Below are 57005 nucleotides of genomic sequence, written 5' to 3'. Positions count from 1 at the left end.
CCGTGCGGTCCCGTACGAGGGCGAGGAGCTCCCCGGACGAGGGCACTCCCGCGTCCGCGCGGCGCTGGGCGGGCACCGAGGAGGTCGATCCCGCCGCGCGGCTCGGCGCGGGAAGCCGCTCGCTCCAGCAGCCGGTCAGCGCGGCGCGCACGAGCATGTTGGTGCGGGCGGCGCCCACGGTCCACGCGGCGACGGCGGCGAGGCGGTCGGCGGGTTCGCGCTCCTCGGCGAGTGCGCGTTCGACGCCGTGCAGGTAGCCGTCCGTCTCGCGCCGCAGCAGGGCGCGGGCGAGGCCGTCCTTGCTGCCGAACTCGTTGTAGAGGGTCTGCCGGGAGACCCCGGCGGTGGCCGCCACATCGACCATGCGGACAGCCGGCCACGGCCGTCGCGCGAGCGCCGTGTACGCCGCGTCCAGTAAGGATTCCCGTGCTGCAGGCATCGTCGCCTCCGGGTCAGAGCGGCTCCCGTGCCAGAGTTGACGCGCTCGGCGGCACTGTCAATAGCTCCGGCAGCATGTGCGCGGCGTCCGCGACACGGCCCTGTGGATCGTGTCGATCGAGATCGATACTGTTCACCCATGCCCGACTACCACGATGATCTGCGTCTCGCCCACGTCCTCGCGGACGCCGCCGACGCCGCGACCATGGACCGGTTCAAGGCCCTCGACCTGAAGGTCGAGACCAAGCCGGACATGACGCCGGTGAGCGAGGCCGACAAGGCCGCCGAGGAGCTGATCCGTGGCCACCTCCAGCGGGCCAGGCCGCGCGACGCGATCCTCGGCGAGGAGTACGGCGTCGAGGGCACCGGGCCGCGCCGCTGGGTCGTCGACCCGATCGACGGCACCAAGAACTACGTGCGCGGCGTCCCGGTGTGGGCGACGCTGATCGCCCTGACGGAAGCGGGCGAGGGCGGCTACCAGCCGGTGGTCGGGGTCGTCTCGGCGCCCGCGCTCGGCCGCCGCTGGTGGGCCGCGAAGGGCGGCGGCGCCTACACCGGCCGTTCCCTCACGTCGGCGACGCGGCTGCAGGTCTCCAAGGTCTCGCGGCTCGGGGACGCCTCGCTGGCGTACTCCTCGCTCTCCGGCTGGGAGGAGCAGGGCCGCCTCGACGGATTCCTGGACCTCACGCGGTCGGTGTGGCGCACGCGCGGATACGGCGACTTCTGGCCGTACATGATGGTCGCCGAGGGCTCGGTCGACCTCTGCGCGGAGCCGGAGCTCTCGCTCTGGGACATGGCGGCGAACGCGATCGTGGTGACGGAGGCGGGCGGCACCTTCACCGGTCTCGACGGCAGGCCGGGACCGCACAGCAGCAACGCGGCGGCGTCGAACGGCCTGCTCCACGACGAACTGCTCGGCTATCTCAACCAGCGGTACTGACGGCCGCGCGGTCAGCGGCGCCAACTGACCCCGCCCGGCCCCTTGCTGGCCCCCCGCGCGGCTGCGACTCTATGAGTCCCCCCACTTGTGAACTTGTGAAACCGTTCTCCAGCAGGTAGCGGAGGCAATCCTTCGCCCACCGGGAGGCCGCGGTTTCACCAAGGAGGTGGCTCACGCCCATGCTCGTCCGCGACGCCATGAGCACGGTGGTCCTGACCATCGGCCCCACCCACACCCTGCGCCAGGCGGCCAGGCTGATGTCAGCGCGCCACGTCGGAGCGGCTGTCGTCCTCGACCCCGAAACCTACGGGCTCGGCATCCTGACCGAGCGCGACGTCCTCAACTCGCTCGCCCTCGGCCAGAACCCCGACACCGAGATCGCCGGCACCCACACCACGACCGAGGTCGTCTTCGCCTGCCCGGCGTGGACCCTGGAGGACGCGGCGGACGCCATGGCGCACGGCGGCTTCCGGCATCTGATCGTCATGGACGGGAACGAGCCCGCGGGCATCGTCTCGGTGCGCGACATCATCCGCTGCTGGGCGCCCGACCGGCGCGCGTCAGCCCAGCTCACGGGCTGAGGCCCAGCTCACGGGCCGGAAACACGGCGGCGGGCCGGCCCCCGAAGGGGAACCGGCCCGCCGCCTCTCCACGGCAAGTGGTGCTGGTCAGCCGCGCAGGGCCTGGACCGCGGCCTCCAGCCGCTTGCCGAAGTCTCCGTCGGCCTGACGGAAGTTGTTCACCGCGCGGTCGACGATGTCCTCGCGCGAGACCTTGGCCAGGAAGCCCGACAGGTTGTCGATCAGGCGGCCCTTCTCGTCCTCGGACATCAGGCGGTAGAGGTTGCCCGCCTGCACGAAGTCGTTGTCCTCGGCATGCCGGGGCGTCTCGTGGTTGCCCGTGGCACCGGTGACGGGCACGGGCTGCCACAGCGCCCGGTCCGTCTGGAAGGGGCCGCCGAAGCTGTTCGGCTCGTAGTTCTTCGCGCCCTTGTGGCGGCCGTCGTACAGGAAGCCGTCACGGGAGTGGGTGCGCGCCTCGGTGGCGTGCGGGCGGTTCACCGGCAGGTGGTCGGCGTTGATGCCGACGCGGTAGCGGTGGGCGTCGCCGTACGCGAAGAGGCGGCCCTGGAGCATCTTGTCGGGGGACGGGCCGATGCCCGGCACGAAGTGGGCGGGGCTGAAGATGGCCTGCTCGACCTCCGCGAAGACGTTCTCCGGGTTGCGGTTGAGCTCCAGCTTGCCGATCTCGATCGGCGGGTAGTCCGCGTGCGGCCACACCTTGGTGAGGTCGAACGGGTTGAAGCGGTAGGTCGCCGCCTCCGCCGCGGGCATGATCTGGACCTGCACGGACCAGGTCGGGAACTCGCCGCGCTCGATGGCCTCGCGCAGGTCGCGCTGGTGGGAGTCGGGGTCCTCACCGGCGAGCTTGTTGGCCTCGTCCTGGGTGAGGTTCTTGATGCCCTGGTCGGTCTTGAAGTGGTACTTGACCCAGAAGACCTCGCCGGCCTCGTTGTTCCACTGGAACGTGTGCGAGCCGAAGCCGTCCATGTGACGGTACGAGGCGGGGATGCCGCGGTCGCCGAAGAGCCAGGTCACCTGGTGGGTGCTCTCCGGGCTGAGGCCCCAGAAGTCCCAGACGTTGTCCGCCTCCTGCGAGCCCGTGTACGGGTCGCGCTTCTGGGTGTGGATGAAGTCGGGGAACTTGATGGCGTCCCGGATGAAGAAGACCGGGGTGTTGTTGCCGACGAGGTCGTAGTTGCCCTCTTCGGTGTAGAACTTCAGCGCCCAGCCGCGCGGGTCGCGCACCGCGTCGGCCGCGCCGAGGTTGCCGGCCACGGTGGAGAAGCGCAGGAACGTCTCGGTCTGCTTGCCGACCTCGGAGAGGAACTTGGCGCGCGTCCACTGCGAGACGTCACGGGTGAGCGTGAAGGTGCCGTACGCACCGGCGCCGCGGGCGTGCACGACACGCTCCGGGATCCGCTCGCGGTTGAAGTGCGCGAGCTTCTCGAGCAGCAGCTGGTCCTGCACGAGGACCGGGCCGCCGAGACCCGCGGTCTCACTGTTCTGGTTGTCGGCGACCGGCGCTCCGGCCTCCGTGGTGAGCGGTCCCTGCGTCACGTGCGCCTCCTGCGTCATACCTGCAAGTCCTGTCCTTGGCGTGCTGCCCATGGCGTGCCGTCGGCCCCGCCGTACTCGATCCTACGATAGACTTTGTCTAAGTCAAGCGAGAATCCAAAGTCACACCCGTTCGGGATTTAGGTCCCCTGCTGTTAGGCTGGCTTCCATGAGTGACCTGTTGGAACGACTGCGCGGACGCGGTTGGCGCATGACGGCGCAGCGGCGCGTCGTGGCCGAGGTCCTCGACGGGGACCACGTCCACCTCACGGCGGACGAGGTGCACGCCCGCGCCGCGGACAAGCTGCCCGAGATCTCCCGCGCCACCGTCTACAACACGCTGGGCGAGCTGGTGACCCTCGGCGAGATCCTCGAGGTCTCGACGGACCGCCGCGCGAAGCGGTACGACCCGAACGCGCACCGCCCCCACCAGCACCTGGTCTGCGCCCGCTGCGGCGCGATCCGTGACGTGCACCCCACGGGCAACCCCCTGACCAGCCTCCCCGACTCGGAGCGCTTCGGTTTCACGATCGAGGACGTCGAGGTCACGTACCGCGGGGTCTGCCCCAACTGCGCGGGCGCGTAAGCGCTTTTCCGTACGCCTTGGAGGGCCCGGCACCGTCTTCGGTGCCGGGCCCTTCGGTGTACCCCTTCCAAGATCTGACGGGCCGTCATATTCTCGGCGGCGCCCTGCGTCCGCCTGCCCTCCGCAAGGAGAAGCCGTGGAAGATCCGCACCCGTCACCCCCCTCACCACCCAAACTCCGCGCCCGCGCGGTGACCAGAACCTTCGGCCGGGCCGCGGGGGCGGTGCACGCGCTCGGCCCCGTCGACCTGGACATCGCCCCCGGCGAGTTCACCTGTGTGGTCGGCCCCTCAGGCTGCGGAAAGTCGACGCTCCTGCGCATCGGCGCCGGTTTGCTGCGACCCAGCTCCGGCGAGCTCAGCATCCGCACGTCCGCGCGGCACCCCGTCGCGATGATCTTCCAGGACTACGGCATCTACGACTGGAAGACGGTGCAGGCCAACGTACGTTTCGGCCTCGACATCCAGAAGGTCCCGCGCCGCGAGGCGAACGCCCGCGCCACCCGGTGGCTGACCCGCATGGGCCTCGCCGACTTCGCCGACGCCTACCCCGCCACGCTCTCCGGCGGCATGCGCCAGCGCGTCGCCATCGCGCGTGCCCTGGCGGTGGAGCCCGAGATCCTCCTCATGGATGAGCCCTTCGCGGCCCTCGACGCCCAGCTCCGCACCATCCTCCAGGATGAGCTGCTGGCCCTCACGCAGACCACGGAGACCACCACTCTTTTCATCACCCACAGCCTTGAAGAGGCCATCGTTCTCGGCGACCGCGTCCTGGTGATGTCGGCCGGACCCGGCCGCTTCATCGCCGAACAACGCCCTCCCTTCGACCGCCCCCGCACGGGGGCCGTGCGCTCCGCACCGGAGTTCACCGCGCTCAAGAGCGAGCTGTGGGAGCTGCTGCGGGGCGAGGTCGGCGTCAGGGCGGCCGCATGAGCGCCCTCACGGACAAGGCACCCGGGGACGAGGGCCTCCTGGTGCGGCGCCCCGGCCCTCAGGAGCTGCATCCCGCCCGGACCCACCGCAGGCGCCGCGTCCTGGAGCTGTCGCTCGCCGTGGGCGTCCCCCTTGCGCTGATCCTGCTCTGGCAGCTCGCAGCGGTGAGCGGCTGGATCGACGACCGCGTTTATCCCGCACCCCAGACGATCCTGGAGGACGGCTGGCACCGGGCGGCCGACGGTGAGCTGTGGCCGGACGTGTGGGCCACGCTGCAGCGCGTGCTCGCCGGGTACGCGATCGGCACGGTCGCCGGGTACGCGCTCGGCCTCCTCATGGGCTCCCTGCCCGTCGTACGGGCCGCTCTGGAGCCCACACTCGACGCCCTGTACGTCGTTCCCAAGCTGGCGCTGCTGCCCGTCTTCCTCAACATGTTCGGCCTCGGCGAGGGCCCGCAGATCGCGCTCGTCGCCGCCACCGTCTTCTTCTTCGTCTGGATCTCGACGATGGCGGCGGTCCTCGCTGTCCCGTCCGGGCACCGCGACGCCGGTCAGGTCTTCGGCGCCTCGCCCTGGCAGATGTTCCGCCATGTCCTGCTGCCCGCGTCCCTGCCCGCTGTGCTGGTCGGCGCGCGGATCGCCGCGGGGGTCGCGGTCCTCGTGATCGTCGCCTCGGAGCAGATCGCGGCGGCCGACGGTCTCGGGCACCTCATCTTCGACTCGCGGGCGCTCTTCCAGAACGACGTGATGTTCGTCGGCATCGTCTGCGTCGCCGTCCTCGGTGTCGTCTTCTCCGAGCTGGTGCGGATCGCGGGCCGGCTGCTCACGCCGTGGGCCCCGCGCGACCGGGGCCGGAGCCAGTCGTGACCCACCTGCCCCCGGGAGGCTTCATGCGTACCCGTACGTGTACCGGCGCCCCTGCCCGTACCACCGCTCTCGCGCTCCTCGTCGCGGGCTCGCTGCTTGCGGCTGCGGGCTGCGCGAAGGAGGACGACGCACCACCGCCCGAGCCCGGCAAACCCCGCTCCGTCAGCCCGGTGGCGGGCTGCGGCAAGGGCAGCTGGACCGACCCCGCCGACCTCGCCCCCGACCGGAAACCGGCTCGCTGCTCCGCGGGCGCCCCCGCCCCGAAACCGCTCGCCGAGAAGCGGGACATCACGATCGCCACCGGCACCCTGAGCGCCGAGTACGTGGCACCCCTCCAGATGGCCGTCGAAAAGGGCGAGTTCAAGAAGGAGGGCCTCAATGTCGCCCTCAAGGTCCTGCCCACCCCCGACGCCCTCCCCCTCCTCGCGAAGGGCGACATCGACGCCCAGTGGGCCGCTCCGGATGCGGCCGTGATGAACGGCATCACCAGCGGGTTCGACATCAAGTGGACGGCAGGCAACTTCTCCCCGGACCCCCGCTCCAAGAGTGGCTTGTGGGTACGCCTGAAGGACGACGAGACGGCGGACCACGTCCCGATGGCGGGCCGCACCCTCGGCACGATGATCGGCAAGGGGTCCGTCATCGCGTATCCCATGGGCAAGGCCCTCAAGAAGCACGGCGGCGGGCTCGACGAGATCACCTTCCAGCAGCTCGGCTCGGCGGACGTCCTCACCGCCCTCCAGAACGGCGGCACCGACGCGGCCTGGCTGCTCGATCCGGTGTGGCGCAAGGTCGACGGCGACAAGCGGTTCGCGTTCCTGGGCGGCCAGCCGCAGGCCGAACCGCTCGGCGGCCTCCTCTTCGGACCGAAACTCCTGAAGAAGGACCCGGACGCGGGCGTCGCGCTGCTGCGCGCGTACATCCGGACGGTCAACACGTACTTCGCGGGCGACTACAAGGCCGACAAGGCCTTCGCCGCGGAGCTCGCCGAGCTGCTCGGCACGGACGAGGAGGTTCTGCTGGCCACGCCGTCGCTGCGCATGGACTGGGAGATCCGCGCTGGGACCACGGACCGTCTGCAGGACGCGTACCGCGCGGCGGGCGTCTCGAAGGGCGACAAGGTGCCGGAGAAGAAGGCGGTGGACCGCGAGCTGTACGAGGAGGCAGTAGGCCGCAAATGACAGCCCTGTAAACGAATCGAGGGCCGGAAACCCATTGGCTTCCGGCCCTCGATCTTCAGTAGCGGGGACAGGATTTGAACCTGCGACCTCTGGGTTATGAGCCCAGCGAGCTACCGAGCTGCTCCACCCCGCGTCGATGAACACAACTCTACGTCAGGGCTACGACCAGCGCAAATCCGTTCCCCCACGGGTGCCGAAGACCTACGCCGTCAGCTCCTGCCGCAGCGCCTCGCGCAGGCGTCCCGCACGCTCGGCGACCTCGGCGGGACCGAGATCGACCGCACGCGACGCCCACCGCTGCCCCTGCGCCAGCTGCCCGCGCCGGGCGTAGAGCAGGGCGAGGCGGAGCGCCGCCCGCCCGTGTCCCGCGTCGGCGGCCCGGGTCCACCAGAGCGCGGCCTCCGGCTCGCTCCCCTCGCGGGCGAGAAGCAGCCCGAGGTTGAACGCGCCGTTGCTGCTGCCCGCCTCGGCGGCCTTGCGGTACCACCGCGCGGCCTCGACGACGTCGCCGCGGGCGGACGCGAGCATGCCGACCCGGACCTGGGCGCGGCGGTGGCCCATCTCGGCCGCCCGCTCGTACCACTCCTCGCACTCGGTCTTCGCCGCCGCGGGCTCACCGAGGACCGGCGCCTCGGCAGGCGGGCGGCGCGCATCGAGCAGCGTTCCGAGGCGGTACGCCGCTTCGGCGCTGCCGCCGCCCGCCGCGCACCGCAGGTGCCGCTCGGCCTCCTGCTCGTCGCCCTCGCGCAGCCGCGCGGTGCCGACCTGGAGAGCGGCGTCGGTGTGCCCGGCCGCCGCCGCCCGCTCGTACCAGCGCAGGGCCGCGGCCTCGTCGCCACGGCTCGCGTAGAGGATCCCGAGGTTGAACGCGGCGTCGACACTGCCCGCCTCGGCGGCCTTGGAGAACCACGGCTCGGCGCCCGCCGCGTCGCCGCCCTGGAGCAGCAGCACGGCGAGCGCGTTGGCGGCCTCGCGGTGTCCCGCGTACGCGGCGCGGCGGTACCACTGGTCGGCGTGCGCGGTGCGGCCCTGCTCGGCGCAGAGCAGCCCGAGGTTGTACGCGCCGTTCACGTCACCCGCGTCCATGGCGGCGCGGTACCAGCGCTCGGCGGTCTGCGTCTCGCCCCGCTCGGCGTGCAGGGCGCCCAGCGCGTTCGCGGCGTTGCCGTCACCGTCCTGGGCGGCCTTGAGCCACCACACGGCGGCGCTCTCCTCGTCGCCGGCGTCCCGGAGGAGGAAGCCGAGGGCGCAGGCCGCACGGGCCTCGCCGTCCTTGGCGGAGTTGAGGTACCAGCGCCCCGCCTCTTTCAGCTCGCCGCGCCGCTCCAGGATCGCGCCGAGGTGCAGCGCGGCCCTGCGGTGGCCTTTGGCGGCCGCCTGGCGGTACCACTGCTCGGCCTCGTCGGCGGGCGTGCGCGCGGCGTCGCCGGCGCGGTCGGCGCGCTCGGTGGGGTCCGTGCGGCGTCGGGGCGCGGCTGCGGTGCGGTCCGGGCGGTCCGTGGTGGCGCGCCGGTCGAGGGCGCGGGCGAGGCGGTAGGCGGCCTCACGGTGGCCGCGCTCGGCGGCGGCGCGCAGCCAGCGCTCGGCACCGACGTCGCCGCGGTGCTCCAGGAGGTCGGCGAGCGCGTAGGCCCCGAGGGTGTGGCCCTGCTCGGCGGACTGGCGCAGCCAGTACTCGGCTGCGGGCTCGTCACCGCGCTCGCGGTGGTGCCGGCCGAGCGCGTGCGCGGCCGCGGCGGATCCGGCGACGGCGGCGACCCGCCACCAGCCGGCGGCCTCGTCGGCGTACCCGCGCTGGTGCAGGAGGACTCCGAGGTTGTTGGCGGCGGCGCGGTCGCCCTCGGCGGTCGCCGCGCGCAGCAGAGATTCGGCACCGTCTAGATCACCGCGGCGCAGCAGAAGGCTTCCGAGAACGCTCATCGCGTCCACGTCGCCGGCCTCGGCGGCCAGCCGGTGGCGCATCTCCTCGGCGGCCGCCCCGGGATCCTCCCGGTCGGCCGGCTGCACAAACCGCCCTGTCTCCAACAGAGTTGCCTTGTCCCCCATAACGTCCATCGTCGCACCACCTGCAACCTGGGTACATCTGGTATACCGCAGCCAGTGAGGTCACTTCAGCGTTTTGTCGACATGCCCACAGAGAGATAAGTCAAACACAGATCCCCCAACTCTCCCCCGACCGAGCACCGTTCACATTTCTTGGCATAGGACACCCGCACGCGCACAGGACGCCCGCACACGTCAGGCACCGGTACACACGACGAAGGCCCGGATCCGTAAGGATCCGGGCCTTCACCTTGCAGTAGCGGGGACAGGATTTGAACCTGCGACCTCTGGGTTATGAGCCCAGCGAGCTACCGAGCTGCTCCACCCCGCGCCGTTGTGTTCAAACCGTACCACGGCGCGGGGTGGCCGCTTCACCACTCGCTAGCCGCTCCGGTCACCCTTCTGACCTGCGTCCTTCTCCGCGTCCTTCTCCGCGTCCTTCTCCGCGTCCTTCTTGTCGGCGGCCTTCTGCGAAGCCTCCTCGGCCCGTTCGAGGGCCTCCTGGAGGCGGTCCTGCGCCTCGCCGTACTTCTTCCAGTCGCCTTCCTTCATGGCCTTCTCACCGTCCTCGAACGCCGTCTGCGCGTCGTCGAGGGCCGCCTGCACCGTCGGATCGTTCGTCTTCGGTGGCTTGGTCGGCTCGTCGCCGTCCTGGTCGGCCGGTGGCTTCGTGGCCCCCTCCGTGCTGAAGACCTGGTTCAGGCCCTCGCCGAGGGTGTCCGCGAAGGCTGTCTCCGTGCCGTACGACACGGCGACCTTCTTCAGAAGGGGATACGCCGACTTGCGTCCCTGTACGTAGACGGGTTCGACGTACAGGAAGCCGTCGTCCAGCGGCACGGTCAGCAGATTGCCGTAGAGGACGTCGGAGTCGGCGCCCTTCATGTCACGGACGAAGTTGCCGACTTCCGTCATGGAGTTCAGCTTGTTCTGCACCTGTTCCGGGCCGTCGACGTCGCCCTGGACTCTGAGCAGCTGCATCTTGCCGTAGTTCTTGCTTCTGGCGTCGGCGTCGACCGTCATGAACGCCCGCAGGTTGGGCCGCTCGCTCGGGGTGAACGTCGTCGTCAGGGAGAACTGCTGCTGCGTCTGGCCCGGCGACTTCATGGACAGGTAGTACGGCGGGACCGCGCTGTCGTCCTTCTTCGTCGGGTCGTTCGGCACCTGCCAGGCGTCACTCGCGTTGTAGAACTGGCCGGGGTCCGTGACGTGGTACTTCGTGAGCAGTTCGCGCTGCACCTTGAACATGTCCTGCGGGTAGCGCAGGTGGTCCATGAGCTTCGGCGGGATGTCGCTCTTGTCCTTGACGGTCCCCGGGAACGCCTTCTTCCAGGTCTTCAGGACCGGGTCCTGCTCGTCCCAGGTGTAGAGCTTGACGTCACCGGTGTACGCGTCGACGGTCGCCTTCACCGAGTTGCGGATGTAGTTGACCTGGTTCTGCTGGGCGATCACCGTGCGCTGGCTGTCGGCCTGCGACAAGGAGTCCGCCGTGGTGTCCCCGAGCGTCGTCCGCGAGGCGTACGGATAGCCGTTGCTCGTGGTGTAGGCGTCGACGACCCACTGGATGCGGCCGTCGACCACCGTCGGGTAGACGTCGCCGTCGATGGTCAGCCAGGGGGCGACCGCTTCGACGCGCTCCTTCGGGGTGCGGTTGTACAGGATCCGCGAACCGTCGCCGATGGCTCCGGAGTAGAGGATCTGCGGCTCTCCGAACGACACCGCGTAAGCCGCGCGGTTGATCGGGTTGGAGAGGTTGACGCCGCTGTCGCCCTTGTAGCTGTACGTCTTCTGACCGCCGCCGTTCTCCTCGTAGTCGAGCTCCTTCTGGGGCCCGCCGACGATCGAGTACTGGGTGGTCTTCTCGCCGTAGTAGATCCGCTGCTCGTACTCGCCGAGCTCGCCGTTGGTCGGCAGACCCGACTCGGTGAACGCCGGGGCGCCCTTGGAGCCCTTCTTCGTCTCCGTGCCCTTGGCGGCAACCATTCCGTAGCCGTGGGTGTAGGCGAAGTGGTCGTTGATCCAGTTGCGCTTGTCGAGCTTGTTCACGTCGATCTCGCGCAGGCCGACGATGGTGTCCTGGCCGTTGTAGCGGTCCACGTCCAGCGTCTTCGGGAACTGGTAGTAGCTGCGCTCCTGCTCCAGCTGCTGGAAGGTCGGCGAGACGATGTTCGGGTCGTTCAGGCGGTAGTTGGCCGCCGTGTCCGCGTCCTCGCGCTTCTTCTTCGGGTCCTCGTCGACCTTGCCCGCGCCCTTGTACTCCTCGGGCTTCACACCGTTGATGCCGTAGGCGTGGCGGGTCGCCTCGATGTTCTTCTCGATGTACGGGGCTTCCTTGGCCTGCTCGTTCGGCTGGACCTGGAACTTCTGGACGATCGCGGGGTAGAGCCCGCCGATGAGGATCGCCGAGAGCACCATCAGACCGAAGCCGATGACCGGCAGCTGCCAGGTGCGCCGCCAGAGCGTCGCGAAGAAGAGGATCGCGCAGATGACGGCGATGCAGAACAGGATCGTCTTCGCCGGCAGGTACGCGTTCGCGTCGACGTACTTCAGGCCGGTCCAGTTGTCCGTCGCCTTGAAGTCGCTGGACTTCACCGCGAGGCCGTACCGGTCGAGCCAGTACGCGATGGCCTTCAGCGACACGAAGACGCCGAGCAGCACCGAGAGGTGACCGGTGGCCGCGGCGGTCGCGCGCGCGCCGGGGCTGGTGATTCGCAGCCCGCCGTACAGGTAGTGCGTCAGGGCGGCGGCGACCAGGGAGAGCACCGTCGCCGCGAAGCCGAAGCCGAGCAGGAAGCGGTACCAGGGCAGGTCGAACGCGAAGAACGACACGTCCATGTGGAACTGCGGGTCCTTCTGGCCGAAGGACACGCCGTTGACCCACAGGAGCCAGGTGCGCCACTGTCCCGCAGCGGACGCGCCCGCGATGAGCCCGACCAGAGCGGTGACCCCGATGAGGAGCCACTTCTTGTAGGGGGCGATTCCCATGCGGTACCGGTCGAGGCTCTGCTGCTCCATCGACATGGCGCTCAGCGGCGGGCGCAGCCGGTGCGCCAGCCAGATGTTCACGCCGACTGCGGCCGCCATGAGCAGGCCGAAGACGAAGAACAGGCCGATCTTGGTCCACAGGGTCGTCGTGAACACCGACGAATAGTTGACCGACCGGTACCACAGCCAGTCCGTCCAGAACCCGGAGAACATGACGAAGGCCATGGCCAGGACGGCCAGGACCCCCAGTGTCATGAGCAGGGTCCGGACGCGCCGGGAGGGTCGGCCCACTCTGATCCGTGGCCCCGTCGGGCCTCCGCCGCGGTCCGGCATCTGGAAAGCCAAGGTGCGCACCTCGAAGTTCGCTGTTGATTCGCTGTTGGTCCGTCAGGCCCCCGAGATCGCGGACCCACACCTATGCAACTTACCTACGCTTTACTCGGTTCCCGTTTCTCGGGACTAACGAGGCAGGATTGTGACCATGTCCAACACTCCCATGGCAGCGAGCCCCCTCACTCGGGCGGTCCTCGAGATCGACGAGTACGTATCCGGCCTCGGCTGGGACCGGCCCGCCCGCCTCTTCGCGCTGGTCGACACGGCGCGACTGCGCACCCAGGAACCCGGCCTCGCCTCCCAGCTCGGCCTCGACGACGGCGTGGAGCACGCCGGCTTCACCCCCATCGAGCAGGAGGAGATCCCCGCCGACAAGCCGCTGGACGAATTTCTCGGCACCATTGCCTGGCCGGACGCGGTGGCGGGCTGCGCCCTCACGGTGGAACGCCTGATGCTGCCGCCCTCGGCCGAGGCGTCGGTCCCCGACGGTCTCGGCGAGGCGCAGCTCGCGAAGTGGGTGGCCGAGCACCCGGACCGCCAGGAGGTCCGCATGACGGTCGCGGTGCTCCGTGACGGTGCGCGCGAGTCGGCGCTGCGGCTGCGCGAGAAGGACTCGCCGACCGAGGTTCTCACCGGCTCGGACCTGGTGCCCGGCCTGGCCGAGGCGCTCGCGGCGACGTTCGCGTAGCTCGCCCGGCGGTACGTCTTCTTCCGTTCAGTACGCGGGTGGGGCTCCCCCACCCGCGTACCGCTGTTTCAGGTGGCCTGCCGTCTCAGGTGCACTGCGGCAGGCTGTCGGTGTCGCCCTTGCGGATCTTCTCCAGGGACTTCACGGCGTCGGCGATGGTGTCCACCTTGACGAGCGTGAGGCCGTCGGGGACGTCGCTCGCGGCGGCCGCGCAGTTGCCCTTGGGGGTGAGGAAGTACTCGGCGCCCTTCTCGCGCGCGCCGACGGTCTTCATCTCGATGCCGCCGATGGGGCCGACCTTGCCGTCGACCTCGATGGTGCCGGTGCCGGCCACGAAGTTGCCGCCGGTGAGGTCGTCGGGGGTGAGCTTGTCGACGATGCCGAGGGCGAACATCAGGCCGGCGCTGGGGCCGCCCACGTCGGCCAGCTTGATGTCGATCGTGAACGGGTACGTGTGGTCGGTCCCCGCCTTGATGCCGACGACGGCGTGGCCGGGGTCGTCCTCCGCGGCCTTCGTGGTGATCTTGATCTCGTCGGTCTGGGTCGGCTCCTTGCCGGCCTTCTCCGCGGCGGCCGCGACCTTGACCGGCACGACGGTGAACGTGACGGGCTCGCCGGGCTTGTGCTCGGTGACGAGCTTCGCGACGTCCGTCATCTCCTTGACGGGCTTGCCGTCCACCTTCTTGATGACGTCGCCCGCGTGCAGCTTGCCCTCCGCCGGGTCGCCCTTGAAGACGGTGGAGACGATGACCTGCGACTTGACCGGGATCTTGAGCTGCCTGAGGGCCGCGACCTTGGCGCTCTCCTGGGACTCGCTGAATTCCTCGGCGTTCTCCTGGGAGGACTGCTGTTCGGTCTTGCCGTTCGGGTAGAGCGTGTCGTGCGGCACCACGATGTTGTCGTGGGCCAGCCAGCCGTAGACGGCCTCCGCGAGGTTCATGTTGTAGTCGGCGCTGGTGACCCGGACCGTCGTCATGTTGAGGTGACCGGTCGTCGGATAGGTCTTGCGTCCGGAGATCTGCAGCACCGGCTCACCGTCGTGGTCTCCGAGGGTGTTCACCGTGGGGCCGGGGGACATCTCCGAGTACGGCACTTTGATGAGCACTCCGGCGCAGAGCAGCGCGATCAGCATCAAGGTGGAGGCGAGCATCGTCGCGGTGCGGCGTGGCATGGAACGACAGTACGGGACCTGCCTGTGAGAGCACCCCCGGGGCCGGGCCGTACGGGGAGGTCACATCCCTGTGCGGGACCCGGTCACGTCCCTGTGTGGGACTTCTCCATCGCCTCGCGGAACGCGGCGTAGCCGTTGAGTTCGGTGGCGTCGCCCGTGCGGCCGGACTTGCGGTTGCGTGCCGCCCAGCTCGCCCACAGACCCGCACCGACGGCTGCCAGGAGCGGAATCAGCAACCACGCGAGTGATGCCATGTCGACCTCCCGACCCCATGAGCCATCTCAACTGACTGATCAGCAGATTAACCATCCGCATGGTCAACGCTCACGGCAGGGGTCTGGTTACGCAACCGGAGCCGCACCGGCCCGTCACGCCCCGGGGCACGGACCTCGTCTCAACAGGCCCCGACCCACTCCTCCTTGCCGTCGGAGAAGCGCTGGTGCTTCCAGATCGGCACCTCGTGCTTGAGATCGTCGATCAGCTTGCGGCAGGCGTCGAAGGCCTCCACGCGGTGCGGGCAGGAGACGGCGACGACCACCGCGAGGTCCCCGACGGCGAGGTCGCCGACGCGGTGCACGGCGGCCAGGGCGCGCACCGGGTACTCGGCGACGACTTTCTCCGCCACCCGGCGCATCTCGGCCTCGGCGGTGGGGTGGGTCGAGTACCCCAGCTCGTCGACGTCGGCGCCGCCGTCGTGGTTGCGGACGGTCCCCACGAAGAGTGCGGTGCCGCCCGCCGCGTCGTCGCCGACGGCCCGGAAGACCTCGTCGAGGGAGAGCGGGGTGTCGCGGATCGCGAGGAGGCGGATCGGGTCCTGCGCGCCCTGCTCGCCCGGGTGGTCCATCGTGGTGCGTGCCATGCGGCCATGGTGCCGCACGGCACGCGCCTCACGGAATAGACCTTTCGCCCGGCACGCGCGTGTCCCCCCTTGGAGTTCCCTACAGGGGGTGGATTTCCTGCCGAGGGCTGCGGAGGGGACTGGTTTCTCAGATCCTCCTGCGGGCCTTCCGTGCCCTGCGCACGACCGCCGCCGCGCCCAGCAGGGCGACCGTCGCGCCCGCCGCGCCCGCGGCCGTGGCGTCCTTGCGGCCGAGCCGCCGGCCGGCCACGGTGCGGCGCCCGGAGACCTCGTCGAGGAGTTCCGTGAGGACTTCCTCGTTGGTCCACTGGGGGCGCCACCCGGCGTCGTGCAGCCTGCTGACGCTGACCACCCAGGGGTACATCGTGTACGCGAGATCGCCGGCCGGGGACGGGGTGAGCCCGATGCGGTGGAGCCGCGCGGCGGCGCCGAGCGCGACCGTCGAGGGCAGCTCCATGCGCCGGATCCCGCTGAGCTCCTCGACCTCCTCCTGCTCCAGCCAGCCCTCGCAGCCGACGGCCAGCTCGCCGTCGACCTTCTCGAGGACGGCGTACTCCAGGGCGCTGCACAGGTCCTCGACGTGGCAGAACTGCCAGGCGGGCCGCGAACCGGCGACGACCAGGAGGCGGGGCGACTCGAAGTAGCGCGTGAGAGCCGTGTCCGTGCCGCCGACCAGCGTCGCGGGACGTACGACGGTGACGTTGAGGCCGGGGTGCGCGCGGGGCGCCCGGCGGGCGAGCCGCTCGACCTCCAGGAGGTCGCCGACACCGGTGGCCTCGGCCGTGGCGCGCAGTTCGGCGTCTTCGGAGAGGGGCAGTTCGTTGTCGGGCAGCGCTCCGTAGACCATCGCCGAGGTGCACAGGACGACCCGGTGGACGCCGGCGGCGGCCGCGGCGGTCAGGACGGTCTGGGTGCCGCGCACGTTGTACGCGGTGCGGGCCGCGGCGTCGGTCTCCAGGTCGAGATCGAGCGCCAGGTGCACGACGACGTCGGCGCCGCGCAGTTTCTCCGCGATGGCCGGATCACGCACGTCCAGGATGTGCCACTGGGCCTGCGTGCAGTCGCCCCTGCGCTCGTCGATCGCAATGACCTGCTTGATCGCCTCCGACGTGGCAAGGCGCTCGGTCAGCAGCGCGCCCACACCGGAGGCGGCGCCGGTGACGGCGACTACGGGCCCCCGGACGGGCGCCGGGGTTGACGGGTTTCGCGCTGCGCGAACCTGTGGATCTGGGGAACTCACCGGGCGTCTCCAGCGGTTGTCTTCAGTACGTACGCGAATGACGCGTACGTACCAGGTGGCATCCATCCTGCCGCAGGCCATGAGTCGGCGAAGCACCGAGGCCCGATCCCGTCACGGTGTCTACGCTGGGTGGTGTTGTAGGGCAGCCGCCGCCGGAACGAAACCGGCGGCCTGACGAGCCGAGGAATCCCGTGAGTGACACCCCATTCGGATTCGGCCTTCCGCCGGAGGAGCCGGAAGACGGCGACGAGGGCAAGAAGAAGGAATCCCCCGGAGAGGGACAGCGCGGGGGACAAGGCGCAGGTGGACCCGCGAACCCGTTCGGTTTCGGGGGCTTCCCCGGGGCCGGTGCCGGCGGTCCCGGAGGCGGTGACAACCCGTTCGCCGCGATGTTCGGTTCGATGAACCCGAACGATCTGGGTGCCGCGTTCCAGCAGCTCGGCCAGATGCTCTCGTACGAGGGCGGCCCGGTGAACTGGGACATGGCCAAGGACATCGCCCGCCAGACCGTGTCCCAGGGCACGGCGGACGGCGTCAAGGACGCCAGCGTCGGTCCGGCCGAGCGCTCCGCCGTCCAGGAGGCCGTGCGCCTGGCCGACCTGTGGCTGGACGACGCGACGTCGCTGCCGTCCGGGTCCGGCACGGCCGTGGCCTGGAGCAGGGCAGAGTGGGTCGAGGCGACCCTGCCGGTCTGGAAGGAGCTCGTCGACCCGGTCGCCGAGCGCGTCGGCCTGGCCATGGGCGATGTGCTGCCCGAGGAGATGCAGGCCATGGCGGGCCCGCTGATCGGCATGATGCGCTCCATGGGCGGCGCCATGTTCGGCCAGCAGATCGGCCATGCCGTGGGCGTCCTCGCGGGCGAGGTCGTGGGCTCCACCGACATCGGCCTGCCGCTCGGCCCCTCGGGCAAGGCCGCGCTGCTGCCGGTCAACATCGAGACGTTCGGCAAGGACCTCGGCATCGACAAGAACGAGGTCAGGCTGTACCTGGCGCTGCGCGAGGCCGCCCACCAGCGGCTCTTCGCCCACGTCCCGTGGCTGCGCTCGCACCTGTTCGGCGCGGTCGAGGGGTACGCGCGCGGGATCAAGGTCGACACGGCCAAGCTGGAGGACGTCGTCGGCCAGCTCGATCCGCAGAACCCGGAGCAGCTGCAGGAAGCACTCCAGCAGGGCATGTTCCAGCCGGAGGACACGCCGGCCCAGAAGGCCGCTCTGGCCCGCCTGGAGACCGCTCTGGCACTCGTGGAGGGCTGGGTGGACGCGGTGGTCCACGCCGCCGCGAAGCCGCGTCTGGCGTCCGCCGACGCCCTTCGGGAGACGCTGCGCCGCCGCCGTGCGACGGGCGGCCCCGCGGAGCAGACGTTCGCCACGCTGATCGGTCTCGAGCTGCGTCCGCGCCGTCTGCGGGACGCCTCGCGCCTGTGGGCCTCGCTCACCGACGCGCGAGGTGTCGACGGCCGCGACGGCCTGTGGGAGCACCCGGACATGCTGCCGACCGCCACCGACCTGGACGACCCGGACGGGTTCGTGCACCGCGAGCAGCTGGACTTCTCCGAACTGGACAAGATGCTCGGCGAGGCGGCGGGCGGCGGTGCCGCGAAGCCGGACCTCAAGAAGGACGACGGGAACGGCACCGAGGGCGACGGCAAGGACGACGGCGACAAGTGAGTCTGTACGACGACACGGTCCTCGTGCTCAAGGCGTACGAGGACCAGCCCGAGCTGCGCCAGGCCTACCTGGATCACCTGGCGGCACACGGCGACGCCGGCCTGTGGAAGGCCTGTACGGACGGTCATGTGACGGCGAGCGCCCTGGTGGTCGACCCGACCCGCGGACGCGTCCTGCTGACCCTGCACAAGAAGCTGCGGATGTGGCTGCAGATGGGCGGCCACTGCGAGCCGGGGGATGCGACGCTCGCGGCGGCGGCGCTGCGCGAGGCCGCGGAGGAGTCCGGCGTGCCCGGCCTGACGCTGCTCGCGGGCGGCCCCGTCCGCCTGGACCGGCACCCGATCCCGGGACCGTGCACCCAGCACCTGGACGTGCAGTACGCCGCGCTGGCCCCGCCCGACGCGGTCGAGGCGATCAGCGACGAGTCACTGGACCTGCGCTGGTTCGCGTACGACGAGGTGGCGGACGTCGCCGACGATTCGGTGGTGCGCCTGGTCGAGGCGACGAGGACCCGCCTGTAGCGCAAGTGCCCTGAACAGGGGCGCGGGGAACTGCGCGACCAGCCGCAGCCGGTCCGCAGTCCCCCGCGACCTCCTCCGCTCGACCCAGCGGAGCGCTCAGCTCCAGACGTTGCCCTGGTTCTGCCCCCGGGCCCCTTCCTGGCCGACCCCGAACTGCGCCTGGGCGCCCCGCCCGATCACCGCGTTCTGGGGCGGCAGCATCTCGCTCGGCTGGACGAGCGCGTAGCCCTGTCCCATGAAGCTGAGCTCCCAGCCCTCGCCGGTGTTGCCGCGGCGCCGCCAGACGCCCGAGGAATGGGTCTGGGCCTGCATCTGGACGCGGAGGCCGTTGGACCACGCGACGATCGCGTCGGCGTCCGCGTTGACGTACCGGTCCGGTGTGACCTGGAGCATCAGCGGCTGGCCCGACGTCATCAGGGCGACCTTGCCGCGGCCTGAGATGTTGAGCTGGTACTTGCCGGAGCCGGAGATGCCGTACTGGCTGTCGACGGCGATGACCTGGTGGGTCAGCGACGAGTCCATCGCGAGGACGTAGCTGCTGTCCACGGTCAGCCCGTCCTGGTCGACATCCACTACGTGGATGTACTGGGCGAGGTTGGCGAAGTAGACCGTGCCCTGGCCGTGGCAGCGCATCAGGTCGAGACCCTCGCCGGTGTGCGCGCGGGCCCGCTGGTTGCCCTGGCTCTGGTACTCGGCGTCGAACTCGATCATCCCCTGGTAGGCGACCATCGCGCCCTTGCGGGCCAGGACGTCGTCGTGCCCCTCCAGGGCGACCCGCAGCAGCTGCGGGTTCTGGACGGAGTAGCGCTCCTGGGTCTGCTGCTCGGCGTGTGCGAAAAGTGGGCTCTGCATGGTGTCCTGCTCCCCCTCAGCCCCGTGCTCGGAGGCGGTCGGTGCTGTCCTCGCTGGGCTGTACGACGACGATGCCCTCTCCGGAGAAGCCCATCTGGTAGGCCTCGCCGCTGCCGCGCCCGATGAGGGAGCCGGCCTTGAAGCTGCGCTTGCCCTTCACCTTGAGGTTCGGGGACCAGGCGATCAGGGCGTCCGGGTCGACGTACGTCTCGTCCTCGCCACGGCCGCAGTCCACGACGATCGGCGTGCCGCGGGAGGTCAGCGCGACCCAGCCCTGACCGGAGATCTTGATGTTCCACAGGCCCTGTCCGGCGAACTTGGCCATGCCCTTGACCCGCTCGACACCCCACTGGAGGGACGCGTCGAAGGCGAGCAGGTTGGTGCCGTTCACCGAGAGGGAGTCGCCCGCCAAATTGATGAGGACGACATCCGCTCCGTAGTCGGCGAGGTAGAGCAGGCCGTCTCCCGAGCACTTCATCAGGGGTGCGCCCTCGCCGGTCATCCACTCGCGCGCGACCTGACGGACGGCGGGCGGATTCGGCTCGTACTGCACGAACCCTTCGTAGGCGACCATCGAGCCCACGCGCGCGAAGAGGTCGTTGCCGGTCTGCATGGCCACCTTGACCATGTGGTGCCCGTGGTTCTCCATGCGGGCGGCGACGGGTGCGGGGGCGAAGCCCGCGAGTTGCTGATTCATGACGGGCTCCCTCAGACCTCGTACGGCTGGACGACGATGAAATTGCCGGGCGCGCCACGGAACTGGAGGTTCACGCTCTCCCCCGTGGAGCCCGCGTAGGCGTTGCTGCGCAGCCTGACCTGGCTGGAGACGATCGCCTGCGCGGCGGCCGACCAGGCGACGACGGCGTGGCAGTCCGCGAACGTCGTCGGTGTGACGGGCAGCACGACGGGCACGCCGTGGGTCTTCACGATGACCGTGCCGGTGCCCTGGAACTGCATGACGAACAGGGCGCCGCCGGGAATCCCGTGGCCCTCGATCCTGCGCACCTCGTGCTGGAGGGTCTCGTCGAAGGCGAGGACGTTCTCCGCGGAGACACAGATCGCGTCACCCTGGAGTTCGATGGGGTGCAGATGGGTGGCTTCCTCGGCGAGGAACACCTGGCCCCGGCCGGAGCAGCGCATGAGCTGCATCTCCTGACCGGTGGCATTGCCCACGATGCGGCCGGCGAAGCCCGCGCCCTTGTAGCTGAACTCGACCTTGCCCTGGTAGAGCACCATGCTGCCCTGACGGGCCAGGATCGCCTGGTCGGCGACGCCCAGGTCGACGCGGATCAGCTTCTCGTTCTGCTGCGTCCAGCGCTGCCCGGTGGGTGCCTCGCGGTACTTCTGGAGGGCCGCAGCCACACCGGCGCCCTGGGGTGCCGCGCCCTGCGGGGCGGTGGGCTGGCCGGGGAACTGGCCGCCCGGGGGCTGCTGGCCGTAGCCGGGAGGCGGCGGGGCGGTGGGCTGCTGGCCGTACCCCGGGGGCGGCGGTGGCGTCTGCTGCTGGCCCGGGACCTGGCCGAACTGCGGCTGCTGAGGGGGCTGCTGGCCCGGCTGGCCGTACGGCGAGGGGGCCGGCTGGGGCGGCATGGCTCCTCCCGGCGGCTGGTTCAGCGGTGCCACGACGGTCTGCGCCGCGTGCACCGGCGGGCTCGCGGACGCCGGGGCCGGGGGCGGCGTGGCGCCCTGCGGCGGCGCGAAGTGCTGTGCGGGGGCCGGGGCGGGCGCGGGGGCCGGGGCGGGGGCCTGTGGGGGCGTGGCGGCGGGGGCGCCGAACGCGGGCGGCGCGGCGGCCTGGGCGGGCGGCGCGAAGGAAGGGGCGGCGGCCTGCTGCTGCGGGGCGGCGGGCTCCTCCTCGGCGACCTCGCCGCCGAAGTTGCGCAGGAGCGCCTCGAGGCCGCCGTCGAAGCCCTGTCCGATGGCGGCGAAGCGCCAGACGTCCTTCAGGTAGAAGTCGCCCAGCATGACGGCGCGCTCGGTGGAGAACTCCGCGCCGGTGAAGGCGTAGCGCACCACTTCCTCGCCGCCCGCGACGATGCGGATGTACCCGGACGCGACCTGCGACATCTGTCCGGCGCCGTCGATCGTCGCCGTGAACGACAGGCGCTGGATCTGCTGCGGGATGCGGTCGAGGGTGACCCGGAAGGACTCGGAGTCGCCGGCCTGGGCACCGAGGAGCTGGATCGACTCCTCGGGCGACTTCGGCTGGTTGAAGAAGATGAAGTAACGGTCGTCCGAGAGCCGCTCGCTCGCGTCCAGGCCGAAGCAACTGATGTCGAACGTCAGTCCCGGCGCCGAGATCTGTACGCCGACGTACAGATCCGTTCCGGCGGTGAGGTCACTGACCTTGGCCTTGTGGCCGCGTTGGAATTCCCTGGCCATACGTAACGACCGTCCCCCATCCCGAATGTGAATACGTCGCGTCAGGCTAACCGCAAAGTCCGACGGCGGGCCAAGCCGGTACAGACCCGCTACACAACCGCGGGATCCGGCGGTCGTTCACTCCTCTCGGGCGGCCGGCAGATGAGGCAGGCGCCCGGCGGCGACCACCCCTTCGAGGTACCCCCTGGCGCGCTCGGTGCGGGGGTAGGCCTCCAGGAGACGCCAGAAACGCGGGCCGTGACCGGGGACGAGGAGATGGGCGAGCTCGTGGACGAGGACGTAGTCCACGACGTACTCGGGCATGCCCTGCAACCGGTGCGAGAGACGGATACTGCCCTCGGCCGGGGTGCAGGAACCCCACCGGGTGTTCTGGTTCGTGACCCAGCGGACCGACTCGGGCCTGGCGCGGCCCGCGAAGTACTGGTCGGAGAGCTGACCCGCGCGCTCGGCGAGCTCCGCGTCGCCGAGGAGCCGCTTGCTCTCCTGGGCCGCGAGCTTGTCCAGCATCACGGTGACCCAGCGCTGCTCCTCCGCCTCGGACATCCGGGCGGGGATGAGGACCACGGTGCGGTCCCCCTCCCGGTACGCGGAGACCGTTCTGCGGCGGCGGGCGCTCCGTCTGACCTCGACCGCGCCGGCCCCCGCGCCGGACGGCGACGGGCTGGTCGTGCTGCGCTGTGGAGCTCCGGCGCGACGCGCTGAGGTCTCCCCAGCGACGCGAGGGGACGGGTCGGCGGGCACGCCCCGACGTTACCCGCTGGGCATGGGGGAAGTCCCGCCTCCGGGACGGTTCGGCGCTGTTCCGCTCCCCGTCCGTTTGATTAGTACGACGAATACCCACCGCCTGTGGACAACGCGACGCAGGGGTTCGCTGAGGCAGGCATTCTGGCATTCGACCGAGCGCGGCGGACGAGTCCGCGCCGACCGGCCGACGGGGGACGACCATGCATCCGATCGTGAAACCGGCACTGCGGCGCGGCTGGCGGGACCTGAGCACCGTGCAGTTCGGGGTGGCACCCGCGCACGCCTTGGTGCTCGGACCGATGGACACGGCGACGGGCAGCTTTCTGACCTTGCTGGACGGCACGCGCGGGGTCCCTCTGCTGCGGGAGGAGGGCCGGCGGATGGGGCTGCCGGACGGGCATGTGGACAGGCTGCTGGGTGAGCTGTCGCGGGCGGGTCTGCTCGACGATTCGACCGGGGGCGGCCCGGCGGCCGACGCGCTGCGCGGGCGCGGGGAGACCTTGGACCGGCTGCGGGGCGACGTGGCCTCGCTCTCGCTCCAGTCGCCGGGGCCGGGCGATGCGATTGCGAAGATGGCGGCGCGCCGGACGGTGCGTGTGCGGGTCCAGGGCGCCGGCCGGGTGGGCGCCGTGGTGGCTTCGTTGCTGGCGGGCGCGGGGGTCGGCCGGGTCGAGGTGCGGGACGGCGGACAGGTGCGTCCGTGGGATGTCGCGCCGGGCGGACTGCCCGCCGAGTCCATCGGCGAGCGCAGGGACACGGCCGCGCGCCGCATGGTGCGACAGGCAGCTCCCGGGCGTCCGCCCCGGCAGTCACCGGCCGAGGGGGACGGAGCGGACCTGTCCCTGGTGATCATCGCTCCGAGAGACGGCCTGGACGCGTACGCGCCAGCCCCTTCGGCAGCCGAGGAACTGCTCGCCTCGGGCACTCCTCATCTCTACGCGGGCGTGATCGAGGGGACGGGCGTGGTCGGCCCCTTGGTCCTGCCGGGGACGACCGCATGCGCGGAGTGTCTGTTCCGGCAGCGTGCGGACCGCGATCCCACCTGGCCGCGGATGCTGGCCCAGTGGCGCTCGGGTCAGTCGCGTCACGTGCCCGCGTGCGACCTGGCGCTGTCGACCTCGGTCGCAGGTCTCGCGGCCGGGCATGCCCTGACCTTCCTGGACGGCGGCCCGTCGGCCTGCTCGGGGGTGCGACACACGGCTTCCGTGCCCGGATTCGAGTGGCTTTCGAGCCCGATTTGGCCGCATCCATCATGCTCTTGTGGGGCGGGCGTGTCCGTTAAGGGGGATCGGCTCACCGTTGCTGAGAAGCCGCACGCAACAATGGCCGGGTAACCGCCTGACAAGGCGCGGCTGTCTGGGACTTGGAGGGGCGCATGTCTGATCTTCCCCGGAAGGCGGTCACCCGAACCGCCAAACTGGCCGCGCTGCCACTCGGCTTCGCGGGGCGCGCGACCTGGGGCCTGGGCAAGCGGATCGGGGGCAAGTCGGCGGAGATCGTGGGGCGCGAGCTGCAGCAGCGCACGGCCGAGCAGCTGTTCAAGGTCCTCGGTGAGCTCAAGGGCGGCGCCATGAAGTTCGGGCAGGCACTGTCCGTCTTCGAGTCCGCGCTGCCCGAGGAGATCGCGGGACCTTACCGTGCCGCGCTGACGAAGCTGCAGGAAGCGGCGCCGCCGATGCCCACCCGGACCGTGCACTCCGTCCTGGCGGAGCGGCTCGGCGAGGACTGGCGCGAGCTGTTCCTGGAGTTCGAGGACAAGCCCGCGGCCGCCGCGTCGATCGGGCAGGTGCACCGGGCGGTGTGGACGGACGGCCGTGAGGTCGCGGTCAAGGTGCAGTACCCGGGGGCGGGCGAGGCGCTGCTGTCCGACCTCAACCAGCTCAGCAGGTTCGCCCGTCTGCTGGGGCCGCTGATCCCGGGGATGGACATCAAGCCGCTCATCGCCGAGCTGCGGGACCGCGTGTCGGAGGAGCTGGACTACGGTCTGGAGGCCCAGGCCCAGCAGGCGCACGCCGACGAGTTCGCGGACGACCCCGACGTGGTGGTGCCGCAGGTGGTGCACCAGAGCGATCAGGTCCTGGTGACCGAGTGGATGGACGGAACGCCGCTCTCCGAGGTGATCGCGGAGGGCACGGAGGAGCAGCGCGACCGGGCGGGTCAGCTCCTGGCCCGCTTCCTCTTCTCCGGTCCCGCCCGCACGGGTCTGCTGCACGCCGACCCGCACCCCGGCAACTTCCGGCTGCTCTTCGACGAGAAGGCGGGGTATCGCCTGGGGGTCCTGGACTTCGGCACGGTCGACCGGCTGCCCGACGGGCTGCCCCCGACCATCGGGACGTCCCTGCGGATGACGCTGGAGGGCGAGGCCGACGCGGTCTACGACATGTTGTGCGCGGAGGGCTTCGTCAAGGAGTCCGTCGATCTGGAGCCGCAGGCGGTGCTCGACTATCTGCTGCCGATCATCGAGCCCATGGCGGTCGAGGAGTACACGTTCACCCGGGCCTGGATGCGGAAGCACGCGGCCCGGCTCGCCGATGTCCGCTCCCCCGCCTACCAGTTGGGCCGGTATCTGAATCTGCCGCCCGCCTATCTGCTGATACACCGCGTGACGGTGAGCACGATCGGGGTGCTGTGCCAGCTGGGGGCGACGGTGCGGATGCGGGACGAACTGGAGGAGTGGCTGCCCGGCTTCGTGGAGGAGCCGGAAGAAGCTGACGGGGCTGAAGGGGCTGAGGAGAACGAGGCGGTCGGGGCGGTTACGGACGGCAGCGCGGCGGCGGAGGGCTGACGGTGGGGTGCCCGGCGCGCGGGCGGCTCACCACCAGTCGGAGTCGAGGCGTCCTTCGATGGCTCTGAGGTTGGCCCGGGCGCAGGCGTCGCAGAAGTAGTGGCGGACGCCGTTCTCGACGGAGCAGGTCCAGGTCGGCGGTGTGCCCTCGGCGACCGTGCCGCAGCGGGAGCACACGAGCTGCTCCGGCTCCGGGGGCTCGGGGCTCTGCTGTCCCTGCTGTTCTTGCTCTGCCACCGGGCGACCATATCGCCGCGTGGGGAAGTTCGGTGAGTACAACGCACTGCGGGGGACGGTCCGTTCGGACCGTCCCCCGCGGTTGTATGTCGTCGTGCCGATGCGCCTGCGCGGCTGTTACTGCATGACCGCTATGGCGAGCGCGCGCCGGGCACGCAGCGAGGCGCGCTCCGCGCGGCGCTGCATGCGGCGGGCCGCCATCAGGCGCTCGGCCGGGCGTTGAGCCTCGGCTTCGCGCAGGCGTTCGTGCATATGCGCACGGGCCATGGCTTCGGGGCTGAGTTGCATCTCTCGGATCCTGTTCTGGCGCGGAACGTACGCGCCGGTGGTGGTGAAGTCTGGGGTGGCGGTGCCTGCCGACTCGCTGGTGGCTGCCTTCATCGGGGCCTGCTTCTTGGGGTCGTGCGTGAGGGGACGGTCGATGGTTCCGGCGGTGTTCATGCGACGACCGGGTTCTTGCGCGGGCGACCACGGGGCCGCTTGCGGGCAACCACGACGCCCTGGACGAACAGCTCGCCGCCCCAGACGCCCCACGGCTCACGCCGCTCCTTGGCGCCCGCGAGGCAGGCCTCCATCAGCGGACAGGTACGGCAGAGGGACTTGGCGTACTCGACGTCGGCCGGCGACTCCGCGAAGAAGACCTCCGGGTCGTAGGCACGGCAGGGGACGGGTACGCCGAGGTTCTCGATGGCGTCGTCGAGCGCGGTGAGCGCGGTGAGGGGAGTCAAGGTCGGGTCCTCCGTGGGTGCGGGCGGGGGGAGCGTCTGTGAAGGCGGTACGGACGGGGCGTGCGCTTCGAGTTGCACGGTGGTGTTTTCCTCGTCTGGTCGTGCCGGCCTGGGTCGGCCGGTTGGCGGCTGGTACCGGGTCTTGCTGTCGGCCCCTTCGCTCTGTTCTCCCTGTTCTGGGGAAAACAGAAGGGCCGCGGATCCCGGGTGGGGTTCCGCGGCCCTGAAGGCGCCGGTCTGATCGAGGATCAGACTGGATCACTCCAGGGTTCGAGCCCACGGAAGGCCCACATCGTGTGGTGCTGCGTCGTCTGCTTCCGGAATCCGGCACCGGCTGCCGCAAAGGCATAGGCCTGGGCCTGCGCCTCCGCTACTGCTGCTTCCGGTGCCTTGGTCGGTCGCTCATTGCCCTCATTGGCCTCGCGGACGGGAAGACCGGCGAGAGGCAGGGAGGGAGACATCGGACGGACGGCGGGAATGCCGCCGGACAGACCGGTGCCCTGGTTCGAGAAGCCGAGCAGGCAGGAAGCGACGACCGAGCGATCGGTCATTTTCGCGGTGCTGATGAAGCTCTCGTTGATGCTGATCACTGGAATTCGCCTCCTCTCGGCGTCTAGGGGATCGGCCGGAACCGGTCCTGCGGACTATCAAGTACAGCACGGAACCTCGGCTTCGGAGAAGCCGCCGTTTCCGTGTTAAGAACCTATGGGTCTTCCTTGCGCATGCGCAAACTATTTTTTCGACGAGTTTGAATCACTCGCCTTCGGCGCCCCTTACATAGTCCTGACCTGCACAGATGGCGAGCACCTCGGCGCCGAAACGGTGGAACTTGCGGACGCCGACGCCGGGGATGCGTGCCAGCTCGCCCTCGTCCTCGGGCACCGCCTCCGCGATGGCGATCAAGGTCTTGTCCGTGAAGACGCAGTACGCGGGCTGCCCCAGCTCCCTCGCCTGTCCGGATCGCCACTCCCGCAGCCGTTCGTAGAGCCCTTCGTCCATGTCGGACGGGCAGTCCTCGCACCGCATGAGCTTCATCTCGCCCGCCTCGGTCAGGGTCCGTCCGCAGACCCGGCAGCGGGCGGGCGTGCGGCTCTTGCGCTGCCGTCGCCCTTCCACCGGACCCGCGGCTCCGCCGGTGCCGCGCTCGATGCCTCCGGGACCGCCGCTCGCGGCCCGGGCGGCGGCGCCCGCTCCGGAGCCCGGCCGCAGTCCGTCGAGGAACCGGGTGGGGCGACGGGTGGGGCGGCCGCCCGGAGAGCGCGAGAGGGCCCAGGAGAGGGAGAGGTGGGCGCGGGCGCGGGTCACTCCCACGTAGAGGAGGCGGCGCTCCTCCTCGATCTGCTCGTCGGTCTTGGCGTAGGTGATCGGCATCATGCCTTCGGCGAGGCCCACGAGGAACACGGCGTCCCACTCCAGGCCCTTGGCCGCGTGCAGCGAGGCCAGCGTGACGCCCTCGACGGTCGGCGCGTGCTGGGCGTTCGCCCGTTCGTCGAGCTCGGCCACGAGGTCGGCGAGGGTCGCCTCCGGCCTGGCCCGCGCGAAGTCCTCGGCGAGCCGCACCAGCGCCGCCAGGGACTCCCACCGGTCGCGCACCGCCCCGGACCCGGCGGGGGGCTCGGTCGTCCACCCCTTGGTGGAGAGCACGGCCCGCACCTGGGAGGGGAGGTCGACCACGTCGTCGAGGAGCGCGTCGTTGCCACCGAAGCGGGCGGCGCCGCGCAGGGCCGCGCCCGCCTCGCGCACCTCCGTGCGCTCGAAGAACCGCTCGGCGCCCCGCAGCTGGTAGGGGACGTTCGCGTCGGCGAGGGCCTGTTCGTAGATCTCCGACTGCGAGTTCGTGCGGAACAGGACCGCGATCTCGCTGGCGGGGACGCCGTCGGCGAGGAGGGCGCGGATGCGGCGGGCGGCACCTTCGGCCTCGGCCGGCTCGTCCACGTACTCCGTATAGACCGGTTCGGGTCCGGCGTCGCGCTGTGAGACGAGTTCCAGGCGGTGGTCGGCGGCGCGGCCGCGGGCCTGGGAGAGGAGGCCGTTCGCGAGGCGGACGACCTGGGGGGTGGAGCGGTAGTCACGGACCAGTTTGACGACCGTGGCCCCCGGGTGGCGGGTGCGGAAGTTCAGCAGATGGTCGGGGGTCGCGCCGGTGAACGAGTAGATCGTCTGGCTGGCGTCGCCGACGACGCAGAGGCTGTCCCGGTCGCCGAGCCAGAGCTCCAGGAGGCGCTGCTGCAGGGGGCTCACGTCCTGGTACTCGTCGACGACGAAGTGCTGGTACTGGGCGCGGATCTGCTCGGCGATGTCGTGCCGGTCCTGGAGGATGCCGACGGCGAGCAGCAGCACGTCCTCGAAGTCGATGACGGCACGGTCGCGCTTCAGGTCTTCGTACGCCGCGTAGAGCTGTGCGATCTCGGCGGGGTCGCGGGGGACGTCGCGGCCCGCCTTCGCGGCGGCGGCCGCGTAGTCCGCGGGGACGGTCTGGGTGACCTTGGACCACTCGATCTCGCTGGTGAGGTCGCGCAGCTCGTTCCGGTCGAGGCGGATGCGGCAGGCCGCGGCCGCGTCCGCGACGAGTTTGATCTTGCGGTCGACGATCCGGGGCAGCGGTCCACCGACTGCTTTCGGCCAGAAGAACTGGAGCTGGCGCAGGGCCGCGGAGTGGAAGGTGCGGGCCTGGACACCGGAGGCACCGAGCTGGCGGAGGCGGCCTCGCATCTCTCCGGCGGCGCGGTTCGTGAAGGTGACGGCGAGCACGCTGGCGGGCTGCAGCATCCCGGCTCGCACCCCGTAGGCGATCCGGTGGGTGATCGCCCGGGTCTTGCCGGTGCCGGCACCGGCGAGGACGCACACCGGTCCGTGCAGGGCGGTGGCGACCTCGCGCTGCTCCGGGTCGAGCCCGTCGAGCACAGCGTCGGGGGAGTCCGGGACCTGCGGGAAGAGGGTGGAGTGCGTTGCTGATGTCACCCAGCCAGCTTGCCAGGTCTCCGGGGACGGGTGAGCCGGTTGTCCACAGGGAGGCGGAGCCGGTCGTACTAATACGGGAATGGTGGCCGGGTCGCGTACGTTCGACCCATTGCGATGACGCACCCCGAGCAACGAAGGAGCACGAGAGACATGCCGGGCACTGTGACGATGTACAGCACCACGTGGTGCGGCTACTGCCGCCGCCTCAAGGGTCAGATGGACCGTGAGGGCATCGCCTACACCGAGATCAACATCGAGCAGGACCCGGACTCGGCGGCTTTCGTCGAGAAGGCGAACGGCGGAAACCAGACGGTCCCCACCGTTCTCTTCCCGGACGGCTCGACCCTCACGAACCCCTCGCTGGCCCAGGTCAAGCAGAAGCTGGCCTGAAGCACGGCGCACCAGGTGCGGGCGGGCTCGGAGCCGGGCTCTCAGCCCACCGTCCCCGGCTTCGGCAGGGGCTTGCCGTACCAGAGCTCGATCAGGCGGGCCGCAATCGAGATGCCGTAGGGAGGCAGGACCTCCCCGGACTCGAATGCGGCCCGCAGGTCTTCCCGGGAGAACCAGCGGGCCTCGTGGATCTCCTCGCCGTCGACGTTGATCTCCGAGGAGGTCGCGTCGGCCATGAAGCCCAGCATGAGGCTGGAGGGGAACGGCCAGGGCTGGCTGGCGACGTACTCGACGTCGCCGACCGTGACGCCCGCCTCCTCGAAGACCTCGCGCCGCACCGACTGCTCGATGGACTCCCCCGGCTCGACGAAGCCCGCGAGGGTCGAGAAGCGGCCTTCGGGCCAGTGCACCTGGCGGCCGAGCAGGATGCGGTCCTCGCTGTCCCGGACCGCCATGATCACGGCGGGGTCCGTGCGGGGGTAGTGCTCGGCGCCGCAGGCCTGGCAGCGGCGGATGTGGCCGGCCGCCGCGATGACGGTGCGCTCACCGCAGCGTGAGCAGAAGCGGTGCAGGCGCTGCCAGTTCTCCAGGGCCACGGCGTGCACCATGAGGCCCGCGTCCCGGGGCGAGAGCAGCAGGCCCGCCTCGCGCAGCCCCGCGGGGCGCGCCGACTGGTCCATGCGGCCCGGCAGGGTGTCCTTCTGGAGCGCGAAGTAGCTGACGCCGTCGTCGTCCGTGCCGAGGAAGTAGCGGTGTTCCTCGGTGAGGGGCGCCTCGAAGGAAGGCGTCATCACCAGTTCGGTGTGCCCCTCGGGCGTCTCGTCGATGAGCACCTGACCGCCGGAGACCACGAAGACCCGGGTGGTGGGGTGGCTCCAGGCGGCGGCGAGCCACGCCTCGTCCATGCGGTGGTGCGCGGCACGGTCGATGCCGCTCGGCGCGGTCAGCGAGACGGGCCGGTCTGCGGTGCGGTCGGTCCAGGTGGTCACAGGTGCTTCCAACTCCCCCGATGGAATGGGTGGTTCAGCAGGGCATGGGGCCGGGGCGTGCTCGGCGACCCGGCGGAATGTCAGCGTGCGTCGCGCCAGTTCTCCGCGAGGTCGCCCCAGAGGTGCGCGGTCGTCTCGACGCCCTTGAGCAGCAGATCGATCTCGACCTTCTCGTTCGGCGCGTGCCAGCCGTCGGAGGGGACGGAGATGCCGAGGAAGAGCACGGGTGCCCCGAGGACGTCCTGGAGGTCCGCAGCGGGTCCCGAGCCGCCCTCGCGCGTGAAGCGGATCTTCTGTTCGAAGGCGCGGCCCATCGCCCGTACGACGGACTGCAGGGCCGGGTGGTCGAGCGGGGTCAGGCACGGGCGTGTGGCGCCGCCGAAGGTGACCGTGTGGCGGATTCCGGCGGGGATGCGGTCGGCGGCCCAGGTGCGGACGGCCTGCTCCACGTGGGCCGGGTCCTGGCCCGCGACCAGCCGGAAGGAGAGCTTCACCAGGGCGGACGACGGAATGATCGTCTTGCTGCCCACGCCCTGGTAACCGCCGCCGATGCCGTTGACCTCGGCGGTGGGGCGGGCCCATATCCGCTCCAGGGTGGTGTGTCCTGCCTCGCCGTGCGTGGCGTGCGACTTGGCCGTGTGCAGCCAGCGGCCCTCGTCGAAGGGGAGCTCGGCGAAGAGTTCGCGCTCGCGGTCGGTGAGTTCCGTGATGCCTTCGTAGAACCCGGGGATCGCCACGCGCCCGTGCTCGTCGTGGAGGGCGGCGACGAGGCGGGCGACCTCGGTGGCCGGGTTCGGCACGGCGCCGCCGAAGGAACCCGAGTGGATGTCCTGGTCGGGGCCGTGCAGCTGGATCTCGCACTCGGCGAGGCCGCGCATGCCCGTGCAGACGGTCGGGGTGTCCTCCGACCACATGCCGGTGTCGGAGACGATCACCGCGTCGGCGGCGATGCGGTCCTTGTGGGCCTCGATGAGCGCGCGGAAGTTCGGGGAGCCGGACTCCTCCTCGCCCTCGACGAGCAGCTTGAGGTGGACCGCGGGCGCGGTGCGGCCGGTGGCCGCGAGGTGGGCGCGGACTCCGAGTGTGTGGAAGAACACCTGGCCCTTGTCGTCGGCCGCCCCGCGCGCGTGGAGGCGGTTTCCCCGGACGACGGGCTCGAAGGGGTCGGTGTCCCAGCCGTCCTCGCGGGCGGCGGGCTGGACGTCGTGGTGGCCGTAGACGAGGACGGTGGGGGCGTCCGGGTCGTCGGAGGGCCACTCGGCGAAGACGGCGGGCGCTCCGGGCGTCTCCCAGACCTCCGCGGTCGGGAAGCCGGTCTCCTTGAGGGCCGCGGCGAGCCAGTCCGCGCTGCGGCGCACGTCCCCCGCGTGGTCGGGCTGCGCCGACACGGACGGGATGCGCAGCCACTCGGAGAGGTGGTCGAGGAAGGCTGCACGGTGGTTCTCGATGTACGTGCGGACGGCGCTGTCCGGTGTCTCGCTCATGGTCACGAGCCTATCCGCCATCCGGGGCGGGCTCGTCCCGCGGCTCGTCGACCAGGGCCTCGGCCGGTCCCTCCAGGAGGAGACGTTCGAGCTCGGCGCGGCCCGGCAGGTTCCTGGGGCGTGCGGTCTCTCCGCTGCGTACGTAGAGGAAGGCGGCCTTGACCGACTCCAGGGGGACGCCCTGCTGCTCGGCCCAGGCGAGCCGGTAGACGGCGAGCTGGAGGGGGTCGGCGGTGCGGGTGCGGCTGGTCTTCCAGTCGACGATCTCGTACGTCGCGTCGGCGCCGTCACCTTCCTTGTAGACGGCGTCGATGCGGCCCCTGATGACGCGGCCCGCGATCACGAACTGGAAGGGGACTTCGACGCGGTGGGGCGCGCGGTGGGCGTACTCCGTGCGTTCGAAGGCTTCCTTGAGGGCTTCGAGGTCGCGCTCGTCGGCGATCTCGGCCTCGTCGGGGGCGCCGCCCGGCAGGTCCTCCGGGGCGAGCATCGGCAGGGGGAGCTCTTCGAAGCGGGACTCGATCCAGGCGTGGAAGCGGGTGCCGCGGCGGGCCGCGGGCTGCGGCGGACGCGGCATGGGCCGGGCGAGGTCCCGTGCGTAGCCGTCGGGGTCGGCGGCCAGGCGCATCAGCTCGGACGCGGTGAGCGAGGGCGGCACGGGGACGTCCCTGACGGCCTCGCGGGCGCGCAGGAGCTCTCCGGTGAGGGCGTCCAGGTCGCGGTCCCAGGAGGCGAGGGTGCGGGTTTCCTCCGGGGTGAGCGAGGTGCTGGGTGCCCGCGGGGGTCCCTCCGCGGCGGGGTGGGGTCGGGCGTCGGGGCGGGGTGCGGGGAGCTTCACGTGCGCGGGCGCGGGGTCGGGGTGCTCCGCGGGGTGCGGGACGGCGGGGCGCTCCGTCGCCAGGGACTCCCAGTCATCGTCGTGAAGGCCTTCTTCGCGCAGGCCCTCTTCGTACAGGCCCTCTCCGTGAAGGCCCTCTCCGTAGAGCCCCTCTTCGTAGAGCCCCTCTTCGTCCTCCGGAGGGGGTGGCCATTCGGGGTCGTCGGCCGGCGGCACGTCGGCGTGTGCCGACGGGTGGGCCTCTTCGTGGGAGCGGGCGGTCTCCGGTGCGCCCTCCCCCGTGAGGCGGTCCAGGTGGGCGAGGACCGTCTGTGCGGCCGCCCTGCGACGGGCCAGGGAGGCCTCGTCCAGCGGGAGCGGCCACGCCTGGTCGGCGGTGGCTTCCTGGAGGGCGGGGTTCTCCTCGTCCTCGGCGGGCGCTTCGGCCCACGCCTCGATCTCGCCGTGACCGGCCGCACAGTGGTCGTACAAGGCCTGGAGGAAGTCGGAGGGGCCGCGCGGCTTCTTCTGGGTGGGGCCCCACCAGTGGCCGGAACCGAGGAGGAGGGAGCGGGGGCGGGTGAACGTCACATACCCGAGGCGGAGCTCCTCGGTGCGCTGGTGGTCCTTCATCGCTTCGTGGAAGGCCTTCATCCCCTTGGCGTCCCACGTGTCGACGTCGGGCAGCGTGGCCCTGTCCCCGCGCAGCTCGTGCGGGACGACCTTGGCCTGTGCGGTCCACTTCTCGCGTCCCTGCGCGCTCGGGAAGGTGCCGTTGACGAGACCGGGGACGGCGACGACGTCCCATTCGAGGCCCTTGGACCGGTGGGCGGTGAGCACTTTGACGGTGTTCTCACCGCCCGGCAGGGCGTTGTCGAGGCCCTTCTCGTACTGGGCCGCGGTGCGCAGGAAGCCGAGGAAGGCGAGGAGCGTCGCACCGCTGTCGTTCGCGGCGAAGGAGGCGGCGACGTCCAGAAAGTTGGAGAGCGTCTCGCGGCGGCGGGCCGCGAGGGCGCCCGGGGACGCGGAGAGCTCGACCTCCAGACCGGTGACGGCGAGCACGCGGTGCAGCACGTCCATGAGCGGATCGGCCAGCGAGCGGCGCAGCTCACGCAGTTCGGCGGCGAGCCGGGCGAAGCGCACCCTGGCGTCCGCCGAGAAGGGCAGTCCGTCGTCGGCTCCGGAGGCGTCGCCCGGGTCGAGCGGTGACTCCAGGAAGGTGTCCAGGGCATCCGCGAGCGATATCACCTCGGCCGGGTCGACCCCCTCGACGGCTTCTGCGAGGCGGCGGTCCGGATCGTCGGGCGCGGCGTGCCCGGGGCGTACGAGGAGGCGGGCGCGGCGGCCCAGGAGGGCGAGGTCGCGGGCGCCGATCCGCCAGCGGGGTCCGGTGAGGAGCCGCACCAGGGGGGCGTTGGCACCGGGGTCCTGGAGGACTTCGCAGACGGCGACGAGGTCGGCGACCTCCGGGAGGTGCAGCAGTCCGGAGAGACCGACGACCTCCACGGGGATGTCGCGGGCGACGAGGGCGGCCTGGATCCCGGCGAAGTCCGTGGCGGTGCGGCACAGGACGGCGATCTCGCCGGGCGCCTTGCCGGTGCGGACGAGGTGGGCGATCGAGTCGCCGAGCCAGTCGATCTCCTCGGCGTGCGTGCGCAGCAGGGCGCAGCGCACGACGCCGTCCCGTTCGGCGCCGGGGGCGGGCCGGAGGGCCTCCACGCCCGCGTGCATGGCGCGCAGGGGCTCCGCGAGGCCGTTGGCGAGGTCGAGGAGGCGGCCGCCGCTGCGACGGTTCTCGCTGAGCGCGTGGCGGGCGGCGGGGCGCCCGTCGGCGTACGAGAAGTGCTGGGGGAAGTCGTCGAGGTTGGCCACCGAGGCGCCGCGCCAGCCGTAGATGGCCTGGCAGGGGTCGCCGACCGCGGTCACCGGGTGTCCCGTGCCTCCGCCGAAGAGTCCGGAGAGCAGGATGCGCTGGGCGACGGAGGTGTCCTGGTACTCGTCGAGGAGGACGACGCGGAATTCGTCCCTGAGGATCTCGCCGACCTCCGCGCGGGTGTCGGCGAGGGTCGCGGAGAGCGCGATCTGGTCGCCGAAGTCGAGGAGGTCGCGGGAGCGCTTCGCCGCGCGGTAGCGCCCGACGAGCTCGGCCAGTTCGAGCCGGGCCGCCGCCGCTTCGGGGACCTTGCGCAGGTCGGCGTTGGAGAGCTTCACGCCGTCGAGTGCGCGCAGGAGCTCGGTGTCGTACGCGCGGAGCCTCTCGGGCCGCACCAGGTGCTCGGCGAGCTCGCTGTCGAGGGCGAGGAGGTCGCTGACGAGGTCGGGGAAGGAGCGGGTGAGCGCGGGGTAGGGCCCGGGTGCCTCGCGGAGCACGCGCGCGGCGAGCTGGAAGCGGGTGGCGTCGGCGAGGAGGCGTGAGGTGGGCTCCAGGCCGATGCGCAGGCCGTGGTCGGTCAGGAGGCGGCCCGCGAAGGCGTGGTACGTGGAGATGACGGGCTCGCCCGGCGGGTTGTCGGGGTCGGCCGCGTCGGGGTCGGTGACGCCCGCCTTGACGAGGGCGTGGCGCACGCGCTCGGCGAGTTCGCCCGCCGCCTTGTTCGTGAAGGTCAGGCCGAGGACCTGCTCGGGGGCGACATGGCCGGTGCCGACCAGCCACACCACGCGTGCGGCCATCACCGTCGTCTTGCCCGAGCCGGCTCCGGCCACGATCACCTGCGGGGCGGGCGGCGCGATGATGCACGCCGTCTGCTCCGGGGTGAACGGGATCCCGAGGAGCTCCTTGAGCTGCTCGGGATCGGTGATGCGAGGTGACACACCAGAGAGGCTAGCGGTGGCCACTGACATCCGGGGCGGACCCGGACGCGGGAGGCCACCGCCCGCTCATGGGACGCGTGAGGTCAGGAACCGGCGGCGATCTTCTTCGGGTCGACGACCTCGCCGGCCGGCGGGGCCTTCACGTCGACGTTCTTGCCGTAGTCGCTGAAGGTCACCGAGCCGGGGTCGTCGCTGCCCTTGTTGACGACCTTCAGGAAGTAGGGCTTGCCCTCCATCGCCACGTAGAACGTGGTGGTCTCGGAGCCCTTCTTCTTGGTGAGGACGGCGGCCTTCTGGCCGTCGACCTCGGCGTCGTCCTCACGCTTCAGGTTCTTGAGCTTGTCGGACTTGAACATGTCGTCCGGGTTGCACGCGCTGTTCTGCTCGGCAGACTTCACCCAGCGCCCCTTGACGAGCTCGGCCACGGCGCCACCGCCGCTGCTCTCCCAGAACTTGTCGTCACCCTTGACGTAGCGGACCTTCCCGACGGAGAGGAACTCGGCGGTCCCCTTCTTCGGCGAGCCCATCGTGCCCTTGCAGTCGCCGGACTCGGCGACGGAGAACTCGATGTTGTTCTGCTCGCCCTTCTGCTCCATCTTGCCCTTCATCGTGAAGGAGCCGGCGTCCTTGGAAGCCTTGGAGGCCTTGTCGGCGATCTTGTCGGCGCTCATGCCGTCGAAGGGGTCCTTGTCCCCGTCGCTGCTGCAGCCCGTCACGCCGATGACGGCGGCGGCACAGGCGACGGCCACTGCCAGGAGCTTCCGGTTGGCTGCCATATACGCGCATCTCCTCGAAAAGGTGCACTTTCAGCCAGTGCACAGGATGTCTTTACGGAGACTTTAGATTGCTCCGAGGGGTGCTGTGTCCCCGGGTGGCGCGACGTGACAATAGCCACGGGTGCGGCGTCCTCGTGGCGCCTCACTCGTCACTCGCCCGTCACTCCACCACATGACGGCCTTCAGGACGCGCACTGCACGAGGCGCGGAAGGCGCAGTGCGTGCAGTGCTGGCCCGCGGTCGGCGTGAAGCGTTCGTCGAGGACCTTGCCCGCGGCCGTGGCGAGCAGATCGCCGATCCACTCCCCGGAGAGGGCCTCCTGGGCCTGCACCTTGGGGAGCGCTTCTCCGCCGTTCTTCTTGGCGGCGCCTTGGCGCAGCTGCACCAGTTCGGCGCCGCCCGGCTCGGGACGTACGCCGTCGAAGAGGTCGTCGGCGGCGCCCTCGCGGACCGCCAGCTGGTAGACCGCGAGCTGGGGGTGGCGGGCGACCTCGGCGGCGCTCGGGGACTGCTTCCCGGTCTTGAAGTCGACTACGTAGGCACGGCCTTCGGCGTCCTGTTCGACGCGGTCCATGGAGCCGCGCACCCGCACTTCGTAGGGCCCCGCTTCCAGCGTCACGTCGAAGCCGTGCTCACTGGCGACGGGGGTGCGGCTCGCGCGGTCCATCACGTGCCACTGGAGGAAGCGCTCCAGTGCCACGCGCGCGTGCTCTTTCTCCTGGGCCGACTTCCAGGGCGCGTCGAACGCGAGCGCGTCCCATACGGAGTCGAGTCGCTCCATGAGGACGGCGAGGTCGGCGGGGGTGCGTCCCGAGGCCACCTCGTCGGCCAGGACGTGCACGACGTTCCCGAAGCCCTGGGCGGCGGTCGCGGGCGCGTCCGCCTTCACCTCGCGGCCCAGGAACCACTGCAGGGCGCAGGTGTTGGTGAGCTGGTCGAGCGCGCTTCCGGAGAGCACGACGGGCTTGTCGCGGTCCCGCAGCGGCACCTCGCTCGCCGTCGGTTCGTACATGCCCCACCAGCGGTAGGGGTGCGCGGCCGGTACGAGGGGGCGGCCGTCCGTGTCGGCGAGCGCGGCGAGGCGGGCCAGGCGCTGGGCCGCCGCCTCGCGCAGGGCCTCCGAGACGCGCGGGTCGACGGTGGTGGCGCGCAGCTCGGCGACGAGCGCGGCGACGGACAGGGGACGGCGCGGGCGGCCCGTTATGTCCTTGGGCTCGACGCCGAGTTCCGTCAGGAAGCGGGACGGCTGGTCGCCGTCCTCGGCGGGTGCCTTCACCGCGGTCACGACGAGGCGCTCCCGCGCGCGCGTGGCGGCGACGTAGAACAGGCGGCGCTCTTCGGAGAGGAGCGCTCCGGGGGTCAGCGGTTCGGCGAGGCCGTCGCGTCCGATGCGGTCGGCCTCCAGGAGGGAGCCGCGGCGGCGCAGGTCGGGCCAGAGCCCCTCCTGCACACCCGCGACCACGACGAGCCGCCATTCGAGTCCCTTGGAGCGGTGCGCCGTCATCAGGCGTACGGCGTCGGGGCGGGCCGCCCGGCGCGTGAGGGTGTCCGCGGCGATGTCCTGCGCCTCGGTCTCCTCAAGGAAGTTGAGGGCGCCGCGACCGCCCGTGCGCTCCTCCGCGCGGGCCGCGGCCGCGAACAGGGCGCACACGGCGTCGAGGTCGCGGTCGGCGTTGCGGCCGGCCGCGCCACCGCGCCGCGCGGTGCGTTCCAGGCGCCTGGGCCAGGGCGTGCCGTCCCACAGCTCCCACAGCGCCTCCTCGGCCGTGCCGCCGCCCGCGAGGCGCTCACGGGCCTTGCGGAGCAGCGCGCCGAGCCGCTGGGCGCCGCGGGCGTACGTCGGGTCGTGCGCGACGAGCCGCTCCGGCTCGGCGAGGGCGCGGGCCAGCAGTTCGTCGGAGGGCGGCGGTACGTGGTTGCCCGCCGCCCGCTCCTCCTCGCGCAGGGCGCGGCCCAGGCGGCGGAGGTCGGCGGCGTCCATGCCCGCGAGGGGGGACGTCAGGAGGGTGAGGGCGGTCTCGGTGTCGAGCCAGGAGGGGACGATGCGGCTGCCGCTGTCGCTCCGTGACCCGCTCTCCGCGCCGTGCTCAGCCTCAGCCCCGACCTCGACCTCGACCTCGGTCTCGGCTTCGGTCTCGGTCTCGGTCTCGGTCTGAGAGCCTGCCGCGCCCTGGAACGCCGGATCGACCGCATTCCCGGGCCGAGGTTCGGGCTCGGGCTCCGAGTCCGGCCTGGACTCCGCCTCGGGCCCGAGCCCAGGCTCGCCCTCCACGCCCGGCCCGAGCTCGGTCTCACCCTCGGCGTCCGCCCCAAGCTCCGCCTCTTGTCCCGCCTCCGGAGAGGCCCCCTGCGAGGGGACGCCCTCCGCGTCCACCGCGGCAGCCACCACCCGCAACGCCGTCAGCAGCGGTGTCACCGCCGGTTCGTGGCGCAGGGCGATGTCGTCGCCGTCGATCTCCAGGGGGACGCCCGCCGCGCTGAGGCTGCGGCGGACCGCGGGGATCGTGCGGGCGCCCGCGCGGACCAGGACCGCCATCTCGCCCCAGGGGACGCCGTCCTCCAGGTGCGCGCGGCGCAGGATGTCCGCGATGTTGTCGAGTTCCGTGCCGGCCGTCGGATACGTGTACACCTCGACACGGCCGCCGTCCCTGACCGGCGTCGGCTCACGGTGGACCCGCACCTTCTCCGCGGGCAGCCGGGTCAGCGGCATGCGCCGGGTGAGCAGTCGCGTGGCCGCCAGGAGCTGCGCGCCCGAGCGGCGGGAGGTCGTCAGGACCTCGACCGGCGCCGGGGACCCGTCCACGCGCGTGAAGGCATCGGGGAACTCCAGGATGCCGTTCACGTCGGCGCCGCGGAAGGTGTAGATCGACTGGTCGGGGTCGCCGAACGCGACGAGGGTCCGGCCACCCCCGGCGAGCGCGTGCAGCAGCCGCACCTGCGCCGGGTCGGTGTCCTGGTACTCGTCCACGAAGACCGCGTCGTACTGCGCGCCGAGCGCGCGCGCCACCTCGGGGCGGCGCGCGAGCAGCACCGCGCGGTGGACCAGTTCCGCGTAGTCGAGCACTCCTTGGAGGTCGAGTACGTCGAGGTACTCGGCGAGGAACGCCGCCGCCGCACCCCAGTCGGGCCGTCCGCTGCGGCGCGCGAACGCGTCCAGGGCGTCCGGGCCGAGGCCGAGCTCACGGCTGCGGGCCAGCACCGCGCGGACCTCGTCCGCGAAGCCGCGGGTGGTGAGGCAGGCGCGGAGCTCGTCCGGCCAGCGGATGTGGCTGCGCCCCTCACGCGCGAGGTCGATGTGTCCCGCGAGCAGTTCACGTACCGCCACGTCCTGCTCGGGGCCCGACAGGAGCCGCAGCGGCTCCACGAACAGTTCGGTGTCCTGGTGGGCGCGGACCAGCGCGTAGCAGAACGAGTGGAACGTCGTGGCCTGCGGGGCGCGCGCCGCGCCCACGCGCAGCGCCATGCGGTCCCGCAGCTCCACCGCCGCCTTGCGGCTGAAGGTGAGCACCAGGATCCGCGCGGGGTCCGCGCCCCGGGCGACACGGGCGGCGACGCTCTCCACGAGGGTGGTGGTCTTGCCCGTGCCGGGCCCGGCCAGGACCAGCAGCGGTCCTTCCTTGTGGTCAACCACACGGCGCTGACCTGCGTCCATGCGAGGGGGACCCGTCTGGGCCGGCGGCGTACGCACCAGTCGGTAGCCATCCCGGGCCCCCTGTCGTACCTGCTGGTGCGACGGGTGCCGGATGTGCCGAGTGGAAGAAGGGGAACTCACGTGGGTCGCCGGTCCTGGTGGGTGTGCTGGTCTGTGAGCGGCCGCACGGTGGCCGCGGGGTGAAGGGGATGCGTGCTGTCGACGCTACGCCAGTGGGCACGGAGGACGCGTGCCTTCCCCCGTACGGGCCACCGGCCCCCCGCCGGGCCGCCGGATGCCGGAAGCTGTCAGGTGTGATCCTTTGGAGCCGCCCCGACCGGAGCAGCGCCCTCCCCGGCCGGGCCCTCCCCGGCGGCGCCCTCCCCGTCCCGGCCCTTCGGAGCCGCGCCGATGGGAGCCGCGCCCTCCACCGGAGCCGCGCCGTCCCACCGCGCCCGCCGCATGTCGAGCTTCGGGACGTGCCCCTGGGCGGCGCGCGAGGCCTGTCGCAGCGGAGTGCCCTCCTCCCGGTACCTCTCCAGGGCCCGCAGTTCGTGACCGGGAAGGAGTACGCCGTCGGAACGGACGACACGCCACCACGGAACGCCTCCTCCGTAGAGGGACATCACGCGTCCGACCTGGCGCGGACCGCCTTCCTCAAGCCACTCGGCAACGTCCCCGTAGGTCATCACCCGACCCGGAGGGATCAGTTCCGCGACCTCCAGGACCCGTTCCGCGTACTCCGGCAACTCGCTCATCCGGACCATCCTGCCGTACCCCACCGACACGGTGACAGGCCCGCCACACAGCGTGCCGTGGCCCGTCCGGCAGGGCGCAAAGTGTCGTTTCGTGACCACTTCGCAGCCTTGCGTTGCCCCCTGCTGCCCCCCTTCACGGGTTGGACATGCCACCATCGTGCGGGCGGTGACTGGTGATACGAGATCAAGAAGAGACGACGGAGCGGCAGGGCGTGCATCCCGATGAGAAGGCGGGCACCTCTGCGTCCGAGTCACACCTGGACACCGGTGAGCGCGCCCTGAAGAGCGAGAAGACAGAGAACGACGGCGAGCGCGGCGACGTGGGTGACGGCCCCGGCTGCGCCGACGACGGCGCCCACGCCGAGCGGGTCGAGCGCGACGAACCGCTGCTCGCCGCCCGCGTGCACCGCCCGTCCGACCTCATGCGGCTCCTCGTCGGCGTCCTCGCCATCGCCGTGCTCCTGGCCATCGCCGCGTTCGCGCACGGCACGACGTCCGGGCTCGAACAGGACATCGACAAGGGCACGGACCAGGCGCCCGACCTGCTGATCAAGGTCGCGGGCCTCGTCGCCAGCATCGGCGTGCTGCTCGTCCCCGTCGCCTTCGCGATCGAGCGGCTGATCAAACGGGACGGACTGCGCATCGCCGACGGCGTCCTGGCGGCCGTCCTGGCGCACGGCGTGACGCTCGCCACCGATCTCTGGGTCGCGAAGGCCGCCCCCGACTCCATCCAGGACGCGCTGACCAAGCCGTCCCCGGCCGACCTCCACGCGTTCACCGATCCGGTGCACGGCTACCTCGCGCCCGTCATCGCGTACATGACGGCCGTCGGCATGTCCCGCAGACCGCGCTGGCGCCTGGTGCTGTTCGTGGTGCTGCTGCTGGACGCGTTCACGATGCTGGTCACCGGCTACACGACGCCCTTCTCGATCATCCTGACGGTGCTCATCGGCTGGGCCGTGGCCTACGGAACGCTCTACGCGGTCGGCTCGCCGAACGTGCGGCCGACCGGGCAGACGCTGCTCGCGGGCCTGCGGCACGTCGGCTTCCACCCCGTGAGCGCCTCCCGCGAGGAGTCCCCCGACAGCGAGCACGGCGACCGCGGCCGCCGCTACTTCGTCACCCTGGAGGACGGCCCGCCGCTCGACGTCACGGTCATCGACCGTGAACAGCAGGCGCAGGGCTTCTTCTACCGCGTGTGGCGCAGGCTCACCCTGCGGGGCATCACCCAGCGGCGCAGCCTGCAGTCCCTGCGGCAGGCGCTGGAGCAGGAGGCCCTGCTCGCGTACGCGGCCATCGCGGCCGGGGCGAACGCGCCCAAGCTGATCGCCACCTCCGAACTCGGCCCCGACGCCGTGATGCTCGTCTACGAGCACACGGGCGGCCACTCCCTGGACTCCCTGCCCGACGAGGCCATCACCGACGAACTGCTCTGCGACACGTGGCGGCAGGTGCAGGCCCTGCAGTCCCGGCGGATCGCGCACCGCAGGCTCGCGGGCGACGCGATTCTGGTGGATCGTTCCGGCACGGTGATCCTCACGGATCTTCGGGGCGGCGAGATCGCCGCGGGCGACCTGGTCCTGCGCATCGACATCGCCCAGCTCCTGACGGCGCTCGGCCTGCGGGTGGGTGCCGAGCGCGCGGTCGCCGCGGCCGTCGAGGTCCTCGGGCCCGACGCGGTGGCCGACTGTCTGCCACTGCTGCAGCCCATCGCCCTCACCCGCTCCACCCGCGCCACTCTTGGCAGGCTGGCCCGTGAACGGTCCCAGCGCGAGCGCGAGGCCGTCCTGGAGGCCTCCCGCAAGTCCCGCCAGAGCGTCCGCGCGGAGGTCTCCGCGGACGGCCAGTCGGACAAGCAGGCCCAGAAGCAGGAGAAGCAGGCGGCCAAGCAGGAGCGGCAGGCCGAGAAGCAGGCCATAGACGACGCCCTGGAGCAGGCACGCGAGGAGGATCTCCTCACCCAGATCCGCCACCAGGTGCTGCTCATCCGCCCGACGGCGCCGGTCGAGCCCGCGCAACTGGAGCGGATCAGGCCGCGCACGCTGATCAGCTTCATCGCCGGCGCCATCGGCGCCTACTTCCTGCTCTCGCAGCTGACGCACGTCGAATTCGGCACCCTCTTCCAGGAGGCGGAGTGGGGCTGGGTGGCCGCCGCGGTCGGGTTCTCCGCGCTGAGCTACTTCGCGGCGGCGATGAGCCTCCTCGGCTTCGTGCCGGAGCGGGTGCCGTTCCTGCGGGCCGTGGCGGCACAGGTCGCCGGGTCGTTCGTGAAGATCGTGGCGCCCGCCGCGGTCGGCGGTGTCGCGCTGAACACGCGGTTCCTGCAGCGATCCGGGGTGCGCTCGGGGCTCGCGGTGGCGAGTGTCGGCGCCTCGCAGCTCTTCGGGCTCGGCTCGCACATCCTGCTGCTGCTGATCTTCGGCTATCTGACGGGGACGGAGAAGACGCCGTCGTTCACGCCGTCCCGGACCGTCATCGCCGGTCTGCTCTCGGTCGCGGTGCTCGTCCTCGTGGTGACCGCCATCCCGTTCCTGCGCAAATTCGTCGTCACGCGCGTGCGGTCGCTTTTCGCCGGTGTCGTGCCGCGCATGCTGGACGTGCTGCAGCGCCCGCAGAAGCTGCTCACCGGCATCGGCGGCATGCTGCTGCTCACCCTGATGTTCGTGCTCTGTCTGGACGCTTCGGTGCGGGCCTTCGGCAACGAAGAGATGACGTCACTGAGCCTCGCGAGCGTCGCGGTCGTCTTCCTCGCGGGCAACGCCCTGGGATCGGCCGCTCCGACGCCCGGCGGTGTCGGAGCGGTCGAGGCGACGCTGACCCTGGGTCTGATCGCGGTGGGCGTGCCCAAGGACGTCGCGGCGCCCGCGGTGCTCCTCTACCGGCTGCTCACACTGTGGCTTCCGGTGCTTCCCGGGTGGTTGTTCTTCAACCACCTCACAAGGAAGGGGCTGCTCTGAGGGTGCTGTGACGGCCCTCAGAACATCACCAGGAGCGCGGCGAGCAGCAGCACCGCGCCCATGACCTCCACCGCCCCGACCACCGGCACCTTGAGGCCCTTGCCCGGCAGCACCGCCGCCCGCACCAGGTAGGCCGTGAACGGAAGCGCGAGCCAGGGGCCGAGCACGTACGCGACGGGCACGGCGACGGCGTGGTACGTCACCGACGCCCGGTAGTACGCGCGTGAGTCGCGCTCGCGGATCATCGTCTTCACGTACGGGACCGTGCCCGCGAAGAACAGCAGACAGGCGAGGGCGGGACGCCAGCCCTCGGAGAGCTCGCCGCCGCCCATCCGCAGCGTGACGAGGAGCATGCCGCAGGCAGGGACCACGGCGGCCAGGCCGTTCAGCAGGGCCCGCTCGTCGTTGCGCCACGCGTACCAGGTGTTGACGGCCACGAAGGGGGCGGCGCAGGCGGCCGCGAGCAGCAGCCAGGGGTACGCGAACAGGAGCGGCACCCCGCACACCGCGGAGACCGCGGCCGAGGCGACGGCGGGGCGCACGTGGCGGCGCGGGGCTCTCGGATTGCGGGAGAGGCGGCGGAGACGGAGCCACTGCTGGGCGTGGAAGGCGGTGACGTACCCCGTCAACCAGGCGGCGAACAGCGGCAGATGGGCCCACCGGGGGCCTTCGCCCGGACCGTGACCGAGGAACACGCCCACCGTGAACGGCACCGCGAGCATCGCCCACGCGCCGTGCTGGTTCGGCAGCCACGAACGGAGCGCGCCCCGCTTCTTCCTACCCATGCGTCCCAGCTTCGCAGCACACGGCCCCAATATTTCCGGAAAGAGGTCACCCCTTCACGGGACTTTGGTCCCCGGGGTCCCAACCCCCGCCAGGCTTAGGGTCGTTGCAGGCGGCACGTGTGTGCGGCCTTTTCTTCGGGACGGCCAGGAGATGTGACGTTGCAGCAGAGGAAAGACATCGCTGAGTCGCTCGTGAAGGCCGGGAGTTTCTTCACCCGGACCGCGGAGACCTCCGAGGATCTGCACCGGGTCCAGCACACCGGGGGCCGGGACGGAGAGGCCTTCTACCGTGACCGTTGGAGCCACGACAAAGTCGTGTATTCCACGCACGGGGTGAACTGCACGGGATCGTGCCGCTGGAAGGTGTACGTCAAGGACGGCATCATCACATGGGAGACGCAGGCCACGGATTATCCGAGCGTCGGCCCCGACCGTCCCGAATACGAACCCCGCGGATGTCCGCGCGGAGCCTCTTTCTCCTGGTACACGTACTCGCCCACGCGCGTGCGGTATCCGCACGTGCGCGGAGTGCTTCTGGAGATGTACCGGGAGGCCAAGGCGCGGCTGAAGGACCCCGTGCTCGCGTGGGCCGACATCCAGGGCGATCCCGAGCGCCGCCGGCGGTACCAGCGGGCGCGCGGCAAGGGCGGTCTGGTGCGGGCGAGTTGGGACGAGGCCGTCGAGATCGTGGCGGCGGCGCACGTGCACACCATCAAGGAGCACGGCCCGGACCGTGTCGCGGGGTTCTCCCCCATTCCCGCGATGTCGATGGCGTCGCACGCCGCCGGGGCCCGTTTCCACTCCCTCATCGGTGCGCCGATGCTGTCCTTCTACGACTGGTACGCGGATCTCCCCGTCGCCTCGCCGCAGGTCTTCGGCGACCAGACCGACGTACCGGAGTCGGGTGACTGGTGGGATGCCGCGTATTTGATGATGTGGGGTTCCAATGTGCCGGTGACGCGGACTCCGGACGCGCACTGGATGGCGGAGGCGCGCTATCGCGGGCAGAAAGTCGTCACCGTGTCGCCGGATTTCGCGGACAACACGAAGTTCGCCGACGAATGGATGCACCCGCACCCCGGAACGGACGGCGCGCTCGCCCTCGCGATGGGGCACGTGATCCTGAAGGAGTTCTTCGTCGAACGGCAGACGCCGTTCTTCCAGGATTACGTACGCCGCTATACGGATCTGCCTTTCCTCGTCACGCTCCAGGAGACCGACCAGGGCCTCGTGCCGCACAAGTTCCTCACCGCGGCGGACCTCGGCGGGACGGCCGCGGAGACCGAGAACGCCCGGTGGAAGACCGTTCTGATCGACGACGCGACGGGGGAGCCGACCGTCCCGAACGGCACGCTCGGCCACCGCTGGGGCGCGTCCGACACCCCGGACTGGAACCTCGACCTCGGCGACACCGTGCCCCGGCTCACGCTGTACGGCGAGGATGCCGCGGAGATCGTGCTGCCCCGCTTCGAAGAGGGTGCTCACGGCGACGGCGGTGTCGTACGCCGCGGAGTTCCCGTGCGCCGCGTCGGCGGGCGGCTCGTCACCACCGTCCACGACCTGATGCTCGCCCAGTACGGGGTCCCGCGCGCGGGACTGCCCGGCGAGTGGCCCGCCTCCTACGAAGACGCCTCCCAGCCCGGCACGCCCGCCTGGCAGGAGACCCTCACGTCCGTGCCGGCGGCGCAGGCCACGCGCGTGGCGCGCGAATTCGCCGACACGGCGGAGGCGTCCCAAGGGCGCTGCATGATCCTCATGGGCGCGGGGACCAACCACTGGTTCCACGCGGAGACCACCTACCGGGCGTTCCTGGCGTTGCTCACGCTCACCGGCTGCCAGGGGCGCAACGGCGGCGGCTGGGGGCACTACGTAGGACAGGAAAAATGCCGTCCGGTGACCGGCTGGGCGACGCTCGCGAGCGCGTCCGACTGGGCGCGTCCGCCCCGGCACATGATCGGCGCGGGCTGGTTCTATCTGCACACCGACCAGTGGCGCTACGACACCCTTCCCGCCGAGTCCCTCGCGTCCCCTCTGGGAGAGGGCCGTTTCGAGGGGATGACGGGCGCCGACTGCCTCGCCGCGTCCGCACGCATGGGCTGGATGCCGTCCTACCCGACCTTCGACCGCAACCCGCTGGACCTGGGGGCCTCCGAGGACCCCGTGACCGACGCCGTGCGGGAGCTGAAGGAGGGCACCCTGGGCTTCGCGGGCGAGGACCCCGACGCGCCCGGCAACTGGCCGCGCGTGCTCAACGTATGGCGGGCGAACCTCCTCGGCTCGTCCTCCAAGGGCAACGAGTACTTCCTGAAGCACTTGCTCGGCACGCACTCCAACCTCCCCGACGACGGGCCGCGTTGCGCGCCCCGCGACGTGAAGTGGCACTCCGAGGACGTCGAGGGGAAGCTCGACCTGCTGCTCTGCCTCGACTTCCGGATGACGTCCACGACACTGCTCTCCGACGTCGTCCTGCCGGCCGCCACCTGGTACGAGAAGCACGACCTGTCCTCCACGGACATGCATCCCTTCCTGCACGCCTTCACCCCGGCCGTGGACCCGCCCTGGCAGGCGCGCACCGACTACGACGCGTTCCTCGCCGTCGCCCGACGGTTCGGCGAGCTGGCGGGCGAACACCTGGGCGTGCGCCGCGACCTGGTCGCCACGGCGCTGCAGCACGACACCCCGGGCGGTGAGATGGCGCAGCCCGGCGGGGTGGCGCTCGACTGGTCCAAGGGCGAGTGTGAGCCCGTCCCGGGGCGCACGATGTACAACCTGGCCGTCGTGGAGCGCGACTACGGAGCGGTCGGGGAGAAGTTCGCCGCGCTCGGCCCGCTCGTCGACGAGCTGGGTGTCACCACGAAGGCGGTCACGTTCGACGTCGCCGAGGAAGTCGCGTACCTGAAGGAGAAGAACGGCACCGTGCGCGGCGGCCCCGCGGACGGCAGGCCCCGCCTGGACACCGCCCAGCGGGCCTGTGAGGCCATCCTGTCGCTCTCCGGGACGTCCAACGGCCGCCTGGCCACCCAGGGCTTCCAGACGCTGGAGAGGCGCGTCGGCACGGAGATGGCGCACCTGGCCGCCGAGGCGGAGGGCAAGCGGATCACGTTCGCGGACACCCAGGCCCGCCCGGTGCCGGTCATCACGTCGCCCGAGTGGTCGGGCAGCGAGTCCGGAGGGCGCCGCTACACCGCGTTCACCGTCAACACCGAGCACCTGAAGCCGTGGCACACCCTCACCGGGCGCCAGCACTTCTTCCTCGACCACGACTGGATCCACGAGGTCGGCGAGGCGCTGCCCGTCTACAAGCCGCCGCTGAACATGCACCGCCTCTACGGAGAGCCCGAGTTGGGCTCCCGGACGGACGGCAAGGACGGCCGCGAGGTCGCCGTGCGGTTCCTGACTCCGCACAACAAGTGGGCGATCCACTCCCAGTACCAGGACAACCTCTACATGATGACGCTCGGCCGCGGCGGACAGACGGTGTGGATGTCCCCGCAGGACGCGGACGCCATCGGCGTGAAGGACAACGAGTGGATCGAGGCCGTGAACCGCAACGGCGTCGTCACGGCCCGCGCGATCGTGTCCCACAAGATGCCTCCGGGGACGGTCTACATGAACCACGCCCAGGAGCGGACCGTCGGCGTCCCGAAGACGGAGAGGACGGGCCGCCGCGGCGGCATCCACAACTCCCTCACCCGGATCATGCTCAAACCCACCCACCTGGTGGGCGGCTACGCCCAGTTGACGTGGGCGTTCAACTACCTGGGCCCGACGGGCAACCAGCGTGACGAGGTGACGGTCATCCGCCGCCGCGACCAGGAGGTCTCCTACTGATGTCCCGTGACGGAGTCACCATCGGACGCGTCATGACCCAGGTCGCCATGGTCATGAACCTCGACAAGTGCATCGGCTGCCACACGTGCTCGGTCACGTGCAAGCAGGCGTGGACGAACCGCAAGGGCACCGAGTACGTCTGGTTCAACAACGTCGAGACGCTCCCGGGACAGGGCTATCCGCGCCGCTGGGAGGACCAGGAGCGGTGGAAGGGCGGCTGGGAGCGGACGAGGTCCGGACGGCTGCGGCTGAGGGCCGGAGGGCGCCTCAAGCGGCTCGGCCAGATCTTCGCCAACCCCGAGCTGCCGGAACTCTCGGACTACTACCAGCCGTGGACGTACGAGTACAAGAACCTCACCGACGCCCCGGCGGGCGACGACATGCCCGTCGCCAAGCCCGTCTCGCAGGTGACGGGCGAGCCCATCGGCACCATCGAGTGGGGCCCCAACTGGGACGACAACCTGGGCGGCGCCCCGGAGCACGGGCCCGGGGACCCGCTGGTCGAGAAGGTCCGCGACGAGGTGGGCGAGAAGATCCGCTTCGAGTTCGAGCAGAGCTTCATGTTCTACCTGCCGCGGATCTGCGAGCACTGCCTCAACCCCGCGTGCGTCTCGTCGTGCCCCTCCGGAGCGATGTACAAGCGCGTGGAGGACGGCATCGTCCTCGTCGACCAGGACCAGTGCCGCGGCTGGCGCATGTGCGTGACCGGCTGCCCCTACAAGAAGGTCTACTTCAACCACGCCACCGGCAAGGCGGAGAAGTGCACCTTCTGCTTCCCGCGCGTGGAGGCCGGGATGCCGACCATCTGCTCGGAGACCTGCGTCGGACGCATGCGCTACCTCGGCGTCATGCTGTACGACGCCGACAAGGTCGCCGAGGCCGCCGCCGTGGAGGACGAACAGGACCTCTACTCAGCCCAGTTGGAGTGCTTTCTCGATCCGGACGACCCGGCGGTCGTGGCCGCCGCGCGTGCCTCGGGCATCACCGACGAGTGGCTCGACGCGGCCCGCCGCTCCCCCGTGTACGACCTCATCAGGACGTACCAGGTCGCGCTGCCGCTGCACCCGGAGTACCGCACCATGCCGATGGTCTGGTACGTGCCGCCGCTGTCCCCCGTGGTCGAGGCGGTGGCCGCCGCGGGCCGGGACGGGGAGGACGCGGGCAACCTCTTCGGAGCGATCGACGCGCTGCGCATCCCGGTGGAGTACCTCGCCGCGCTGCTCACCGCGGGCGACACCTACGCCGTGGAGGCGGTGCTGCGCCGGATGGCCGCCATGCGCGCGTACATGCGCCGCATCAACCTCGGGGAGGAGCGTGACGAGTCCATCGCCGCGGCGGTCGGCCTCACCGGCCAGGAGATGGAGGACATGTTCCGGCTCCTGGCGATCGCCAAGTACGAGGACCGGTACGTGGTCCCGACCGCCGCCCGTGCCGACGCGGACGCCCTCGCGGAGACGCACCCGCTCGACGACGGCTGCCCGGTCGCCGACAGCCCGGACACCGTCTCCAAGGAGCGCGTCATGCTCAACCTCGGCCCCACCCGGAGGACCGTATGACCCCCGGCGCCGTCGTCCGCCTCGTCGCCGGGCGGCTCCTGCAGTACCCGGACGAGCGGCTGTACGCGGATCTGGACCGCCTCCACGAAGCGACCGGCCACCCGCTGCTGCGGGAATTCATCGCCCACGCGCGTGCGCGACGGCCCCTGGACCTCGCCGCGCACTACACGGACGTCTTCGACACCCGCAACCGCCGCTGTCTGTACCTCACCTGGTGGTCGGACGGCGACACCCGCAACCGCGGTCTCTCCCTGGTGCGCGTCAAGCAGGTGTACCGCGAGCACGGCCTGGAGTTCGCCTCCCCGGAGCTGCCGGACTTCCTCCCGGTGCTGCTGGAGTTCGCCGCCCGCGAGGAGGAGGCGGGCACCGCCCTCCTGGAGGAGCACCGGGCCGGACTCGAACTGCTGCGCCTCGCCGTCACCGACGCGGACAGCCCCTACGCGCGCGTGCTCGAAGCGGTCTGCGGGACGCTCCCCGGGCCCTCTCCGAAGACGCGCGCCGAGGCGAAGGCGCTGGCCCGCGGCGGGCCGCCCTGCGAGACCGTCGGACTCGAACCCTTCGGCCCCGGCGTGGACCTCCCCTGGCCCACCGTTCCCGACCCCCGGGAAACCGCCGCCCGGCAATCCGCCGCCCAGGAAAGGACCCCTGCCTGATGGACCTCCTCCTGTGGGGCGTCATGCCCTACGTCGCCGTCACCCTCCTCATCGCGGGCCTGGTCTGGCGGGCCCGCTACGACCGGTTCGGCCTGACCACGCACTCCTCGCAGCTGCAGGAGTCGCGGCTGCTGCGCATCGGCTCGCCGCTCTTCCACTTCGGGATGGTGTTCGTGGTGCTCGGGCACGTCGTGGGCCTCGTCGTCCCGGACAGCTGGACCGACGCGATGGGCGTCAGCGACCACACGTACCACCTGATGGCGGTCTCCACCGGCGCCGTCGCGGGCGTCGCGGCGGCCCTCGGCATCGGCATCCTCGTGTACCGGCGCTTCACGGTGCCCGCCGTCCGCAAAGCCACTCTCCGCAGTGACCACCTGATGTACACGGTGCTGCTCGGGGCGATGCTGCTCGGCCTCCTCGCGACCGTCCTGAACTCCTCCGGAGCGGTCGACTACAACTACCGCGAAGGCATCTCCGTCTGGTTCCGCAGCCTGTTCACGCTCCAGCCCGACCACGAGCTGATGGGCGCCGCGCCCCTCGCCTTCAAGCTGCACATCGTCTTCGGCTTCGCGCTGTTCGCGCTGATCCCGTTCTCGCGGCTCGCGCATGTCGTCAGCGCGCCCCTCAAGTACGTCTTCAGGCCGTACGTCGTCTACCGCGCCCGGGACCCGCGGGAGCTCGCGAACCGGCGCCCGAAGCGCGGCTGGGAGCGCGCCTCGTGAGCCGCGTCGTGCGGCGCCCGCGGCACGCTGTCGCCGAGCGCCCCTTCATCGTCATCTGGGAGGCCACGCGCGCGTGCCCGCTGGCCTGTCTGCACTGCAGGGCCGAGGCGCAGCCCGCGCGGAACCCGCGCGAGCTGGACGGCGCGGACGCCCGACGCCTCATGGACCAGATCGCCGCCTTCGGGAAGCCGAGCCCGCTCTTCGTGATCACCGGCGGCGACCCGTTCCAGCGCCCCGACCTCACCGACCTCGTCGCGTACGGCACGGCGCTCGGACTGCGCGTCGCCGTATCCCCCTCGGGGACACCGACCCTGGACCGGACGAACCTGGCCGCCGTGCGCGACGCGGGCGCCGTCGCCCTGTCCCTGAGCGTCGACGGGTCCACGGCCGAGCGGCACGACGCGTTCCGCGGCGTGGACGGCGTCTTCGAATGGACCCTCGACGGCTGGCGCACCGCCCGCGAACTCGGCCTCAAGGTGCAGGTCAACACCACCGTCACCCGCGACAGCCTGGAGGATCTCGCGGACATCGCGGCCCTGGTGCGCAGGGAGGGCGCGATGCTGTGGAGCGGCTTCGTCCTCGTGCCGACGGGCCGCGGTGAACAGCTCTCCTCGCTCACACCCGGCGAGGTCGAGGACGTCCTGCACTTCCTGTACGACACGGGCGCGGTCATGGCCACCAAGACGACGGAAGGCCACCACTTCCGCCGTGTGGCCCTCCAGCGCACCCTCTTGGAACGGTACGGCGAACAGCCCGAGTTGGGACCTCTGCATGCCCGACTGACGGCACGCGCGCGTGTCCTCGGTCTGCACGACGGGGAGCGGCGCGCGGTGCGCAGGCCGCCCATGGACGTCGGGTCGGGGCGCGGTTTCGTCTTCGTGTCGCACACCGGCGAGGTCCACCCCAGCGGCTTCCTGCCGCTGTCGGCCGGCAACGTGAGGCATCACCCGCTGGTGGACATCTACCGCGGCTCCGCGCTGTTCACGATGTTGCGCGACCCCTCACTGCTCGGCGGCGCGTGCGGGCGCTGCGAGTTCAACACCGTGTGCGGGGGCTCCCGTTCGCGCGCGTACGGGACGACGGGGCGGGTGCTGGCCGCCGACCCCTGGTGCGCGTACGAACCGGGGAGCTTCCCCTACCAGGACGAGCTGCGGGAGCTGCTCACGGAAGGACGTACGGCATGACGCGTTCAGTGATCGTCGTCGGCGGCGGCATCAGCGGACTGACGGCCGCCTGGCGGCTGCGCGCCGACGCGGAAGTGACCGTCCTGGAGGGCGCCCCTCGCATCGGCGGCAAGCTGCGCACCGGCACCCTCGCGGGCGTCCCCGTCGACGAGGGCGCCGAATCCCTGATGGCGCTGCGTCCCGAAGCCGTACGGCTTGCGGAGGAGGTCGGCCTCGGCGACGCGCTGTGCGACCCGGCCCCCGCGCCCACCACCCTGTGGTCGAACGGCGCGCTGCGCCCGCTCCCGCGCGGCCACGTCATGGGCATCCCCACCGACCCGGACACGATGGCGGGCACGGGTCTGCTGTCCGACGAGGGCGTGGCCAGGCTGCGCAACGAGGAGACGCTGCCCGCCGAACCGACGGCCGAGGACGTGTCCGTGGCCGAGTACCTCGGCGGCCGGCTCGGGCAGGAGACCGTGGACCGGCTCGTGGAACCGCTGCTCGGCGGGGTCTACGCGGGCCGTCCCGACCGTCTTTCGCTGCGGACCGTGCTGCCGCGCGTGGCGGCGGTCGCGGAGCGCGGGGAGCCGCTGCTCGCGGCGCTGCGACAGATGCGCACGCCCGGCGGCGGGTCCTTCCCGCGCGCGGACGCCCCCCGCCCCGTCCCGGTCCAGGGGCTGCGCGGCGGCACCGGGCGCCTGCCCCTCGCCGTGGCGGCGGCGAGCGGCGCCCGGGTGCTCACCGGCACGCGCGCGCGTGAGCTGCAGCGCACGCCGGGAGGACGGTGGCGCGTCCTGGCCGCCACAGGGGACGGGCCGCTCCTCCTGGAGGCGGACGCGGTGATCCTCGCCGTGCCCGCGTACGAGGCGGCGGAACTGCTGCGGCCCCACGCGCCGCTCGCCGACGCCGACCTCGGCGCGATCCAGCACGCCAGCACCGCCGTGGTGACGCTGGCGTTCCCACGCGCGGAGGCCCTCGTCCGGGCGCGCGGCAGCGGGCCGGGCCACATCCCTGGGGAGGTGTTTCCCGAGGGCAACGGCTTCCTGGTGCCCGCCGTCGACGGACACGCCCTGAAGGCCGTCACGTTCCTCAGCAACAAGTGGCGGTGGCAGCGCGAGGAGGCACCCGACGTCTTCCTGCTGCGCACCTCCATCGGCCGCGTCGCCGAGGAGCACCGGCTCGCCGTCCCCGACCGCCATCTGGTCCGCAGCTCCGTCATCGAGCTGCACCAGGCCCTGGGCTCCATCGGCGAGCCCGTCGCGGCCCGCGTCACCCGCTGGGAGCGCGGCCTCCCCCAGTACGGCGTCGGGCACATCGAGCGCGTCGCCCGCGTCCGTGAGGCCGTCGGCAAAATCCCGGGGCTCGCGCTGTGCGGCGCCGCGTACGACGGCGTGGGCGTCGCCGCGTGCGTGGCGACGGGGACGGCCGCGGCCCGGCAGATCACCGAGGGCTGACACGGAGCCGGCGGGTCCTTTTCCGGCCGTACGGAGTGGCCGATTCCTCACCCACACGGCCCGCGCCCCGAGCGCCCCGTCAGGACCCGCCGCAGGATGGGCACATGCCCACACAGTCCACGCCGCGCGCCAGCGCACTGGCCGCCGCCACTCTGCTCCTGTCCGCCGCCCTCGCGGGGTGCGGCGGCAGCGACGACTCCAAGGACGAGGATCTGTCGGCTCAGAAGCTGAGCTGGAAGGACTGCCCCGCTCCCGACGCGGCGGAGGGCGGCGGCGAGGCCCCGTCCCCGCTGCCCGGCGGCGCCGAATGGCAGTGCGCCACCATGAAGGCGCCCCTCGACTGGTCGAAGCCCAAGGGCGACACGGTCGACATCGCCTTGATCAAGGCGGCCGCGAGCGGCGACAAGGGCGACCGCATCGGATCGCTCGTCTTCAACTTCGGGGGCCCCGGCGGCTCGGGCATCACCACGCTGCCCGCCTTCGGAGAGGATTACGCCAAGCTCCGCACCCGCTACGACCTGGTCAGTTTCGACCCGCGCGGCGTCGGCCGCAGCGCCGGCATCAGGTGCGAGGACGACTCCGCCCTGGACACGTACTTCCAGCAGGACGCCACGCCCGACGACGAGGCCGAGCGCAAGAAGCACCTCGACAACGTCCGGGAGTTCAACAACGGGTGCGAGAAGAACGCGGGAAAGACCCTCCCGCACGTCCGCACCACCGACGCCGCCCGCGACATGGACCTGATGCGCCAGGTCCTCGGCGACGACAAGCTGCACTACTTCGGCATCTCGTACGGCACAGAACTCGGCGGCGTCTACGCACACTTGTTCCCCGAGAAGGTGGGACGGGCCGTCTTCGACGCGGTCGTCGACCCCACCCAGACCGCCGAACAGGGCTCCCTCGGCCAGGCCGAGGGATTCCAGCTCGCGCTCGACAACTTCGCGAAGGACTGCACGTCACAGGAGGCGGACTGCCCCGTCGGCGACACCGAGCAGGACGTCAAGGACCGCATCGCGAAGCTCCTGAAGGACCTGGACGGCAAGCCGATCCGCGGCATCCCGCCGCGCGAGCTCACGCAGACCGCCGCCACCAACGGCATCGCACAGTCCCTGTACTCCAAGGACTTCTGGCCGTATCTGACGCAGGGCCTCGAAGAGGCCTACGAAGGCGACGGCAAGATCCTCATGGCGCTGTCGGACTCGATGAACGGGCGCAACGAGGACGGTGAGTACAGCAACATCCAGTCCGCCAACATCTCGATCAACTGCGCGGACGACAAGGCGCGTTACGACGCGGCGTACGTGGAGAAGAGGCTTCCCGAGTTCCGCGAGGCGTCGCCCCTGTTCGGCGACTACCTCGCGTGGGGCATGGTCGGCTGCACCGACTGGGCCGTCGAGGGCCAGGCCGACCACCCCGACGTGAGCGCGGCGGGAGCGCCGCCCATCGTCGTCATCGGCAACACGGGCGACCCGGCCACGCCGTACGAAGGGGCCCGCAAGATGGCTCAGGCGCTCGGCAAGGGCGTCGGCGTCGAGCTGACGTACAAGGGCCAGGGGCACGGGGCGTACGACAGCAAGAACAAGTGCGTGCGGGACGCCGTCGACGGCTACCTGCTGGACGGGAAGGTCCCGAAGGAGGGCACGGTCTGCTCCTGAGGCCCCGCCTTGTTCCTGGGGCCACGTCCCGCTCCTGGAGGGCCGCGTCCCCCCGCCCCGTCTCTGTCAGCGGTCCCGCCTACGATGGCCTGAACTGTCTTCCGAGGGGGGAAGCGCCTTCATGCAGCGTTTCGTACGGTCCGCGGCCCTGGCCGCAGCAGGCGTGCTCGTGGCGGGTCTGGCCGCCGGGTGCGGCTCGTCCGACGACGGGGACGGGGACGGGGACGGGGGCGACGGGAAGCACCCCTCGGCGACCGCTCCCGAGCCGAAGCCGAAGCCGGACCCCTCCTCCACCCTGCCCGCCTCGCTGACCACCCAGAAGCTGGACTGGGGCCGCTGCAAGGCACCCGAGGGCGGCAGCGCGCCCGGTGCCGAATGGCAGTGCTCGACGCTGAAGGTCCCGCTGGACTACGGCAAGCCGGACGGCGGGACCATAGGCATCGCCCTGATCCGCGCCAGGAGCACGGGCAAGGGCGACCGCATCGGCTCCCTCCTCTTCAACTTCGGCGGCCCCGGCGGCTCGGGCGTCTCGGGCCTCCCGTCCTTCGCCGACTCGTACGACGCGCTGCGCGAGCGGTACGACCTGGTGAGCTTCGACCCGCGCGGGGTCGCGGCGAGCGAGGGCGTGCGCTGCCGGGACGACGCGGCGACCCGGGCCGCGGAGAAGAAGGTCGACCTCACGCCGGACACCGCCGCCGAGGAGAAGGCGTACTTCAAGGACGCGAAGGACTTCGGCGCGGGCTGCGCCAAGCACTCGAAGAACGTCGTCGGGCACGTCTCGACGGACGACGCCGCCCGCGACATGGACGTCCTGCGCCAAGTCCTCGGCGACGACAAGCTGCACTACTTCGGCGTCTCGTACGGCACGGAACTCGGCGGCACGTACGCCCACTTGTTCCCCCAACGCGTCGGCCGCCTCGTCTTCGACGCGGTCGTCGACCCGAGCGCCGACTCGATCGGCCACGCGGAGAACCAGGCGCGCGGCTTCCAGCGCGCCCTGGACAACTACTTCACGTCCCGAGGCCAGGACCCCGAGGCGGGCTCCGCGAAGATACAGAAGCTGTTCGAGCGCCTGGACGCGAAGCCGATGCGCACCTCGGGCGACCGGAAGCTGACCGAGTCCCTCGCCCACACCGGCGTCCTCGTCACCCTCTACAGCAAGCAGACCTGGCCCGCGCTGACCCGCGGCCTGGAGGACGCCGAGAAGGGCGACGGTTCGGCGCTGCTCCAGCTCGCCGACGCCTACAACGAACGCGACGCGTCGGGCCGCTACAGCACGCAGAGCCACTCCCAGCGGGCGATCGCCTGCCTGGACACC

Annotated in this window: 45 protein-coding genes and 2 tRNA genes (2 of these 47 cut by a window edge); 21 read left to right on the top strand and 26 right to left on the bottom strand. The window is 71.3% G+C overall.

Translation table 11 applies throughout. The annotated features are described in order from the left end of the window. Nucleotides 1-439: the 5' portion of a TetR/AcrR family transcriptional regulator gene (locus DEJ47_RS25660; RefSeq protein ID WP_150172048.1), read on the bottom strand. Its footprint begins 167 nt before the window's first position; the window shows 439 of its 606 coding nt (coding positions 1-439); its start codon is at nucleotides 437-439; the stop codon falls past the left edge of the window. 138 nt (nucleotides 440-577) lie between these two features. On the opposite strand from DEJ47_RS25660, the gene hisN reads away from it, so the two are divergent. Both hisN and DEJ47_RS25650 read left to right on the top strand, forming a co-directional pair. After that, a complete protein-coding gene (gene hisN / locus DEJ47_RS25655; protein ID WP_150172046.1) occupies nucleotides 578-1378 on the top strand; it encodes a histidinol-phosphatase in 801 nt (266 codons plus the stop codon). 179 nt (nucleotides 1379-1557) lie between these two features. Next, entirely contained in the window at nucleotides 1558-1959 is a 402-nt protein-coding gene (locus DEJ47_RS25650; protein WP_150172044.1) for a cyclic nucleotide-binding/CBS domain-containing protein, read from the top strand. An 87-nt stretch (nucleotides 1960-2046) separates the two neighbouring features. On the opposite strand, the gene DEJ47_RS25645 is transcribed toward DEJ47_RS25650, so the two are convergent. Next, complete coding sequence (locus DEJ47_RS25645; RefSeq protein ID WP_150172042.1) at nucleotides 2047-3516, bottom strand: catalase; 1470 nt, start codon at nucleotides 3514-3516, stop codon at nucleotides 2047-2049. 148 nt (nucleotides 3517-3664) lie between these two features. On the opposite strand from DEJ47_RS25645, the gene DEJ47_RS25640 reads away from it, so the two are divergent. The 4 genes from DEJ47_RS25640 (at nucleotide 3665) to DEJ47_RS25625 (ending at nucleotide 7059) form a co-directional block, all read left to right on the top strand. Beyond that, on the top strand, nucleotides 3665-4081 hold the full coding sequence (locus DEJ47_RS25640) for a Fur family transcriptional regulator (protein WP_150172040.1): 417 nt from the start codon (nucleotides 3665-3667) through the stop codon (nucleotides 4079-4081). Between the two features lie 136 nt (nucleotides 4082-4217). Then, nucleotides 4218-5012: an ABC transporter ATP-binding protein gene (locus DEJ47_RS25635; protein ID WP_150172038.1), complete on the top strand. Its 795-nt coding sequence runs from the start codon at nucleotides 4218-4220 to the stop codon at nucleotides 5010-5012. After that, nucleotides 5009-5878, top strand: a complete 870-nt coding sequence (locus tag DEJ47_RS25630) for an ABC transporter permease (protein ID WP_150172036.1) — start codon at nucleotides 5009-5011, stop codon at nucleotides 5876-5878. Before DEJ47_RS25635 ends, DEJ47_RS25630 begins: the two co-directional genes overlap by 4 nt. Nucleotides 5879-5901: 23 nt before the next feature. Further along, on the top strand, nucleotides 5902-7059 hold the full coding sequence (locus DEJ47_RS25625; RefSeq protein WP_150172034.1) for an ABC transporter substrate-binding protein: 1158 nt from the start codon (nucleotides 5902-5904) through the stop codon (nucleotides 7057-7059). A 59-nt stretch (nucleotides 7060-7118) separates the two neighbouring features. Here the strand turns inward: DEJ47_RS25625 and DEJ47_RS25620 are convergent. The 4 genes from DEJ47_RS25620 to DEJ47_RS25605 form a co-directional block, all read right to left on the bottom strand. Beyond that, nucleotides 7119-7192: transfer RNA gene (locus DEJ47_RS25620), tRNA-Met, on the bottom strand. Nucleotides 7193-7260: 68 nt separating this feature from the next. After that, a complete protein-coding gene (locus DEJ47_RS25615; protein WP_150172032.1) occupies nucleotides 7261-9114 on the bottom strand; it encodes a tetratricopeptide repeat protein in 1854 nt (617 codons plus the stop codon). Between the two features lie 245 nt (nucleotides 9115-9359). Further along, nucleotides 9360-9433, bottom strand: a tRNA-Met gene (locus DEJ47_RS25610). A gap of 50 nt (nucleotides 9434-9483) precedes the next feature. Beyond that, entirely contained in the window at nucleotides 9484-12417 is a 2934-nt protein-coding gene (locus DEJ47_RS25605) for a UPF0182 family protein (RefSeq protein WP_150175862.1), read from the bottom strand. Nucleotides 12418-12565: 148 nt separating this feature from the next. On the opposite strand from DEJ47_RS25605, the gene DEJ47_RS25600 reads away from it, so the two are divergent. Continuing rightward, a complete protein-coding gene (locus DEJ47_RS25600) occupies nucleotides 12566-13105 on the top strand; it encodes a PPA1309 family protein (protein ID WP_150172030.1) in 540 nt (179 codons plus the stop codon). Between the two features lie 85 nt (nucleotides 13106-13190). Here DEJ47_RS25600 and DEJ47_RS25595 read toward each other — a convergent pair whose 3' ends face one another. The 4 genes from DEJ47_RS25595 to DEJ47_RS25585 all read right to left on the bottom strand — a co-directional run bounded on the left by DEJ47_RS25595 (nucleotide 13191) and on the right by DEJ47_RS25585 (nucleotide 16375). After that, nucleotides 13191-14276, bottom strand: a complete 1086-nt coding sequence (locus tag DEJ47_RS25595) for a PDZ domain-containing protein (protein ID WP_150172028.1) — start codon at nucleotides 14274-14276, stop codon at nucleotides 13191-13193. An 83-nt stretch (nucleotides 14277-14359) separates the two neighbouring features. After that, nucleotides 14360-14530, bottom strand: a complete 171-nt coding sequence (locus tag DEJ47_RS36570; protein WP_165283978.1) for a hypothetical protein — start codon at nucleotides 14528-14530, stop codon at nucleotides 14360-14362. Nucleotides 14531-14670: 140 nt separating this feature from the next. Further along, a complete protein-coding gene (locus tag DEJ47_RS25590) occupies nucleotides 14671-15135 on the bottom strand; it encodes a molybdenum cofactor biosynthesis protein MoaE (protein WP_190415558.1) in 465 nt (154 codons plus the stop codon). Between the two features lie 127 nt (nucleotides 15136-15262). Next, complete coding sequence (locus DEJ47_RS25585; RefSeq protein WP_150172026.1) at nucleotides 15263-16375, bottom strand: SDR family oxidoreductase; 1113 nt, start codon at nucleotides 16373-16375, stop codon at nucleotides 15263-15265. Between the two features lie 191 nt (nucleotides 16376-16566). On the opposite strand from DEJ47_RS25585, the gene DEJ47_RS25580 reads away from it, so the two are divergent. Both DEJ47_RS25580 and DEJ47_RS25575 read left to right on the top strand, forming a co-directional pair. Beyond that, nucleotides 16567-18042: a zinc-dependent metalloprotease gene (locus DEJ47_RS25580; protein WP_150172024.1), complete on the top strand. Its 1476-nt coding sequence runs from the start codon at nucleotides 16567-16569 to the stop codon at nucleotides 18040-18042. Then, nucleotides 18039-18563: an NUDIX hydrolase gene (locus DEJ47_RS25575; RefSeq protein WP_150172022.1), complete on the top strand. Its 525-nt coding sequence runs from the start codon at nucleotides 18039-18041 to the stop codon at nucleotides 18561-18563. The genes DEJ47_RS25580 and DEJ47_RS25575 overlap by 4 nt, the downstream gene beginning before the upstream one ends. A 96-nt stretch (nucleotides 18564-18659) precedes the next feature. On the opposite strand, the gene DEJ47_RS25570 is transcribed toward DEJ47_RS25575, so the two are convergent. The 4 genes from DEJ47_RS25570 to DEJ47_RS25555 form a co-directional block, all read right to left on the bottom strand. Further along, entirely contained in the window at nucleotides 18660-19415 is a 756-nt protein-coding gene (locus DEJ47_RS25570; RefSeq protein WP_150172020.1) for an AIM24 family protein, read from the bottom strand. Nucleotides 19416-19431: 16 nt separating this feature from the next. Further along, on the bottom strand, nucleotides 19432-20112 hold the full coding sequence (locus DEJ47_RS25565; protein ID WP_150172018.1) for an AIM24 family protein: 681 nt from the start codon (nucleotides 20110-20112) through the stop codon (nucleotides 19432-19434). Nucleotides 20113-20123: 11 nt separating this feature from the next. After that, entirely contained in the window at nucleotides 20124-21797 is a 1674-nt protein-coding gene (locus tag DEJ47_RS25560) for a TerD family protein (protein ID WP_150172016.1), read from the bottom strand. A gap of 117 nt (nucleotides 21798-21914) precedes the next feature. Then, entirely contained in the window at nucleotides 21915-22538 is a 624-nt protein-coding gene (locus DEJ47_RS25555) for a M48 family metallopeptidase (RefSeq protein ID WP_150172014.1), read from the bottom strand. Between the two features lie 203 nt (nucleotides 22539-22741). Between DEJ47_RS25555 and DEJ47_RS25550 the strand changes: the two genes are divergently transcribed. Continuing rightward, nucleotides 22742-23875 carry a ThiF family adenylyltransferase gene (locus tag DEJ47_RS25550; RefSeq protein ID WP_150172012.1) on the top strand — a complete coding sequence of 378 codons (1134 nt, stop codon included), beginning with the start codon at nucleotides 22742-22744 and terminating at the stop codon, nucleotides 23873-23875. A gap of 41 nt (nucleotides 23876-23916) precedes the next feature. Further along, the gene (locus DEJ47_RS25545) at nucleotides 23917-25326 is read left to right on the top strand and encodes an ABC1 kinase family protein (RefSeq protein ID WP_150172009.1); all 1410 of its coding nucleotides are present in this window, start codon (nucleotides 23917-23919) and stop codon (nucleotides 25324-25326) included. A gap of 27 nt (nucleotides 25327-25353) precedes the next feature. Here DEJ47_RS25545 and DEJ47_RS25540 read toward each other — a convergent pair whose 3' ends face one another. The 5 genes from DEJ47_RS25540 to DEJ47_RS25520 all read right to left on the bottom strand — a co-directional run bounded on the left by DEJ47_RS25540 (nucleotide 25354) and on the right by DEJ47_RS25520 (nucleotide 29333). Beyond that, on the bottom strand, nucleotides 25354-25563 hold the full coding sequence (locus DEJ47_RS25540) for a hypothetical protein (protein ID WP_150172008.1): 210 nt from the start codon (nucleotides 25561-25563) through the stop codon (nucleotides 25354-25356). A gap of 117 nt (nucleotides 25564-25680) precedes the next feature. Continuing rightward, nucleotides 25681-26004, bottom strand: coding sequence for a hypothetical protein (locus tag DEJ47_RS25535; protein WP_150172006.1), 324 nt, complete (start codon nucleotides 26002-26004; stop codon nucleotides 25681-25683). Then, nucleotides 26001-26369: a WhiB family transcriptional regulator gene (locus DEJ47_RS25530; protein ID WP_055565619.1), complete on the bottom strand. Its 369-nt coding sequence runs from the start codon at nucleotides 26367-26369 to the stop codon at nucleotides 26001-26003. The genes DEJ47_RS25535 and DEJ47_RS25530 overlap by 4 nt, the downstream gene beginning before the upstream one ends. 170 nt (nucleotides 26370-26539) lie before the next feature. After that, entirely contained in the window at nucleotides 26540-26881 is a 342-nt protein-coding gene (locus DEJ47_RS25525; RefSeq protein ID WP_150172004.1) for a hypothetical protein, read from the bottom strand. Between the two features lie 163 nt (nucleotides 26882-27044). Continuing rightward, entirely contained in the window at nucleotides 27045-29333 is a 2289-nt protein-coding gene (locus DEJ47_RS25520; RefSeq protein ID WP_150175860.1) for an ATP-dependent DNA helicase UvrD2, read from the bottom strand. 69 nt (nucleotides 29334-29402) lie between these two features. Here DEJ47_RS25520 and DEJ47_RS25515 point away from each other — a divergent pair, with 69 nt between their 5' ends. After that, complete coding sequence (locus DEJ47_RS25515; protein ID WP_150172002.1) at nucleotides 29403-29642, top strand: mycoredoxin; 240 nt, start codon at nucleotides 29403-29405, stop codon at nucleotides 29640-29642. A gap of 41 nt (nucleotides 29643-29683) precedes the next feature. On the opposite strand, the gene nudC is transcribed toward DEJ47_RS25515, so the two are convergent. From nudC to DEJ47_RS25485, 6 genes are all read right to left on the bottom strand, one after another. Then, on the bottom strand, nucleotides 29684-30631 hold the full coding sequence (gene nudC / locus DEJ47_RS25510; RefSeq protein WP_190415555.1) for an NAD(+) diphosphatase: 948 nt from the start codon (nucleotides 30629-30631) through the stop codon (nucleotides 29684-29686). Between the two features lie 80 nt (nucleotides 30632-30711). Beyond that, the gene (locus DEJ47_RS25505) at nucleotides 30712-32115 is read right to left on the bottom strand and encodes a dipeptidase (protein WP_150171998.1); all 1404 of its coding nucleotides are present in this window, start codon (nucleotides 32113-32115) and stop codon (nucleotides 30712-30714) included. A gap of 10 nt (nucleotides 32116-32125) precedes the next feature. After that, on the bottom strand, nucleotides 32126-35743 hold the full coding sequence (locus DEJ47_RS25500) for an ATP-dependent helicase (RefSeq protein ID WP_150171996.1): 3618 nt from the start codon (nucleotides 35741-35743) through the stop codon (nucleotides 32126-32128). Between the two features lie 83 nt (nucleotides 35744-35826). Beyond that, the gene (locus DEJ47_RS25495) at nucleotides 35827-36519 is read right to left on the bottom strand and encodes a hypothetical protein (RefSeq protein ID WP_150171994.1); all 693 of its coding nucleotides are present in this window, start codon (nucleotides 36517-36519) and stop codon (nucleotides 35827-35829) included. 160 nt (nucleotides 36520-36679) lie between these two features. Beyond that, a complete protein-coding gene (locus tag DEJ47_RS25490) occupies nucleotides 36680-40171 on the bottom strand; it encodes a UvrD-helicase domain-containing protein (protein ID WP_398335025.1) in 3492 nt (1163 codons plus the stop codon). Nucleotides 40172-40458: 287 nt separating this feature from the next. Next, complete coding sequence (locus DEJ47_RS25485) at nucleotides 40459-40908, bottom strand: MGMT family protein (protein ID WP_398335028.1); 450 nt, start codon at nucleotides 40906-40908, stop codon at nucleotides 40459-40461. A 212-nt stretch (nucleotides 40909-41120) separates the two neighbouring features. Here DEJ47_RS25485 and DEJ47_RS25480 point away from each other — a divergent pair, with 212 nt between their 5' ends. Further along, nucleotides 41121-43865, top strand: a complete 2745-nt coding sequence (locus tag DEJ47_RS25480) for a lysylphosphatidylglycerol synthase domain-containing protein (RefSeq protein WP_398335032.1) — start codon at nucleotides 41121-41123, stop codon at nucleotides 43863-43865. 17 nt (nucleotides 43866-43882) lie between these two features. Here the strand turns inward: DEJ47_RS25480 and DEJ47_RS25475 are convergent, their stop codons facing one another. Beyond that, on the bottom strand, nucleotides 43883-44650 hold the full coding sequence (locus DEJ47_RS25475) for a YwiC-like family protein (RefSeq protein ID WP_150171987.1): 768 nt from the start codon (nucleotides 44648-44650) through the stop codon (nucleotides 43883-43885). Between the two features lie 159 nt (nucleotides 44651-44809). On the opposite strand from DEJ47_RS25475, the gene DEJ47_RS25470 reads away from it, so the two are divergent. The 8 genes from DEJ47_RS25470 to DEJ47_RS25435 form a co-directional block, all read left to right on the top strand. Next, nucleotides 44810-48481 (top strand): nitrate reductase subunit alpha, encoded by a 3672-nt coding sequence (locus DEJ47_RS25470; protein WP_202459481.1) that lies wholly within the window; start codon nucleotides 44810-44812, stop codon nucleotides 48479-48481. Then, nucleotides 48481-50037, top strand: a complete 1557-nt coding sequence (gene narH / locus DEJ47_RS25465; RefSeq protein ID WP_150171982.1) for a nitrate reductase subunit beta — start codon at nucleotides 48481-48483, stop codon at nucleotides 50035-50037. Before DEJ47_RS25470 ends, narH begins: the two co-directional genes overlap by 1 nt. After that, a complete protein-coding gene (narJ, locus tag DEJ47_RS25460) occupies nucleotides 50034-50690 on the top strand; it encodes a nitrate reductase molybdenum cofactor assembly chaperone (RefSeq protein ID WP_150171980.1) in 657 nt (218 codons plus the stop codon). The genes narH and narJ overlap by 4 nt, the downstream gene beginning before the upstream one ends. Continuing rightward, a complete protein-coding gene (narI, locus tag DEJ47_RS25455) occupies nucleotides 50690-51412 on the top strand; it encodes a respiratory nitrate reductase subunit gamma (RefSeq protein ID WP_150171978.1) in 723 nt (240 codons plus the stop codon). Before narJ ends, narI begins: the two co-directional genes overlap by 1 nt. After that, a complete protein-coding gene (locus DEJ47_RS25450) occupies nucleotides 51409-52596 on the top strand; it encodes a TIGR04053 family radical SAM/SPASM domain-containing protein (RefSeq protein WP_223828502.1) in 1188 nt (395 codons plus the stop codon). Before narI ends, DEJ47_RS25450 begins: the two co-directional genes overlap by 4 nt. Further along, the gene (gene hemG, locus DEJ47_RS25445; protein ID WP_223828501.1) at nucleotides 52593-54032 is read left to right on the top strand and encodes a protoporphyrinogen oxidase; all 1440 of its coding nucleotides are present in this window, start codon (nucleotides 52593-52595) and stop codon (nucleotides 54030-54032) included. The genes DEJ47_RS25450 and hemG overlap by 4 nt, the downstream gene beginning before the upstream one ends. A 104-nt stretch (nucleotides 54033-54136) precedes the next feature. Further along, on the top strand, nucleotides 54137-55687 hold the full coding sequence (locus tag DEJ47_RS25440; protein ID WP_150171974.1) for an alpha/beta hydrolase: 1551 nt from the start codon (nucleotides 54137-54139) through the stop codon (nucleotides 55685-55687). Between the two features lie 121 nt (nucleotides 55688-55808). After that, nucleotides 55809-57005, top strand: partial view of an alpha/beta hydrolase gene (locus tag DEJ47_RS25435; RefSeq protein ID WP_150171972.1) — the 5' portion only. The gene runs 381 nt beyond the window's last position; 1197 of the gene's 1578 nt are visible here — the first part of the coding sequence; its start codon is at nucleotides 55809-55811; its stop codon lies beyond the right edge, outside the window.

Source organism: Streptomyces venezuelae (genome assembly GCF_008642355.1).
Classification (GTDB): domain Bacteria; phylum Actinomycetota; class Actinomycetes; order Streptomycetales; family Streptomycetaceae; genus Streptomyces; species Streptomyces venezuelae_B.
This window is presented reverse-complemented; position numbering and strand designations above follow the sequence as displayed.

What these genes read in the sequence shown, in the direction of transcription:
- hisN (WP_150172046.1), top strand. Translation starts at nt 578, where the DNA reads ATGCCCGACTACCACGATGATCTGCGTCTCGCCCACGTCCTCGCGGAC.
- DEJ47_RS25650 (WP_150172044.1), top strand. Translation starts at nt 1,558, where the DNA reads ATGCTCGTCCGCGACGCCATGAGCACGGTGGTCCTGACCATCGGCCCC.
- DEJ47_RS25645 (WP_150172042.1), bottom strand. Translation starts at nt 3,516, where the DNA reads ATGACGCAGGAGGCGCACGTGACGCAGGGACCGCTCACCACGGAGGCC.
- DEJ47_RS25640 (WP_150172040.1), top strand. Translation starts at nt 3,665, where the DNA reads ATGAGTGACCTGTTGGAACGACTGCGCGGACGCGGTTGGCGCATGACG.
- DEJ47_RS25630 (WP_150172036.1), top strand. Translation starts at nt 5,009, where the DNA reads ATGAGCGCCCTCACGGACAAGGCACCCGGGGACGAGGGCCTCCTGGTG.
- DEJ47_RS25625 (WP_150172034.1), top strand. Translation starts at nt 5,902, where the DNA reads ATGCGTACCCGTACGTGTACCGGCGCCCCTGCCCGTACCACCGCTCTC.
- DEJ47_RS25615 (WP_150172032.1), bottom strand. Translation starts at nt 9,114, where the DNA reads ATGGACGTTATGGGGGACAAGGCAACTCTGTTGGAGACAGGGCGGTTT.
- DEJ47_RS25605 (WP_150175862.1), bottom strand. Translation starts at nt 12,417, where the DNA reads ATGCCGGACCGCGGCGGAGGCCCGACGGGGCCACGGATCAGAGTGGGC.
- DEJ47_RS25600 (WP_150172030.1), top strand. Translation starts at nt 12,566, where the DNA reads ATGTCCAACACTCCCATGGCAGCGAGCCCCCTCACTCGGGCGGTCCTC.
- DEJ47_RS25595 (WP_150172028.1), bottom strand. Translation starts at nt 14,276, where the DNA reads ATGCCACGCCGCACCGCGACGATGCTCGCCTCCACCTTGATGCTGATC.
- DEJ47_RS36570 (WP_165283978.1), bottom strand. Translation starts at nt 14,530, where the DNA reads ATGGCATCACTCGCGTGGTTGCTGATTCCGCTCCTGGCAGCCGTCGGT.
- DEJ47_RS25590 (WP_190415558.1), bottom strand. Translation starts at nt 15,135, where the DNA reads ATGGCACGCACCACGATGGACCACCCGGGCGAGCAGGGCGCGCAGGAC.
- DEJ47_RS25570 (WP_150172020.1), bottom strand. Translation starts at nt 19,415, where the DNA reads ATGCAGAGCCCACTTTTCGCACACGCCGAGCAGCAGACCCAGGAGCGC.
- DEJ47_RS25565 (WP_150172018.1), bottom strand. Translation starts at nt 20,112, where the DNA reads ATGAATCAGCAACTCGCGGGCTTCGCCCCCGCACCCGTCGCCGCCCGC.
- DEJ47_RS25560 (WP_150172016.1), bottom strand. Translation starts at nt 21,797, where the DNA reads ATGGCCAGGGAATTCCAACGCGGCCACAAGGCCAAGGTCAGTGACCTC.
- DEJ47_RS25550 (WP_150172012.1), top strand. Translation starts at nt 22,742, where the DNA reads ATGCATCCGATCGTGAAACCGGCACTGCGGCGCGGCTGGCGGGACCTG.
- DEJ47_RS25545 (WP_150172009.1), top strand. Translation starts at nt 23,917, where the DNA reads ATGTCTGATCTTCCCCGGAAGGCGGTCACCCGAACCGCCAAACTGGCC.
- DEJ47_RS25535 (WP_150172006.1), bottom strand. Translation starts at nt 26,004, where the DNA reads ATGAACACCGCCGGAACCATCGACCGTCCCCTCACGCACGACCCCAAG.
- DEJ47_RS25515 (WP_150172002.1), top strand. Translation starts at nt 29,403, where the DNA reads ATGCCGGGCACTGTGACGATGTACAGCACCACGTGGTGCGGCTACTGC.
- DEJ47_RS25505 (WP_150171998.1), bottom strand. Translation starts at nt 32,115, where the DNA reads ATGAGCGAGACACCGGACAGCGCCGTCCGCACGTACATCGAGAACCAC.
- DEJ47_RS25495 (WP_150171994.1), bottom strand. Translation starts at nt 36,519, where the DNA reads ATGGCAGCCAACCGGAAGCTCCTGGCAGTGGCCGTCGCCTGTGCCGCC.
- DEJ47_RS25490 (WP_398335025.1), bottom strand. Translation starts at nt 40,171, where the DNA reads ATGGACGCAGGTCAGCGCCGTGTGGTTGACCACAAGGAAGGACCGCTG.
- DEJ47_RS25485 (WP_398335028.1), bottom strand. Translation starts at nt 40,908, where the DNA reads ATGAGCGAGTTGCCGGAGTACGCGGAACGGGTCCTGGAGGTCGCGGAA.
- DEJ47_RS25475 (WP_150171987.1), bottom strand. Translation starts at nt 44,650, where the DNA reads ATGGGTAGGAAGAAGCGGGGCGCGCTCCGTTCGTGGCTGCCGAACCAG.
- narH (WP_150171982.1), top strand. Translation starts at nt 48,481, where the DNA reads ATGTCCCGTGACGGAGTCACCATCGGACGCGTCATGACCCAGGTCGCC.
- narJ (WP_150171980.1), top strand. Translation starts at nt 50,034, where the DNA reads ATGACCCCCGGCGCCGTCGTCCGCCTCGTCGCCGGGCGGCTCCTGCAG.
- narI (WP_150171978.1), top strand. Translation starts at nt 50,690, where the DNA reads ATGGACCTCCTCCTGTGGGGCGTCATGCCCTACGTCGCCGTCACCCTC.
- hemG (WP_223828501.1), top strand. Translation starts at nt 52,593, where the DNA reads ATGACGCGTTCAGTGATCGTCGTCGGCGGCGGCATCAGCGGACTGACG.
- DEJ47_RS25440 (WP_150171974.1), top strand. Translation starts at nt 54,137, where the DNA reads ATGCCCACACAGTCCACGCCGCGCGCCAGCGCACTGGCCGCCGCCACT.